This is a genomic window from Xanthomarina sp. GH4-25 (assembly GCF_045363175.1).
GTDB lineage: Bacteria > Bacteroidota > Bacteroidia > Flavobacteriales > Flavobacteriaceae > Xanthomarina.
The window spans coordinates 1-57,671 of record NZ_JBJFLO010000007.1; the positions used below are offsets into that span (position 1 = coordinate 1).

Annotated in this window: 38 protein-coding genes, 1 tRNA gene and 2 pseudogenes (1 of these 41 running past the window's edge); 29 read left to right on the forward strand and 12 right to left on the reverse strand. The window is 33.0% G+C overall.

What is annotated here, in order from left to right; translation table 11 throughout:
• The 5 genes and pseudogenes from ACI5KZ_RS11115 to ACI5KZ_RS11135 form a co-directional block, all read right to left on the reverse strand.
• Positions 1-630 (reverse strand): annotated as a pseudogene (locus ACI5KZ_RS11115) (hemagglutinin protein); the annotation flags it as partial.
• The gene (locus ACI5KZ_RS11120; RefSeq protein WP_109309850.1) at positions 627-2,852 is read right to left on the reverse strand and encodes a tail fiber domain-containing protein; all 2,226 of its coding nucleotides are present in this window, start codon (positions 2,850-2,852) and stop codon (positions 627-629) included. The gene ACI5KZ_RS11120 and the pseudogene ACI5KZ_RS11115, both read right to left, overlap by 4 nt.
• Before the next feature lie 56 nt (positions 2,853-2,908).
• Positions 2,909-4,324, reverse strand: coding sequence for a hypothetical protein (locus ACI5KZ_RS11125; protein WP_406847663.1), 1,416 nt, complete (start codon positions 4,322-4,324; stop codon positions 2,909-2,911).
• A gap of 143 nt (positions 4,325-4,467) precedes the next feature.
• Positions 4,468-5,157: a LytR/AlgR family response regulator transcription factor gene (locus ACI5KZ_RS11130; RefSeq protein ID WP_406847664.1), complete on the reverse strand. Its 690-nt coding sequence runs from the start codon at positions 5,155-5,157 to the stop codon at positions 4,468-4,470.
• A 107-nt stretch (positions 5,158-5,264) separates the two neighbouring features.
• Complete coding sequence (locus ACI5KZ_RS11135) at positions 5,265-7,148, reverse strand: histidine kinase dimerization/phosphoacceptor domain -containing protein (RefSeq protein ID WP_406847665.1); 1,884 nt, start codon at positions 7,146-7,148, stop codon at positions 5,265-5,267.
• Between the two features lie 372 nt (positions 7,149-7,520).
• Between ACI5KZ_RS11135 and ACI5KZ_RS11140 the strand changes: the two genes are divergently transcribed.
• Together ACI5KZ_RS11140 and ACI5KZ_RS11145 are read left to right on the forward strand one after the other, a co-directional pair.
• Positions 7,521-8,747 (forward strand): metallophosphoesterase, encoded by a 1,227-nt coding sequence (locus ACI5KZ_RS11140; protein ID WP_109309846.1) that lies wholly within the window; start codon positions 7,521-7,523, stop codon positions 8,745-8,747.
• Positions 8,748-8,894: 147 nt separating this feature from the next.
• The gene (locus ACI5KZ_RS11145) at positions 8,895-9,191 is read left to right on the forward strand and encodes a co-chaperone YbbN (RefSeq protein ID WP_109309845.1); all 297 of its coding nucleotides are present in this window, start codon (positions 8,895-8,897) and stop codon (positions 9,189-9,191) included.
• Here ACI5KZ_RS11145 and ACI5KZ_RS11150 read toward each other — a convergent pair.
• Together ACI5KZ_RS11150 and ACI5KZ_RS11155 are read right to left on the reverse strand one after the other, a co-directional pair.
• Entirely contained in the window at positions 9,188-9,871 is a 684-nt protein-coding gene (locus ACI5KZ_RS11150) for a polysaccharide deacetylase family protein (protein WP_406847666.1), read from the reverse strand. The genes ACI5KZ_RS11145 and ACI5KZ_RS11150 overlap by 4 nt on opposite strands.
• Before the next feature lie 5 nt (positions 9,872-9,876).
• Entirely contained in the window at positions 9,877-13,191 is a 3,315-nt protein-coding gene (locus tag ACI5KZ_RS11155) for a DUF2723 domain-containing protein (protein ID WP_406847667.1), read from the reverse strand.
• A gap of 152 nt (positions 13,192-13,343) precedes the next feature.
• Here ACI5KZ_RS11155 and ACI5KZ_RS11160 point away from each other — a divergent pair.
• Positions 13,344-13,416, forward strand: a tRNA-Gln gene (locus tag ACI5KZ_RS11160).
• A gap of 165 nt (positions 13,417-13,581) precedes the next feature.
• Here the strand turns inward: ACI5KZ_RS11160 and ACI5KZ_RS11165 are convergent.
• Positions 13,582-14,406, reverse strand: a complete 825-nt coding sequence (locus ACI5KZ_RS11165) for a universal stress protein (RefSeq protein WP_109309842.1) — start codon at positions 14,404-14,406, stop codon at positions 13,582-13,584.
• Positions 14,407-14,515: 109 nt separating this feature from the next.
• Here ACI5KZ_RS11165 and ACI5KZ_RS11170 point away from each other — a divergent pair, with 109 nt between their 5' ends.
• From ACI5KZ_RS11170 to infB, 4 genes are all read left to right on the forward strand, one after another.
• Positions 14,516-16,936, forward strand: coding sequence for a hypothetical protein (locus ACI5KZ_RS11170; protein ID WP_406847668.1), 2,421 nt, complete (start codon positions 14,516-14,518; stop codon positions 16,934-16,936).
• Between the two features lie 109 nt (positions 16,937-17,045).
• The gene (rimP, locus tag ACI5KZ_RS11175; protein ID WP_109309840.1) at positions 17,046-17,507 is read left to right on the forward strand and encodes a ribosome assembly cofactor RimP; all 462 of its coding nucleotides are present in this window, start codon (positions 17,046-17,048) and stop codon (positions 17,505-17,507) included.
• A gap of 12 nt (positions 17,508-17,519) precedes the next feature.
• Positions 17,520-18,752, forward strand: coding sequence for a transcription termination factor NusA (gene nusA / locus ACI5KZ_RS11180; protein WP_109309839.1), 1,233 nt, complete (start codon positions 17,520-17,522; stop codon positions 18,750-18,752).
• 30 nt (positions 18,753-18,782) lie between these two features.
• Complete coding sequence (infB, locus tag ACI5KZ_RS11185) at positions 18,783-21,599, forward strand: translation initiation factor IF-2 (RefSeq protein WP_406847669.1); 2,817 nt, start codon at positions 18,783-18,785, stop codon at positions 21,597-21,599.
• 104 nt (positions 21,600-21,703) lie between these two features.
• Here the strand turns inward: infB and ACI5KZ_RS11190 are convergent, their stop codons facing one another.
• A complete protein-coding gene (locus ACI5KZ_RS11190; protein WP_109309837.1) occupies positions 21,704-22,102 on the reverse strand; it encodes an SPOR domain-containing protein in 399 nt (132 codons plus the stop codon).
• 213 nt (positions 22,103-22,315) lie between these two features.
• Here ACI5KZ_RS11190 and ACI5KZ_RS11195 point away from each other — a divergent pair, with 213 nt between their 5' ends.
• From ACI5KZ_RS11195 to queG, 11 genes and pseudogenes are all read left to right on the forward strand, one after another.
• A complete protein-coding gene (locus ACI5KZ_RS11195; protein WP_109309863.1) occupies positions 22,316-23,605 on the forward strand; it encodes a cytochrome c3 family protein in 1,290 nt (429 codons plus the stop codon).
• Positions 23,606-23,691: 86 nt separating this feature from the next.
• Positions 23,692-26,898: a TAT-variant-translocated molybdopterin oxidoreductase gene (locus tag ACI5KZ_RS11200; RefSeq protein ID WP_109309836.1), complete on the forward strand. Its 3,207-nt coding sequence runs from the start codon at positions 23,692-23,694 to the stop codon at positions 26,896-26,898.
• A gap of 34 nt (positions 26,899-26,932) precedes the next feature.
• Positions 26,933-28,324, forward strand: a pseudogene (nrfD, locus tag ACI5KZ_RS11205) (NrfD/PsrC family molybdoenzyme membrane anchor subunit); the annotation flags it as partial.
• Between the two features lie 69 nt (positions 28,325-28,393).
• Entirely contained in the window at positions 28,394-28,930 is a 537-nt protein-coding gene (locus tag ACI5KZ_RS11210) for a DUF3341 domain-containing protein (RefSeq protein ID WP_109309834.1), read from the forward strand.
• Between the two features lie 9 nt (positions 28,931-28,939).
• Positions 28,940-29,497: a cytochrome c gene (locus tag ACI5KZ_RS11215; RefSeq protein ID WP_165815844.1), complete on the forward strand. Its 558-nt coding sequence runs from the start codon at positions 28,940-28,942 to the stop codon at positions 29,495-29,497.
• A gap of 24 nt (positions 29,498-29,521) precedes the next feature.
• Positions 29,522-30,892, forward strand: a complete 1,371-nt coding sequence (locus ACI5KZ_RS11220; RefSeq protein WP_406847670.1) for a quinol:cytochrome C oxidoreductase — start codon at positions 29,522-29,524, stop codon at positions 30,890-30,892.
• A 26-nt stretch (positions 30,893-30,918) separates the two neighbouring features.
• Positions 30,919-31,986 (forward strand): cytochrome c oxidase subunit II, encoded by a 1,068-nt coding sequence (locus ACI5KZ_RS11225; protein ID WP_109309832.1) that lies wholly within the window; start codon positions 30,919-30,921, stop codon positions 31,984-31,986.
• Positions 31,987-32,020: 34 nt separating this feature from the next.
• Positions 32,021-33,814 (forward strand): cbb3-type cytochrome c oxidase subunit I, encoded by a 1,794-nt coding sequence (locus tag ACI5KZ_RS11230; RefSeq protein WP_109309831.1) that lies wholly within the window; start codon positions 32,021-32,023, stop codon positions 33,812-33,814.
• Between the two features lie 72 nt (positions 33,815-33,886).
• Positions 33,887-34,909 (forward strand): Holliday junction branch migration DNA helicase RuvB, encoded by a 1,023-nt coding sequence (gene ruvB / locus ACI5KZ_RS11235; protein WP_109309830.1) that lies wholly within the window; start codon positions 33,887-33,889, stop codon positions 34,907-34,909.
• A 68-nt stretch (positions 34,910-34,977) separates the two neighbouring features.
• Complete coding sequence (locus tag ACI5KZ_RS11240) at positions 34,978-36,315, forward strand: cytochrome P450 (protein WP_406847671.1); 1,338 nt, start codon at positions 34,978-34,980, stop codon at positions 36,313-36,315.
• Entirely contained in the window at positions 36,312-37,241 is a 930-nt protein-coding gene (gene queG, locus ACI5KZ_RS11245; protein ID WP_109309828.1) for a tRNA epoxyqueuosine(34) reductase QueG, read from the forward strand. Before ACI5KZ_RS11240 ends, queG begins: the two co-directional genes overlap by 4 nt.
• 64 nt (positions 37,242-37,305) lie before the next feature.
• Here the strand turns inward: queG and ACI5KZ_RS11250 are convergent, their stop codons facing one another.
• The 3 genes from ACI5KZ_RS11250 to ACI5KZ_RS11260 form a co-directional block, all read right to left on the reverse strand.
• Entirely contained in the window at positions 37,306-38,910 is a 1,605-nt protein-coding gene (locus tag ACI5KZ_RS11250) for a T9SS type A sorting domain-containing protein (protein WP_406847672.1), read from the reverse strand.
• A gap of 2 nt (positions 38,911-38,912) precedes the next feature.
• Positions 38,913-39,044, reverse strand: coding sequence for a hypothetical protein (locus ACI5KZ_RS11255; protein WP_406847673.1), 132 nt, complete (start codon positions 39,042-39,044; stop codon positions 38,913-38,915).
• 163 nt (positions 39,045-39,207) lie between these two features.
• Positions 39,208-40,827, reverse strand: coding sequence for a tetratricopeptide repeat protein (locus ACI5KZ_RS11260; protein ID WP_406847674.1), 1,620 nt, complete (start codon positions 40,825-40,827; stop codon positions 39,208-39,210).
• A gap of 130 nt (positions 40,828-40,957) precedes the next feature.
• Here ACI5KZ_RS11260 and ACI5KZ_RS11265 point away from each other — a divergent pair, with 130 nt between their 5' ends.
• The 11 genes from ACI5KZ_RS11265 to ACI5KZ_RS11315 form a co-directional block, all read left to right on the forward strand.
• Positions 40,958-43,261, forward strand: coding sequence for an NADP-dependent malic enzyme (locus tag ACI5KZ_RS11265; protein ID WP_406847675.1), 2,304 nt, complete (start codon positions 40,958-40,960; stop codon positions 43,259-43,261).
• Between the two features lie 57 nt (positions 43,262-43,318).
• Positions 43,319-43,900, forward strand: coding sequence for a Holliday junction branch migration protein RuvA (ruvA, locus tag ACI5KZ_RS11270; RefSeq protein ID WP_109309824.1), 582 nt, complete (start codon positions 43,319-43,321; stop codon positions 43,898-43,900).
• A gap of 68 nt (positions 43,901-43,968) precedes the next feature.
• Complete coding sequence (sprA, locus tag ACI5KZ_RS11275; RefSeq protein ID WP_406847676.1) at positions 43,969-51,120, forward strand: cell surface protein SprA; 7,152 nt, start codon at positions 43,969-43,971, stop codon at positions 51,118-51,120.
• Between the two features lie 61 nt (positions 51,121-51,181).
• On the forward strand, positions 51,182-51,562 hold the full coding sequence (gcvH, locus tag ACI5KZ_RS11280) for a glycine cleavage system protein GcvH (RefSeq protein WP_109309822.1): 381 nt from the start codon (positions 51,182-51,184) through the stop codon (positions 51,560-51,562).
• Between the two features lie 37 nt (positions 51,563-51,599).
• Complete coding sequence (locus ACI5KZ_RS11285; RefSeq protein ID WP_406847677.1) at positions 51,600-51,938, forward strand: VanZ family protein; 339 nt, start codon at positions 51,600-51,602, stop codon at positions 51,936-51,938.
• A gap of 57 nt (positions 51,939-51,995) precedes the next feature.
• Positions 51,996-52,715, forward strand: a complete 720-nt coding sequence (locus ACI5KZ_RS11290; protein ID WP_406847678.1) for an energy transducer TonB — start codon at positions 51,996-51,998, stop codon at positions 52,713-52,715.
• A gap of 115 nt (positions 52,716-52,830) precedes the next feature.
• Entirely contained in the window at positions 52,831-53,619 is a 789-nt protein-coding gene (locus ACI5KZ_RS11295) for an energy transducer TonB (RefSeq protein ID WP_109309819.1), read from the forward strand.
• A 115-nt stretch (positions 53,620-53,734) separates the two neighbouring features.
• On the forward strand, positions 53,735-55,849 hold the full coding sequence (locus ACI5KZ_RS11300; RefSeq protein WP_406847679.1) for a gliding motility protein RemB: 2,115 nt from the start codon (positions 53,735-53,737) through the stop codon (positions 55,847-55,849).
• A gap of 63 nt (positions 55,850-55,912) precedes the next feature.
• The gene (gene cyoE / locus ACI5KZ_RS11305; RefSeq protein WP_109309861.1) at positions 55,913-56,806 is read left to right on the forward strand and encodes a heme o synthase; all 894 of its coding nucleotides are present in this window, start codon (positions 55,913-55,915) and stop codon (positions 56,804-56,806) included.
• 3 nt (positions 56,807-56,809) lie between these two features.
• A complete protein-coding gene (locus tag ACI5KZ_RS11310; protein WP_406847680.1) occupies positions 56,810-57,391 on the forward strand; it encodes a heme-copper oxidase subunit III in 582 nt (193 codons plus the stop codon).
• Between the two features lie 143 nt (positions 57,392-57,534).
• Positions 57,535-57,671, forward strand: partial view of a cytochrome c oxidase subunit 3 gene (locus ACI5KZ_RS11315; RefSeq protein WP_109309816.1) — the start only. The gene runs 844 nt beyond the window's last position; 137 of the gene's 981 nt are visible here — the first part of the coding sequence; the start codon lies at positions 57,535-57,537; its stop codon lies off the right edge, out of view.

Below are 57,671 nucleotides of genomic sequence, written 5' to 3' on the forward strand. Positions count from 1 at the left end.
ATTATTGGTAAAATCGACCGAAGTAGCCGTTGTTTCATTTAAAGCAATGGTTGCAGCACTCATAGCACCTAAATGATTTCTATGTTTCACCACCACATAATAGTTGGTTGGTGAGGCATTCATTATCACATCTGAAACGCCATCAAGGCCAACCACATCGCCATCGCGTTGTAATAAAGCCGATTTCCCGTTTACTAGTTTCTGATTGTTGTAAGATGCACGAAGTTCTACCCAAACCCAATCCACAATGGCATTGTTGCCAGTGACGTTAAATACAGACACATCGCAAGTAGCTGCATCAGCATAAGGGCTTGTTGTAGGTATGTAGTTTGAGCTACGTAAGTTATCGTTCATCAGTCCTGCATTTACAGGGTTTAATAGTGGACCTTGCAAAAAGACTTTCGGATCGATCTTAATCTTCATACTCCCATTGATAAAGCCTTCGGAAACCTGAATGTTTCCAGCACTTAATTCTTGAACGTTCACCTCGCCTATGGTGTAGAGAATTTCTATACCTCCAGCTGTGGCACTGGCACCTCCACTATCGATACTGAATTTTTCGATGGTTTGGCCTATACTCATTGAGATGCCTAAGAGACAACTTAAAATTGTAAGATTTGTTTTTTTCATTTTTCTGAAGTTTTAAGGAATGTTTCAATAGTTTCAATACGACTACTTAAGGCATTATAAGCCTCGTCTTTTTTAGAAAGTTGAGCTTCTAAAGCTTCAATTCTTAATTGTTGTGATAGGATGATTTTTTGTTGTTCTTGAACCGCTTTAATTGCGATGACTCCGAAACCAGAATAATTAAGATGGTAGACATCGCTATCTTCATTATAATTAATCAATTCTGGATAGATTGGTTGTACATCTTGAGCAATTAAACCAATGTATTCTTTAGTGTCTTTTTGTGCTTTGTATTGGTAGGTTAAGGTTTCTAACTTCATAAAATCTGTCCAGTTAAAATGTAACTTTTCAAAATTCTTTTTTAGACGTCTATCTGAAGTAGACGTGTAGTTTCCACTTATATCATCAAAAGCGCCAATAATTGTTGCTCCTTGTGACGCACTATAAAGTCTTAGGTCATCAGATCCAGAAGACACATAAAATCGCCACCACGCATTATTAGAGTTGTTTTCTAATTTCATTCCACTGGCAAGGCCATTATTTCCATGCAATAAATGAAAATCTGTGTCAGGATTTCCATTAAATCCAACATATCCATTTTTTAAAACGGTTACGGCGTTAGATCGGCTGAGATTAGAATCACCATTTCCTATTTCAAATAAAGGATCTGTTGCTATCCAAGTGGTGGCATTACCACCACCTATATTTTCCTTTCCAAAAGCAGTAGAAGCATAGGCATCAGCATATGTATTATATCCCATAGCTGTTGCATAATTTCCAAATGCTTTTGTGTAATATCCCATTGCTAAAGAAGCAGTTCCCGAAGAGGTTGTACTAGTGCCAATCGAAACAGCCTTGGATTCATTGGCAAGTGATAGAGTTCCCATCGCAACACTTTGACTCCCTGAGGCGTTAGCAGTTATTCCTAAAGCGAAGGAATAATCACCCGATGCAGTAGTATTTTGATACCCCATTGCTACCGAATAATCACCGCTAGCTTCTGTAGTCCTTCCCGTTGCAAAAGAATATCTTCCGGTTGCTCCCATGGAGGTTGACGCTGATGTTGACTCGCTTAAATCTGTGGCTGACTTACCTATGGTTCCGTAGTTTGCGGGATCTTTACCCTTAAGTCGCCAACCAATGCCATCACCTTCGTCAATAGCCTCAAGGCCAGAACTCGTTAAATTGGTATCTGCATATTCTTTAGTAATAAGAGCTTTATCATCTGTAATTTCTGTTAAATTAAAACTTGGTGCTGTGATGGTGCCGTTTTTTAGAATGGTTAGTGCATTAGATTTGTTTGAAGAACTATAACCGTTACCGACTTCAAATAATGGGTCTGTTGAAAGCCAAGAATCAGTAGTGCCACCGCCAGTATTAAAGCGACCAATGGCTGTAGAAGCGTAGGCCTCTGCTGTTGTTTTATATCCCATAGCTGTAGAAATATTTCCAGAGGCTTCCGTATCACTTCCCATAGCTGTTGACCTTTCTCCCAAGGCATCTGTGTAATACCCCATTGCTGTGGAAAAATCACCAGATGCTAATGTTACTTTTCCGATAGCTGTGGAAAAATTACCTGATGCTTGTGTACTTGATCCCATCGCTGTGGAAGAAAATCCTAAAGCATCTGTCTTGTCTCCCATCGCTGTGGAATAAAATCCTGAAGCAATTGTCCTATATCCCATTGCAAGGGAAGCAACTCCAGAGGCTCCATTAGTTGTAGATGTATTTTTACTAATACTTAAATCGACTGCGTCTTCACCTATACTATTATAATTAGCAGGGTTTCTGCCTTTAATGCGATACCCAATGCCATAACCTTGGTCAATAGCTTCTAGCCCTGTTACATTGGCAGCACTTAAGGCATAAGGCACAGCCATAAATTGGGTAGTTCCCATATCAGTAAGTCCAGCCCCTGTATTGATTTGTACATTTAAAAAGTGGTCATCGCTACTCCAATTGATAGTTGAAAAATCGTCAGATGTTGTGCCTTCGCCTATGTTTACTATAATGAGTCCGTTTGCATCGGTTGTTGGCGTTTGGGTTTCTTGATACACATTGGTTTGAAATGTTCCTTTTAAAATAGAAAACTGAACTGTTATAGTCTGGTTGGCTACTACATTGCCCAGGTTATCTTTGATAAGCGCTTTATAATTTATCGAGCTACTTTGAGCATAAGTAGCCGATGCGAAAAAGAAGATTAATATTGCGAATAGATGTTTCATGACAGTTGATTTTATATACTTAATAAATTTTTAAAACGTGTTAACTAAAACTTATACTATTCAATTTTCATAAGTATTAGAACGTATTCTGCCCCATTATACTGAGAGTCGGAAATCTTTAGCTTTATATAAGGCGTATTAGCAGGATTTGGTTCGTACCCAAGATCTATATAAATAGATTGGTCATCTCCAGAGTTATAATTCCCTAAGGACGTATACCAACTCGTTCCACCAAGACCACCAACTGTTGTTCTTACTTTAAAACTAACTACATAAGTGTTCTCCCAATTATAACCTGTAGGATAGGGAATGCTATTCGATCCCGAACCTAAAGCTCCACCAGTTGTACCTGTTAATTTTATAACTTCTGAAATGGCTACTCCAGACGAACCGATTTTTGTCGTATTTGAAACAACTAAATCTCCATTTACAGTGACTCTGCCATCTCCTCTTGCAGTTATTATATTGCCAGTATTTGAATGGTATAGATTAAAGGAACTATTAACATCTGTATCATTAGTGTCTCCATAAAGCGTCCAAACATTACCATTGGTTGTATCTGTATTCGTAAAATTAATTCGCGCACCTGTATTACCATCGTGAATTAAATTAAGGTTAGGCTGCGTGCCAGAATTAGCAGTTTCAATCTCAAATTTTCCGTTAATTTTAACTTTTTCACTTCCATTAGTAAAATCTCCCCAAATTAATGGAGATGAGGTGGAAGAATTATCAATGTAAAGTTTATTATCGCCCAATTCACCATTTCCTGCCCCTTGACCTATGGCAACATTTCCACTACCTGTCAAGTTATTATACATCGCATCTTCTCCAATTACGGTATTGTTACTTCCAGTAGTATTTCGTCGCATTGCAGATTGTCCTATCACTGTATTTCTTTCACCAGAAATATTTGAAAGTAAAGTAGATTCTCCAACAGCCACATTCTGAACTCCATTTGTGTTATATTTTAGAGCGTTATTACCAATAGCTGTATTTTGGTTATCATTTCCATCATCAGCATTTCCTGACCCATTACCCAAATAAATACTTCTGTCAATTGTTTTAGCATCAGTCAAGTTGTTTATTTCGGTAATTGAATTCTCAGCAAATTTGGCATAAGGTACAGACATAAATTGGGTGGTACCCATATCTGTGAGTCCAGAGCCTATATTAATTTGTACATTTAAAAAGTGGTCGTCGCTGCCCCAATTTATGGTAGAAAAATCATCAGAAGTTGTACCTTCTCCTATGTTTAGATTAACAAGTCCATTAGCATCGGTTGTTGGTGTGTGTGTTTCTGTATAAACGATAGCCAGATCTTCTAAAATAGAAAATTGAACTGTTATGTTTTGGTTGGCAACCATATTGCCTAAATTGTCTTTAATAAGCGCTTTGTAATTAAAGCCTTGTTGTGCAAATGTGCTTAAGCTTATTAATAAAGCGAATGCTAGTAGAGTATTTTTTGTTTTCATGTGCTGTGATATTTTAAATATGTCTTACATAATTTGTAATAACATCTTGATTAATAGCACAATAAATTTACCCTCTTATTGGGTTGTTGAAGATTGTTTTTAGTAAACGCCTTTGTTTTTTTAGTGAATGCAGTTAAACAGTATTATGAGCGTTTTAACTTGCTCATTACTAAATTCTTTTGTGAAGCACTAATGGGGATTGGTTCTGTTTTTAGAAAAAGTTTGTTGGTTTCTATGCCATCAATATGATTGATATTAACCCAATACGAACGATGGGTTTGTACAAATAGATTGTCGCTCAATTGTTCTGACATGTGTTTTAATGTGTGAGGCACTAAATAAGATCTAGTTGTTGTATATACATAACAATAATTATCAAAAGCTTTTAAGTATAAAATACTGTTTTGATTGATTTTATGTGTACGACCGTCAGATTTTAAAATTAAGAAACCTGCATTTTGAACTTCGTAATTATGCCAGGCCAGTTCAATATTACTCCGTAAACTATGTTCTGTAAAAGGTTTAACAATATACCCTAAAGGGTGCGTTGTTTTAACACGTTCAATGGTTTCTGGATCTGTTTGCGACGTAAGATATAGATAAGGGATTTGTTGTTTGTCAAGCTCTAGGGCCAAATCTACCCCATCTTTTGATCCATCCAACTGAATGTCAACCAGAATTAAATCAGGTTGATATATAGTAATATCTTTGAGGGCAGAAATTACATCTTCTGCATTGCCAACCACATTGAAGCCTTGCTTTAATAAAGCAGTTTCAATGGTAGCAGCAATTAATGGCTCGTCCTCAACGATGTATATGCTTAAAAATTTCAAAATAGCACGAATTGTTTTATGAAATCTACTTTAAATCTAATCGAAAGCTTTTAAAAATTAAGTGAATAAGTGTTTTTTTTTAGTAAACCATAATTTTATCAAAACAATTAAGAGAGTATATTAAACTTTTTAATGTTTAAAATAACCTCTGTGCCTTTGCCAAGCTCAGATTTATAGTTTAAAGTGGCTTTTAACTTTTTAGATAAAGCTTTCATAAGTGTGATACCAAAAGAAGTATTTTTAATTTCGCCTTCAAATCCTTTTCCATTGTCTTTGACCCTTAAAACGAGTTCATTGTTTTCTTTCGCAAAGTTGATAAAGAGTTTGCTACTATCAGTAACCTCCTTAAAAGCATGTTTTAGCGTGTTAATTATTAGCTCATTTAAAATAAGACCTATTGGTGTAATGGTTTCTATATCTAGAACCAAAGATTCTACATCTAATTGATAGGATATGGAATTTTTCTGAAATTGATGGCTTTCAAAAATATCTTTTACCAAATCAGTTATATATTCTTTGGTATTAATTCCAACTAGTTCCTCTTTATTATATAATTTTTGGTGTACGAGTACCATAGAACGGACTCTGTTTTCTGCTTCTTTAATGGCTATTTTTGCTTCTTTATCATCGGTATTTTCAGATTGTAGATAGAGGAGTGAAGACACAATTTGGAAACTGTTTTTAACACGATGATGCACTTCTTTTAAAAGCGTATTTTTTTCACTCAAAGTCGCTTCTAATAATTTTTTTTGTTTGGCTAAAACGGTATTTTTCTGCATGTTTTTATAACCAAAAAAACCTAAAAGTCCAGCTATAAGCAATCCAGCGAAGGCTAAAGCAATGTATAACTTATTTTGTTGATCTTTTTTTTCTCCTTCAAGTTTAAGAAGTTTAAGTTCAGCATCTTTTTTTTCTGTTTCATATTTCTGAACTGCTTCAGCTATATTTTTATCTTTTGTTTCAGTGAAAAGGGAGTCTTTTATCTTGGTGTATTTAGAATATAAAGTCACAGCTTCTTTATAATTGCCATTAGCTTCATGAATTTCAATGAGTTCAGGAATTAATTGAAAACTATCATCGGTAAAATTGTTTTCATTAAAAATACGAAATGCTTTTTCAGCGTATGGCAATGCGTTTTTATATTCTTTTTGATGAACAAACACATCACTAATTCCTCTCAATACATTGGCATGGTTATACACATCTTTTATAGTATCTACTTTTTTTAAAATCTCTTGATAAAGGTTAAATGCTTTTTTATATTCTTTATTTTGACCATAAGCATTAGCTAAATTTACCTCCCCGAGAATCAAGAAAGATTGGTGATTTGGGTTGATAGATAAATCTGAAATGGCATCTTCTAAAAAAGTGATAGACGTATCAATGTCGCCTAGTTCATTGTAAATATTTCCAATATTTATTGACGCTATACCACTTCTTCGGTTATCTGAAATCGATTTGCTAATTTTTAAGGAGCGTTTGTAATACAATAAAGACAAAGAATCATTACGTGTTTTTTCATAAACTGCACCAATTGAATTTAAAACAGAACAAAGTCGAGATGAATCTTTTTCCTTTTCGTAGTAATTTCCTGCAATGATATAGTTAGATAATGCTGTATCATAATTTCCAGCAAGAACTTCAGCATTTCCAAGAAAGAAGCGACCTAAAGCAATATGATGAGAATCTTTTAATTTTGTAGCTAATTCTAAATAGTTTTTTGTGTAAGTTTTTGATGTTTCTGCATCTGTATAATAAGTTGCTCGTCGTAACGCATTATAGGTAATCATTTTAACAGAATCATTAGCAGATGTTTTTATAACATTTTTCAAACTATCTATTTCAGAATCTTTATTCTGTCCTTTAGCATATGAAGTTATTAGAAGAATTAAAATAAACAGTGTCGATCTCAAAAGCGAATAATATTGATTGTGTTTTAACAAGGTACATATTTTAAACTTTATAAAAATAATAAGATTGTTTTTGTTCATTTGTTCATATTTAAATTTATAAAACTAAAGCTTTAATTAATTGCATGTTAAATGGTGTTTTATTCCAACCCCTTTACATTTAACCTAATTCCAGTAACATACATGCTTTCGGTACTTTGGTTTTTGTTTTAATGATTAGCATTTTTACATTGTCTATATGAATTTTTACCTCTTAGATTAATGGGTTTCCCAAGTCATAATCTGATGAGTCAGGAACAACAAAATAAAAAAAAGTAAGCATCTCTAAATATGCTTATTAAATTACAGAATTTCTAAATAGGAAAAATAGTAAATCTTAACAGATGGTTAAAGTTTTTTATAAATTGATGATAATGAATCCATTCAATTATCTTTGATTAAATTTTGAAATTGATGCGTTGGATACTTTTAGCCATTATTTATATTATTTTAGTAGCTTATGGTTATCAAGCTATAAAAACACTTACTAAAAACAAGTGGTTTTATGCCTTATTTGTAGGTTTAGCTTTATTAGTAGTAGGAAATTTTATTTTTCAATTTACTATCGCATCAGATAGTCGTGTGTTATCTCAACCAAAAAGTGAAGCTTTTGGATTTTTACTAGCTTTTATGTCATTTAGCCTAGTGATTGCTCCAATTTTGTTAAGTGAAGACATTGTTCGATTTCTTACAGGGTTGTATCACAAATTTTCACCTTCTAAAAAGAATTTCCATGTTCCAACAAGAAGAAAGTTTATAAGTCAAGTTGCACTTGGGTTGGCAGCTATTCCTTTTTCATCTTTGTTGTATGGCATGTATAAAGGAAAGTATGATTTCCGAGTGTTAAAGTACACGCTTCATTTTACAGATTTACCAACTGCTTTCGATGGCTATAAAATAACTCAAATTAGCGATATTCATTCTGGCAGTTTTGACGACAAAGGAAAAATTGAATACGCTGTTAATTTGGTGAATGAGCAAAAATCTGATGCCATATTCTTTACCGGAGATATGATAAATAATAAGGCATCCGAAATGATTCCTTGGAAAGATGTTTTTGGGAAATTAAAAGCAACCGATGGAAAATTTTCCGTTCTTGGAAATCACGATTATGGAGATTATGTAACTTGGGAAACAGAAGCGAAAAAACATGAAAATCTTCAGGAATTAATACAAATTCAAAAAGACATTGGTTTTGATTTACTTTTAAACGATAGTCGTTTCATTGAAAGAAATGGCGAACGTATTGCCTTAGTTGGTGTTGAGAATTGGGGAAGAGGTCCCTTTAAAAAGGCAGGAGACTTAAAAAAGGCTGCAGCTAACATAAATAAAAACGATTTCAAAATTTTAATGAGTCATGATCCTTCTCATTGGGAAGATGTAGTTATAGACGATGATTATAAATACCATTTAACTTTAAGTGGACATACACATGGTATGCAGTTTGGAATAGAGATTCCGGGTTGGATTAAGTGGAGTCCTATAAAATGGCGATATAAGTATTGGGCCGGAATCTATAAAGAAACAGATCAATATATTAATGTTAATAGGGGATTTGGATATCTTGGTTATCCTGGTAGAGTAGGGATTTGGCCAGAAATAACTGTTATTGAACTTAAAAAAGGGCCAGATTTAGCTTAAATAAAAAGAATGCTATTTTCTTCCTTAAAAAATGTGTATATTTAATATATAGATTGTTGAAGACTTACTATTTATAAGGCTTATGTACAACATAAAAAAAAAATACGTAGGTTTGTATATAATCATTTGACTTAAAACTTTAAAAGTATGTCAAAATTTGGGGAACTTATAGATGTAGATATTCCTGTACTACTTGATTTTTTTACTGAATGGAATGATCAATCTACAGCCATGCATCCTGTTCTAAGAGATGTTGCTGCTGCTTTAGGAGATAAAGCGAAAGTTATTAAGATTGATGTGGATAAAAATAAAGAATTAGCTGAAGCTCTTAGAGTTAAAGGTTTGCCTACATTGATTATTTATAAAAATGGCGAAATGAAATGGCGACATAGCGGCGAGCAAGATGCCAATACCCTAATTGGTATCATCCAAGAATATGTTTAGATTCTAAACATAGTTGGCGTTAAAGATTTAAACTGATAGCCTTTCTCACTAAAATATTCTAGCACCTTTGGTAAAGCATATTGCATATTTTCTGAGGCTTTCTCGCTATCATGAAACACCACAATACTTCCTTGCTTAGCATTCTTAATCACATTTTTTAAGGACTGTTCCTTATTGGTTTTTTCACTCCAATCTATAGCCAAGACAGTCCACATAATAATATTGTAGCCTAAACCGATTAATTTTCGACCTTGTTTTTTGGTAACTTGCCCATAAGGAGGACGAAAGAGATTGTTGACTGCCGATTGCTGCTTGCTTAATGTAGCGTTTTGTAGTTGGAAATTGATAATATCTTGAGCTTGTTTTACATTCTCTAAATAGGTTTCAGTTGATGTTTTCCAACCATGTGGATGACTGTACGTATGGTTGCCAATGATATGTTCTTTTTCTACAATACCCTGAAAAATTTCAGGATGCTTTTGCACATTATCCCCTGTGCAAAAGAAAGTGGCTTTAGCTTTAAATTGTTCCAAAATATCAAGAGTCCACTGGGTTATTTCTGGTGTAGGCCCATCATCAAAAGTGAGATAAATAACTTTTTCCTCTGTTTGGATATTCCATATATATTTGGGGAATAACCATTTAACCAATAGAGGTAGTTTGGCAGGAATTAATTCCATTGTATTTAATTATTTAAATCTTGAAGCAGGCTATCTAAAGCTTCTTCTTGTTGAAGATCTGGATTTAACTGAGGTTGAGGTTCGTTGTCTTCACCTTGGTAAAAATGACTAAATAGATTTAAATAGTTTGTAAATTTTTTAGTTTCATCTCTATAAAAATCTCTGTCATATTCTTGCAACACATCTAGTATGCCTTTGTAGCGTTCTATATCAGTTAAAATATCTTCAATTAGTCTGTATTGACTTTCAACATCTAATTTACTAAAGTACGTGAGATTTTCTTGATACTTTTTCGATACATCTTTAAAAAGCTTCTGTGCTTTTTCATCAGAACCTACTTCGTAATAAACACCAATATAAGGTTCTAATAAAGTGTAATAACCAAATTGTTCAACAGGCATGTTATCCATGGCTATATCTGCTATTTCTTCGGCTTTTGTTAGCTTTTCGTCATTGATTAATTGTTCTGCAAGTCTTGCTAGATTACCTCTATAGGTTATAGAGTTTTTACGTGTTTCAATATCGTGATAAATATTAGGGTCTCCACTATTTCCCCAATCCCATTTCATTACTTTTTCATACATTAAATCGGCATCTACACGACCCATATCAAAAGGGTTAGCTCTATCTACAGGTGTTTTTATTGGGACTAATTTGTAGCACATACCATCTAATTGAAGGTAGTCTTTCATCCAGATATAATCTTCGTTACCAAAAGCACCACCAGTAAAATAAATTGGACGTTTCCAATCGTTATTGGCTACAATGTCTAACATAAGCAATCTGTTTTTATAAAGCACATTATCTGTAATGGTAACATCTAGATAATCTACTATTTTATCAGCATCTTTCTCTTTTACAATACCAGATTTTAAGGCATTTGCTTTATTAACTGGTACTTTAATGTTTTCAACTGGAAAATAGTTGGATTTTATATATTGTGCAGGATAAAAACTGGGGTCTTCACCTTGTTGTTCTAAAATATATTTAAATTTAGTTCTAGGGTTGTCACTAGAGACAAAATCCATGAAATCTTTAATGTACATGGTATCTCTTGAAATCAATCGTTTCATGATATAATCTCTAGTGCCATAACGATATTGATCGTGGGTTAGTTGCGATGGAATCGGATCGCTTTCATAAGCCTTGCGTTTCATTTGATCGATATACCAATCTGTTTGAAATAAACTGGTGTTTACAACTCGAACATCTGTTCGGTAACCTTCAATTTCTTGGGCATACCATAAGGCAAAGGTGTCGTTATCTCCAATAGTAAATAAAATGGCATTTTCGGCACAGGAGTCTAAGTACATTTTGGCCATCGCTCTGGCTGTGTATTTTCCAGATCTGTCATGATCGTCCCAGTTATTGGCTACTAAAATTCCTGGTACTAAAACCAAACAGACTATTGTAACTGCAGGAGCTAAGAATTTTGCGGATGTGTATTTGCTAATCATTTCATACAATGAGTAAACGCCAAATCCTATCCACATGGCAAAGACATAAAACGAGCCAACAACCGAATAATCTCTTTCTCTTGGCTCAAAAGGTCTAACATTAGTATAAAATTGAATTGCTAAACCTGTAAATAGGAAAAACACCAACATGGTCCAAAATAGCTTTTTGTCTTTTTTATATAAAAAGAACAAGCCTATAAGCCCTAAAATAAGAGGTAAAAAGTAATAAGTGTTTCTGGCTTTATTGTTTTTAACATCGCTTGGTAAATTGTCCTGAGAGAATCCCAGGTGCCATTCATCAATAGGTTTGATGCCACTTAGCCAATTTCCATGATTGTCATATCTACCTTGAATATCGTCTTGTCTTCCAACAAAATTCCATAAAAAATACCTCCAGTACATGTAGCCTAATTGGTATTCTAACATGTAGGCAATATTGCTTCCTAGAGATGGTTTTTCAACGATAATATATTGTCCAAACTGTTTTAAAAAATTATGATAATCTTCATAATCTACTACACCTTGAGTTACATCGTTTTTAAATTCTGAAATGGTCTTACGTAATTCGTTTTCCATTTGGAATTCAGGCTTCAATTTGAAATCTAAAAAACCAGAAAAAAGCATGTAGTTCTCTGCATTTTCTTGGCTCCACATTCGTGGTAAGACTGAAGCGTGTTCGTGATTGTAATTTTGTTTGGCGTTTTTCCAATCGTTAATAATCACATATTTACCAGTTGTATAATCTTTTTCATAATTAGGCTTGTCGTCTACATAAGGCTCATTTTCATCTAATCCAGAGTATTGGTCTGTAAATAAAGGACCATAAAACAAGTGTGTTTCAGGATATTGTTCCAAGTTATAATAAGCTAATAGCTCTCTGGCATCTGAAGGATTATTTTCATTAACAACCACATTGGCATTAGCACGAATTGGCAGCATGAGCCAAGAAGAGAACCCAATAAAAATAAATAATAGACATAAAATTCCAGTATTTACATGTTTGTAATTTTTATCTTTGGTGTATTTTATTCCAAAATAGAAGGCGGCTATTAAAAGAATTCCAGCTATAATCGTCCCGGAATTAAAAGGCATACCAATAGAGTTTACAAAGAAGATTTCGAAAGCACTAAAGATCTTTAAAGCGTTAGGTAATAGCAATTTAAAAATAAATAATAAAATAGCTACTGAAATTACATTAGCAATAATAAAGTTCTTTATGGTTACCGTTTTATAATTTTTAAAATAATAAATTAATCCAATAGCAGGAATGGTTAAGAGTCCCATAAAGTGTACTCCAAAAGAAAGTCCGATAATAAAAGCAATTAAGATCAGCCATCTATTTCCACGAGAGTTATCCATGTCTTGTTCCCAACGCAATCCTAAATAAAACAACACAGACATAATTAAAGTTGCCATAGCATACACTTCAGTTTCAACGGCATTAAACCAAAATGAATCTGTAAATGCAAATGCTAAACTTCCTACAAGCGCACTTCCAAGAACTGCTATTTTTTTAGATTGCGTAAATTCGCCAGTATGTTTCACTAGTTTTTTTAGAAGTAAAGAAATACTCCAAAACATAAATAAAATAGTAAAAGCACTGGCAACAGCACTCATTAAATTCATAACCAAACCAATTTGGCTAGGCTCTAAAGCAAACATAGAAAAAAAGGCGCCAAACATTTGAAAAAGTGGCGCTCCAGGTGGATGTCCTACCTGAAGTTTAGAGGAGGTTAGTATATATTCCCCAGCGTCCCAGAAGCTTACAGTAGGCTCTACAGTTAAGCTATACGTAATTAATGCAATTAAAAAGGAGAACCAACCTAAAAGGGTATTCCATTTTTTAAAGCTGAAATGTGTCATAAAATCTATGTTTGTTAGAAGAAGCGAATTTAACAATAATTATCTTATCAAGAATACTTTTAAGGAAACGTTAAGTATTTAGATTTTTTTTTCTGCAAAAAATACTTGTGCAAACAAAATATTGTTTTAAATTTGCATCCTCAATACCAGAATGGCCCATGGTGTAACTGGCAACACGTTGGTTTTTGGTACCAAAGAGTCTAGGTTCGAGCCCTAGTGGGCCAACAAGTAAATTTAAATCCTGATCATTAATTTGATTGGGATTTTTTTATGGACTCAAATCTAGCGACAAGTTTATACAGAGTGTAGTCAAAATGAGTCCAAGTGAACCAACACAAAAAAAAGCCTTTCAAAATTAATAGAAAGGCTTTTTTGTGTTTTTACATCTTGTTAAATTTTAAATGTAATCACTGGTCTTTTTGCATGATTTACCAAGTCTTCACTAATACTACCATTTAAAAAGTGGGCAATGCCTTGTCTGCCATGCGTACTAATGCCAATTAAATCTGCATCAATTTGATGTGAAAAATTTAGAATACCTTTTTCCACATTTTCATCATTATAAATGTTGATGGTGTAGTCACTAAAATCAGTTCCTTTTATGAAATCGGTTATCCTTTTTTTAGCGACTTCCGTTGTTGTAAAATTATTTGCCGTATTGACCATTAACAGATGTAGTTTTGCGTCAAAGGCTTTTGCTAAACGAGTTGCCTGTTTGTATGTTTCCTTATTATCATTTTTAAAATCTGATGCAAATACAAATTCATTGATGTCAAAATTAATATGTTCATTTTTAATAACTAGAACTGGTACTTCAGATGTTCTAACCACTTTTTCGGTATTAGATCCAATAAACATTTCTTTAAAACCAGAAGCACCATGAGACCCCATGATAATTAAATCGACGTTGTTTTGTTTTGCTGTGTCTGCAATCCCGGAAAAAGATTGATTAAAATCTACATACTCATGTACCTTAATATCTTTAAGATAATCCCTTGCTAATACATCTTGAAATTTTTTGTGAGCTAATTTCATGAAAAATACTGCTTCGGGTAATTCGCTATGACTACTTAAAGCGTCTACCTGACTCAAGGGAAGTTCCAATAAATGGGTTAAAAATATTTCACCATGGTATTTTTTAGCTAATTGAGCAGCTACTTTTAATGCGTTTTCTGCTTCTTGGGAAAAATCTGTGGGTACAAGAATTTTTTTCATAGTTGGTTATTATATGTCTTTAAAATTAAGAAAATAAATTTATATTTAGGTGCTCCTAGTGTGAATTGTTTTGAATACAAAACATTTACGTTAAAAAATCTTATTTTATATGAAACACCTAACCATGGTATTTATTTGTTTTGTTTGCTCGTTTAGTTTCTCACAAGATGAATTAAAAAATGAAGCTACTACCTTCATAAATTCAAATCCTATTTTTTCAAACCTATCCAAAGAAAAGTTCTTTTTACATACTAATAAAACGACCTACTTTTCTGGAGAACCTATTAATTATAAGGCATATGTAGTTAGTGATAATACAAATTTACCGAGCCTAATTACAACGAACCTACATTTAAGTATGTATAATTTTAAAAAGGAACTAATTAAACATCAATTGGTTTTTGTTGAGAATGGAACGGTAAATGGTAGTATTGAATTAGAAAAAGAATTAAATTCTGGTATTTATTATTTAGTGTTAGACACCAACTATCATGCAGGTTTTAATCAGAAAAATATTAGCGAAATTCAAATTATAAATTTATCGGATAACAAAAGCTCTATTGCAGATAACAATGAATATGTTGATTCTCTAGTAGAGCAAAAAACTGGAATTCAAGTGGCGTTCTTCCCAGAAAGCGATGTGTTGCTTTCAGAAGCTAATAATACCTTGTTTTATAAAATTTCTTTAAACGGTTTGCCCTTAGAAACAAAAGGGGAATTGATAAATTCTTTTAACAATGTGGTTCTTGGTAAATTGGTCTCTAATAAAGACGGATTGGGTTCCGTTAATTTTGTTTGCTATCCTGAACAAGAATATTATTTTAAAATCACCCATGATAATAAAGTGTATGAAATAGCTGTTCCACAAGCTCAAAAAGAAGGCTTTGTGATTCATTATGAATCTAATAATTCAAGTTTAAAAGAAGTGCGTTTCTCCATTAGGGTTAATAATGATACGGCAATTAAAAACGACAATGAAACCATTTTGGCAGTTATCCATAGAAATAACACCTGTAAGTCAGTCATTCCTTTTAAAGTATCCAAAGACACAAATAGCTATTTATTAAGTGTCAATGAAGAAAGTTTATTCAATGGAGTTAACATGATTTCACTCTTCACTAATAAAAATGAGACCATCTCAACTAGACGTTTTTTTCATGATAAAAACAAAAATATTGAATTAAGTATTGATAAATCTAAAGAAACCAAAGACTCCTTAACCTTAGATTTAAAAATGCTTAACAGATATATAGAAGCCAACACCAGCGTTTCTATTTTGCCAGAACAAAGTATCGTAAACAATAGTTTCAATACCATTTATAACGCCTTTTTAATTTCGCCTTATGTGTCTAAAATTAATAACTTTAAGAATATTGATCTTGCTTTACAATTTGTAAATCCAAAAAACAATATTCTTGATGCGAGTAAAGAAGTCGTAATAAGAGAAGTTGAAAATGGTATGTCCATCTCTGGAGAGATAATAACACATCTTAACAATTTAAATGGATATAAAGTGCTGTTTACCTCTAAGGAAAATGGTTACGCACTTATAGAAAATATTGTGGATAAGAATAAGTTTTCTTTTAATAATCTGTTGTTGTATCATCCATCAAAATACGATCTAGCTTTGTTAAATCCAATAGGTAAAGTGGTGGTTGCTAATTTTAAGATAGATGATCAAAAACTAAAGTACCCTGTAGATTCGATTCTTGATATAAAGCAAAATATAAAATTAAAAAATAAAAGTCATGCTGCAAAGTCTGTTGCAGTTGAAGATCAATTCCATGTTATTTTTGAAGGAGAACAATTAAATGAAGTCTTGTTGTTTGGAAAGGAAAGAAAAAAAGAAGTTGTTGAAGATGAATTTCCAGACGTTGGTTACATAAATAATCCAGGAGAATTAGGGAATGGCTTTACAAGACAAAAAACAAAAAGCGATATAGAGTGTATAGGTTGTACACTTTTTGATTATTTGGACCAATTTTATGAACTTAAAACAGTGGTAGATAGTGATGGGGACTCTCAGGTTATTTTTAGAACCAGAGGTGTTAATACTATTCATGGACCAATAGATGCTTTACTTATTATTGACGGAGTGATTTCACATCCATCTATCTTGACAGATATTCGAGCTGAAGATGTAAAAGTTGTTAAGTTAAATAGATCTGGTGCAGGTTATGGAATACAAGGTTCCAATGGCGTGATAATGGTAGAATTAAAAAAGCCAGAAGATTATTTAAATTCTGAAAGAAGCAGCCCAGATAAAACAAAAATATTTTCAAGTAAAACCACTTTTGGGTTTACTAAATCTATAGATTTATCTAAAGAACAAAGCTTAATATTTAATAGTCAAACTGCTTTGGAAAAATATGGGACAATAGATTGGATTCCTAATTTTACCTTAAGACCAAATACTTCCAATTATATAAATATTGCTAAAGAGAATTTTACGGGTTTAAAACTCATAATCAATGGTTTTAATAATCAAGGAGACCTAGTGTCTCAAGAAATTAATATACCATTAAATTAGTAAAAAGCGTTACTAATATTGTATTTCAATATAAATATTGTATATTTGCAGCGTTGTAAGAATTAAGAGATATGAGGGGACGAAAAGTCCCCTCTTTTTATACCAAAAAATGTTTAGAACAACCGTTGAAAATTTATTGAACGAAGGATTAGAAGAAAAACAACATCTGTTTTTAATCGACTTTTCAATTTCAGAAGACAATGCTATTAAAATAGTTATTGATGGCGATCATGGCGTTACAGTAGAAGATTGCATGTTTATAAGTCGTGCTATCGAGCATAATATCGATAGAGAAGAACATGATTTCGCTTTAGAAGTAGCTTCGGCTGGAGCAACGACTCCTTTAGTAAATGTAAGACAGTACAAGAAAAACATTGGTAGAACTTTAGAAATAAAGACGGCAGATAAAGTTATAGAAGCAGATCTTATTAATGCAACAGATAATAACATTAAAGTGCAGTGGAAATCGAGAGAACCTAAACCCATTGGTAAAGGAAAAATCACTGTACAAAATGAGGCAGAAATTGCCTACGAAAATATTGTAGAAGCAAAAGTTATGATAAAATTTTAATTCAATAGAGATATGGAAAATCTTGCGTTAATTGATTCTTTTTCGGAATTTAAAGACGATAAATTAATAGATCGTGTAACGTTAATGGCGATTCTTGAAGATGTGTTTAGAAATGCCTTAAAAAAGAAATTTGGAGACGATGATAATTTTGATATTATTATTAATCCAGATAAAGGAGATTTAGAAATTTGGAGAAATAGAATAGTAGTTGCAGATGGTGAAGTAGAAGAGCCAAATCAAGAAATATCTTTAACTGAAGCTCGTAAAATTGAGCCAGATTTTGAAGTAGGTGAAGATGTATCTGAAGAAGTAAAACTAATCGATCTTGGACGTCGTTCTATTTTAGCATTAAGACAAAATTTAATTTCTAAAATTCACGAACACGACAATACCAATATCTATAAACAATTTAAAGATCTAATTGGTGAGATATATACTGCAGAAGTGCATCATATTCGTCATAGAGCAGTAATTTTGTTAGACGATGAAGGAAACGAAATTATTTTGCCAAAAGAAAAACAAATACCTTCAGATTTTTTTAGAAAAGGAGATAATGTTCGTGGTATTGTTGAAAGCGTAGAGCTTAAAGGTAATAAACCGGCCATTATTATGTCTCGTACCTCTCCAACATTTTTAGAGAAGTTATTCGAGCAAGAAATACCTGAAGTTTTCGACGGTTTAATTACTATTAAAAACGTGGTAAGAATCCCTGGTGAAAAAGCAAAAGTAGCTGTAGATTCTTACGATGATAGAATAGATCCAGTTGGAGCATGTGTTGGGATGAAAGGGTCAAGAATTCATGGCATTGTTCGTGAACTTGGAAACGAAAATATCGATGTTATTAATTATACAAGTAACTTACAGCTTTATATTACCAGAGCTTTAAGCCCAGCTCGTGTAACATCTATTAAAATAGATGAAGAAAACAAACGTGCAGAAGCTATATTAAAACCAGAAGAGGTTAGTAAAGCCATTGGACGTGGAGGTCATAACATTCGATTAGCTGGACAATTAACAGGTTATGAGATTGATGTGTTTAGAGAAGGCGCAGAAGAAGATGTTGAATTATCTGAATTTTCAGATGAAATAGAAAGCTGGATCATTGCAGAATTTAGCAAAGCAGGTTTAGATACAGCTAAAAGCATCCTAGAACAAGAGGTTGCAGATTTAGTAAAAAGAACAGATTTAGAAGAAGAAACAATTAATGATGTTATAAGAATTCTTAGAGAAGAATTTGAAGAATAACATATATTTAGGTTATATTAAAGGCAATTTATGGCTGAAACTATTAGATTAAATAAAGTATTACGCGAGTTAAACATTTCTTTAGATCGTGCTGTTGAGTATTTAGATACCAAAGGCATTGAGATAGAGAAACGTCCTACTACAAAAATTTCAGACGAGGTTTATCAAGTCCTTTCTGACGAATTTCAAACGGATGCCAATAAAAAAATGGCGTCTCAAGAAGTTAGTGAGGCTAAGCTTAAAGAAAAAGAAGCTTTAAAAGAACAGCGTGAACGAGAAATTGAAGAGAAGGAACAAGCTAGAGCAAAAAGAGAAGCAGCAGCTGCAGCTAAAGCAGCTGAAGCTGAAGTTGTAAAAGCAAAATCTACGCTTTCTGGACCAAAACAAGTTGGTAAAATAGATTTAGAGCCAAAGAAAAAAGCTGCCGAAACTCCTGCTAAAAAAGAGGAAGAAACTGTTAAAGTTGAAAAACCTCAAGCGAAAGTTGAAGAGTCTACAGACAAAAAAGCTGTAGAAGAAAAAGAAAAGCCTAAAGAAAAAGCAACCGAAAAGCCAAAAGCTAAGGTTGAAGAAAAAGCAACTAAAAAAACTGAAACAGAAGCTCCAAAAAAGGAGACTGTAAAAGTAGAAGCTTCTAAAGATAAAGATGTAGAAGCCCCTGTTGAAGACGAAAAACTAAAAACACAATATCAAAAACTTTCTGGGCCAAAAATTGCTGGTGATAAAATAGATTTATCGCAATTTAAAAAACCTAAGAAAAAGACAGACGACAAGAAAAAAGATGATAAATCTGCTAATTCTAACAAGAAAAAGCGTCGTCGTATAAGTAAAGCTGGTGCGCCAGGAACAGGAAGTGGTAATGCCTCAAGAAGTGGAAACGACAGGTTTAAAGGAAAACCTGGAGCAGGTAAAGGAAGAAGAAATGTAGTAAAAGAAGAGCCTAGCGAAGAAGAAGTTCAAAAACAAGTTCGTGAAACACTAGAAAAACTTCAAGGAAAATCTAGTAAAGGTAAAGGAGCTAAATATCGTAGAGATAAAAGAGACCAACATAGGGAGCAAACAGAAATCGACCAAAAATTAGAAGCAGCTGAAAGTAAAACTCTTAAAGTTACTGAGTTTGTAACTGCAAACGAAGTTGCAACCATGATGGATGTATCTGTAACGCAAATTATTTCTGCATGTATGTCGTTAGGAATGATGGTTACCATGAACCAACGTTTAGATGCTGAAACCTTAAGTATTGTTGCAGACGAGTTTGGTTACGAAGTAGAATTTGTAACTGCAGATATAGAAGAATCAATAGAAAAAGTTGAAGATAAACCAGAAGATTTAGTTGAACGTGCACCAATAGTAACAGTCATGGGTCACGTAGATCATGGTAAAACATCTCTATTAGATTATATACGTAAGGAAAATGTAATTGCTGGAGAATCTGGAGGAATCACACAACATATTGGAGCCTATGGAGTACAACTAGAAAATGGACAGAAAATTGCCTTTTTAGATACACCTGGTCACGAAGCCTTTACAGCTATGCGTGCTCGTGGTGCTCAAGTAACAGATATTGCTATTATTGTTGCAGCAGCAGACGATGATATTATGCCACAAACTAAAGAAGCAATCTCTCATGCTCAAGCAGCAGGAGTTCCTATTGTTTTTGCTATCAATAAAATTGATTTACCTGCAGCTAATCCTGAAAAGATTAAAGAAGGTCTTGCTAATATGAATTTATTAGTTGAAGATTGGGGAGGCAAAGTGCAATCTCACGATATTTCTGCTAAAGTTGGAACTGGAGTTAAAGAATTATTAGAAAAAGTATTACTTGAAGCCGAATTATTAGAGCTTAAAGCAAATCCAAATAAACCAGCTGTTGGAACAGTTGTAGAAGCATTCTTGGATAAAGGACGTGGATATGTGTCTACTATTTTAGTTCAAGCTGGAACCTTAAAAGTTGGAGATTATGTATTAGCAGGAAAAAACAGTGGAAAAGTGAAAGCCATGCACGATGAGCGTGGAAATGAAGTGAAAGAAGCTGGCCCATCAACGCCTGTATCTATTTTAGGATTAGATGGCGCACCACAAGCAGGTGATAAATTTAGTGTTTTTGCAGACGAACGTGAAGCGAAACAAATTGCTACTAAACGTACTCAATTACAACGTGAGCAGTCTGTTAGAACGCAACGTCATATTACATTAGACGAAATTGGAAGACGTATTGCTCTTGGAGATTTCCAAGAATTAAATATCATTCTTAAAGGTGATGTAGATGGTTCTGTTGAAGCATTAACAGATTCGTTCCAAAAATTATCTACCGAAGAAATTCAAGTAAATATTATACATAAAGGTGTTGGACCAATTACAGAAAGCGATGTATTATTAGCTACAGCCTCAGATGCTATTATTATAGGATTTAATGTGAGACCAATGGGTAATGCACGTCAAATAGCAGACAAAGAAGAAATCGATATTAGAATGTACTCGATTATTTACGATGCTATTAACGACCTTAAAGATGCAATGGAAGGCATGTTGTCACCAGAGCTTAAAGAAGAAATTACTGGAACAGCCGAAATTAGAGAAATATTTAAAGTCTCTAAAATTGGAAGTATTGCTGGATGTATGGTGCTTTCAGGTAAGATTTTTAGAAATTCTGGTATCCGATTAATACGTGATGGTGTTGTTGTATTCACAGGTGAATTGTCGTCATTAAAACGTTTTAAAGACGATGTAAAAGAAGTATCCAAAGGTTATGATTGTGGTATGCAAATTAAAAACTACAACGATATTAAAGAAGGCGATATTATTGAAGCTTATCATGAAGTTGAAGTTAAAAAGAAATTGAAATAGTTTCTAAGTCAATATAAATAAAAACAGCGACCAATTTGGTCGCTGTTTTTTGTTATCAATAGGTTATAAAAATATTGAAGTAGTAATTTTAATAACACAAACCTCTATTCTTTCTCCTTTTTTGGTTTAAAAATAAAAGCTGTTGGAAACTTGGCTTTTACTTTTACTAAAGCTCTGTCTGCCTCAAGTCTAGTTCTAAAATTACCTACCCATATTTTATAGTTTGGTGTTTCGTAAACTAATTTCGATTTTAAATCAACAGACATATTTCTAAAATTACTCTGTGCTTTTTCTGCTTCAGATCTATTTCCTGAATAAATTTGAATTCTATACCGATCTGATGTGTTCTCAGATTCATTTATTTCTTTTTTTAAGACCAACAATTTGTCAATATCCTTATTTTGATTGATAGTAACTGTGCCTTGTTGCCCATAACTTAACTGACTTACAAAAAGAATGCAAACAACTGTAAATGTGCTTATTTTCATGTTTAATAATTTCATTTTCAACAAATTTTAATGCAAATGTATGCCTTATTAACTAATTTTTATAGGTATTTATTATTTAGAACTCCTCTAAATTAGCAATTAACACTTCCCTAACATTTTCAAAATCGACTTTAAATGTTACTTTTGCGAGAGATTTTATAATTGTATTTTTCATTCACATTAGTGAAAAAATCATACCAAAGTTTAGACGTTAATTCAACCATTAATATGAAACAGGTGAGTAACCGTAAGTTAGGCAGAAATATTCTTAAGTTAAGTTTAATTTTTATTCTAACAATTTCAACTTCAATTTTCGCTCAAGAGGGCGATCCAGCTAAAGGTAAATCTTTATTTAACGCCAATTGTGCTGCTTGTCATAAATTAGATAAGAAGATGACTGGTCCAGCGCTTCGTCATATCGAGCAGAAGCTTGCAGATGAACAAGGCTTAGATAGAGCATGGCTTGCTGCTTGGATACGTAATAGTTCAAGTGTTATTAAGTCTGGAGATGCTTATGCAGCTAAGATTTATGATGAATATGGAGGTGCAGCTATGACGGCATTTCCACAACTGTCAGATCAAGATATAAGCGATATATTAGCTTATACAGCCGAAGAGGCTCCAGCACCAGTTGAAGTTGCTACAGCTTCTGGAACTGGACAAGCATCGTCAGAATCTGGAATTTCAAATAAAATAATCTTAGGAGCTTTAGCTTTGTTGTTTGCATTATTAGCAATGGCATTGTTATTAGTAAGACGTACTTTAAATCGTTTTGCAGAAGCTAAAAATGTTGATGTAACTGAAACTAAAGGAGTTCCGATCTGGAAAGCATTTGTTCAGAATCAATTTTTAGTATTAGTAACTGTTATCTTTTTATTATTAGCTAGTGGTTATTACCTATATGGCTATATGATGCAAATTGGTGTAGACCAAGGCTATCAACCAGTACAACCTATACATTTCTCTCATAAAATACATGCAGGTGATAATGGAATAGATTGTAAATTCTGTCATTCATCAGCACGTGTTAGTAAAACATCAGGTATTCCTTCATTAAATGTTTGTATGAATTGTCATAAATCTGTTTATGAAGTTGCAGAGACTACTGCAACAGAAGAATACAGTAAAGAGTTCTATGATGGAGAAATTAAAAAACTATACGATGCAGTAGGTTGGAGTGATGCCGATCAAAAATACACAGGGGAAACACAGCCTGTTAAATGGGTAAGAATTCATAATTTACCAGATTTCGCATATTTTAATCACTCGCAACACGTATCTGTGGCTGGAATAGAATGTCAAACTTGTCATGGACCTATTGAAGAAATGGAAATTGTTTCACAATATTCTCCTTTAACAATGGGGTGGTGTATAAATTGCCATAGAGATACAAACGTAAAAGTTAAAGACAATGCATACTATACTAAAATTCACGAAGAGTTATCTAAAAAGTATGGGGTAGAGGAACTAACTGCTGCGCAAATGGGTGGATTAGAGTGTGGTAAATGTCATTACTAAAAGCAGAATTTTAGTAATTTCCATAAAAAGAAAATCTCAATTAAGAGAAATATTAAAATTATTAAGAAGTAATTCAATTATATAATATGTCATCAAACAAGAAATACTGGAAAAGTGTTGAAGAGCTAAACGAAAATAGTTCTATTGTTGAGACGCTGCAACAAAATGAGTTTGTTGAAGAAATTCCTACTGATGAGTTTTTAGGTAATAAAGAATCGTTAGAGAGTTCGAAAACAACACGTCGTGATTTCTTAAAATACGTTGGTTTTAGTACAGCTGCTGCATCATTGGCAGCCTGCGAAGGGCCAGTTATTAAATCCATACCTTATGTAGTGCAGCCAGTAGAAATAATTCCTGGTGTAGCAAACTATTATGCAACAACCATTGCAGATGGATTTGATTTCGCTAGTGTTTTAGTAAAAACTCGTGAAGGTCGTCCAATTAAAATTGAAAATAATACTTTGGCAACTACTAGTGGTAGTGCTAATGCTAGGGTAAATGCATCGGTTTTAGGTCTGTATGATAGCATGAGAATGCAAGGTCCTGTTAAAGGAGATAGCTATATTTCATGGGAAGATTTAAACGCTGAGGTTAGTCAAAAATTAACAGAATTAAGTGGTTCAGGAAAACAAATAGTGTTGTTAACTCAAACATTTGCTAGCCCTTCTACTTCGAAGTTAATTTCAGAATTTAAACAAAAATACGGCAATGTAAATCATGTGGTTTATGATGCGGTATCTGAGTCTGCTGCACTAGATGCTTACCAAGCAAAATACAATGAAAGAGGTTTAGCTAGTTATGATTTCTCTAAAGCCGAAACAATTGTTTCTGTAGGAGGAGATTTCCTAGGCGATTGGCAAGGTGGAGGTTTCGACTCTGGTTATGCAGCTGGACGTATTCCAACTAAAGGAAAAATGTCACGTCACATTCAGTTTGAATCTAACATGTCATTAACTGGAGCTAATGCAGATAAGCGTGTGCCAGTAACTCCAAGTCAGCAAAAATTAGTTTTAGCTAAATTATATAGTGAAGTTGTAGGAGGGTCTGTTTCTGTCGATTTACCAGAACACATATTAACAGCTGTAAGTAAAGCTGCTTCTCAACTAAAAAGCGTAGGAAGTAAAGGTGTCGTAGTAACTGGAGTTCAGGATGTAAATGCACAAACAGTCGTTTTAGAAATTAATGACTATTTGAATTCTAAAGCATTTGATGCAGCTACACCAATAAAAATAAGACAAGGAAACGATAAAGCAGTTAATACTTTAGTTGCCGAAATGAAAGCAGGTAAAGTAGGTGCTATTATCATGAGTGGTGTTAACCCTATATATACATTACCAAATGCAGCCGACTTTGCTGAGGGATTAACACAAACAGAATTATCGGTTACCTTTTCATTAAAAGCAGACGAAACATCTACACAAACGCAATATATTGCTGCTGCTCCACATTATTTAGAATCATGGGGAGATGTAGAATTGAAAAAAGGACATTTTGCATTAATGCAGCCAACAATTCGTCCATTATTCGATACAAAACAATTTCAAGATGCTTTGTTAAATTGGACAGGAAACGATGTTTCTTATCACGATTATATCAAGCAAACTTGGAACGAAAATATTTTAGCAGGTTCTTCATTTAGTCAAGCATTGCACGATGGTGTTTTTGTTTCTAATGGAGCGATTTCTACTTCAAACGGAACCAATGCAACTGCAACAGCAACAGATGATAAAACTTTTGTAGGTGGTATTATTGAAGATGTTGCAACAGGTTTGGGATTAAATAAAGATAAAGAAACCACAACAGCTACTGAACAAACTACAACAACTGCATCTGTTTCAGGTGCGTCAGCTGCAAGAGCATTAGCATCATCGACTGCTTCTGCAGGATTGGAGTTGTCTCTATACACAAAAGTTGGAATGGGGGATGGAAAACAAGCCAACAATCCTTGGTTACAAGAGTTTCCAGATCCAATTACAAGAACGTCTTGGGATAACTATTTAACGGTTTCAAAAGACGATGCAAAAGCTTTAGGATTGAAAAGTGAACACGTAGCAAATGGTGGTTTAAATGGTAGTTACGCAAATGTTACCGTTAATGGAACGACTATTGAAAATGTTCCAGTAATTATTCAGCCTGGACAAGCAAAAGGATCTGTTGGTCTTTCTTTTGGTTATGGAAGAACAACTGGATTAAAAAATGAAATGAAAACGGGTGTTAATGCCTATAAGTTATACCATAATTTTAATAATGTACAAGATGTAAGTGTTTCTGCAGCTCAAGGGATGCACGAATTTGCGTCTGTACAGTTGCACAACACCTTAATGGGTCGTGGTGATATTATTAAAGAAACCACTTTAGAAATATTCAATACCAAAGACAAATCTGAATGGAATGCAATTCCTGTGGTGTCTTTAAATCACGTTGAAACTCCGGTTACTTCACCAGAAGTTGATTTGTGGGATGAATATGATCGTACCATTGGACATCATTTTAATCTGTCTATAGACTTAAACGCTTGTACTGGATGTGGTGCTTGTGTAATTGCTTGTCATGCAGAGAACAACGTGCCAGTAGTAGGAAAAGAAGAAGTACGTAAGAGTCGTGATATGCACTGGTTACGTATTGATAGATATTATTCATCTGAAGAATCTTTTGCGGAAGACATTGAGAAGAAAGAAAATATTTCAGGATTAGGAAGTTCATTAAGCGAATTTGGTGAAATGGAGCATGCTTCAGACAATCCTCAAGTAGTTTTTCAACCAGTTATGTGTCAACATTGTAATCACGCACCTTGTGAAACTGTTTGTCCTGTAGCTGCAACTTCTCATGGGCGTCAAGGTCAAAATCATATGGCTTATAACCGTTGTGTAGGTACACGTTACTGTGCTAACAACTGCCCTTATAAAGTGCGTCGTTTCAACTGGTTCTTATATAGTGAGAATGATGAATTTGACTATCATATGAATGATGATTTAGGACGTATGGTTTTAAACCCAGATGTCGTTGTTCGTTCTCGTGGTGTTATGGAGAAATGCTCAATGTGTATTCAAAAAACACAAAAAACAATTCTTGATGCCAAACGTGATGGACGTGAAATTAAAGATGGCGAATTCCAAACGGCTTGTTCTGCAGCATGTGGTAATGGGGCAATGGTATTTGGAGACATTAATGATAAAGACAGTAAAGTTGCAAAACTTTTAGAAGATAATCGTATGTATCACCTTTTAGAGTATGTAGGCACAGAACCAAACGTGCAATATCATACTAAAGTGAGAAATACAACCGAAGCATAATAAAACGAATTAAGAAAATAATTATAAAAGGATTATGGCGTCTCATTACGAAGCACCTATTAGAAGACCTTTAGTTACAGGCGAAAAATCATACCACGACGTTACGGTGGATGTAGCAAGACCTGTTGAAGGTAAAGCAAACAAATCTTGGTGGATAGTTTTTTCTATAGCACTAGTAGCTTTTCTCTGGGGAATAGGATGTATTATTTATACAATATCAACAGGTATCGGAACTTGGGGTTTAAATAAAACTGTAGGTTGGGCTTGGGATATTACTAACTTCGTTTGGTGGGTTGGTATTGGTCACGCAGGAACGTTAATTTCTGCAGTACTTTTACTCTTCCGTCAAAAATGGAGAATGGCAATAAACCGTTCTGCTGAAGCAATGACAATTTTCTCAGTAGTTCAAGCTGGTTTATTTCCAATAATTCACATGGGTCGTCCATGGTTAGGTTATTGGGTATTACCAATCCCTAATCAATTTGGATCACTATGGGTAAATTTTAACTCACCTTTACTTTGGGATGTATTTGCAATTTCAACGTATTTGTCGGTTTCATTAGTATTCTGGTGGACTGGTCTACTTCCTGATTTCGCAATGTTACGTGATAGAGCAATCAAGCCTTTCCAAAAGAAAATTTATTCTTTATTGAGTTTTGGTTGGTCTGGTAGAGCAAAAGATTGGCAACGTTTTGAAGAAGTATCTTTGGTTCTTGCTGGTTTAGCAACACCTTTAGTACTTTCTGTACATACTATTGTGTCTTTTGATTTCGCAACATCTATAGTACCAGGTTGGCATACTACTATTTTCCCTCCTTACTTTGTTGCAGGAGCAGTATTCTCAGGATTTGCTATGGTAAACACACTTCTTATTATTATGAGAAAAGTGTGTAATCTAGAAGATTATATCACTGTACAACACATCGAATTAATGAACATAGTCATCATGATTACAGGTTCTATAGTTGGTGTAGCTTATATTACAGAATTATTTATCGCTTGGTATTCAGGTGTTGAATACGAACAATATGCCTTCTTAAATAGAGCAACAGGACCTTACTGGTGGGCATACTGGGCAATGATGTCTTGTAATGTATTCTCTCCACAGTTTATGTGGTTTAAGAAATTAAGAACGAGTATCATGTTTTCTTTCTTTATCTCAATTATAGTAAACATAGGAATGTGGTTTGAACGTTTTGTAATTATCGTTACCTCATTACACAGAGATTATTTACCATCTTCATGGACCATGTTCTCTCCAACATTTGTTGATATTGGAATATTTATAGGGACTATTGGATTCTTCTTTGTATTATTCTTATTATACTCAAGAACATTCCCTGTAATTGCTCAAGCAGAGGTGAAGACTATTTTAAAATCTTCAGGAGAACGCTATAAAAATATAAGAGAAAGAGGAGATAGTTTAGTAGGAACAGGAGCAGACGAAAGAACTTCTGGTAGCCAAGTTAATAAATCAAAAAACGACGCGTAGACAATGGAAACTTCAAAAGTAATTCACGCTATTTATACTGATGATGATGTATTAATGTCTGCTGTTAAAAAAGTTAAAGCAGAAAAACATCATATAGAAGAGATATACACACCTTTTCCAGTTCACGGACTAGACAAGGCTATGGGATTAGCACCTACAAGAATAGCTATTGCATCTTTTATGTATGGTTGTGTTGGTTTAATTGTTTCTATTGTGATGATGAATTATATCATGATTGAAGATTGGCCTCAAAATATTGGGGGTAAACCAAGTTTTAGCTACATTGAAAACATGCCTGCCTTTGTGCCAATTATGTTTGAGCTAACCGTATTTTTTGCTGCACACTTAATGGTTATCACCTTCTATTTAAGAAGTAGAATGTGGCCATTTAAAAAAGCAGAAAATCCAGATTTAAGAACCACGGACGATCACTTTTTAATGGAAATAGCAGTTAATGGTAACGAAAGTGAGTTAGAAAACTTGCTTAAAGAAACTGGAGCAGTAGAAATTAAATTAATTGAAAAAGAAGAAGCACATTAATATAGTCATATGAAGAGCTTAGTAAAAATAACGATAATAGCATTAGTATTTGCATCTTTTGTGTCTTGTCAAAACGACTCAAGACCTAATTATCAATTCATGCCAAACATGTATGAATCTGTAGGTTATGAAGCATACTCAGAATCTGATGCATTTAGAACTGGTGTAGAAGCACAATTACCTGCTGAAGGATCTATAGCTAGAGGTCATATGCCTTTTGATTACGCAAACGATATTGAAGGTTATATGTTAGCTAAAACAAACTTAAAAAGTCCATTAGACTCTACTCAAATAGACTTGGTGGAAGCTAAGGTGCTTTATGATATCTACTGTGGAATTTGTCATGGATCTAAAGGTGATGGTCAAGGAAACCTTGTGAAAAGAGAAAAGATTTTAGGTATTCCAAAGTATGACGATATAGGAAGAGCTATTACAGAAGGAAGTATTTATCACACTATTTATTATGGTAAAAACACCATGGGTTCCTATGCAAATCAACTTAATGAAGAAGAACGTTGGCAAGTTGTTGCATACGTATTAGATTTAAAAGCTAAATTAGAAAAGTAAGAAAGATAAAGATTAAATATAGATATGTACACAATCTCAAATAAATTAAAGACATTTTCTATAGCCTTAATAATTTTAGGACTATTAGGTGTAGGATATGGTTTTATGACATCTCATAAATCTTTTGAAGACGTTGAAACCATGTTGGCAGAAGAAACTTCGCATCATGGTGGAGGTCATGCTGAAGAAGCTACCCATGAAACAGCATCTCATGATGCAGCAGCTAATGAAAATCATGCACAAGAAACACATGGTGAAGGAGTAGAATCTCATTCAGATGCTCATAAAAAACACGTGGAACATGTACAACACCAAATAGCTAACAGACCATGGTCTGCGTTATATGTTGCTGCTTTTTTCTTCTTTATGATTGCACTTGGTGTGTTAGCATTCTATGCAATACAATTTGCTTCGCAATCAGGCTGGTCTCCAGTTCTATTTAGAGTCATGGAAGGAATTACTGCTTATGTATTACCTGGAGGACTTATAGTTTTAGCAATTGCTGTTGCTTCAGGGACAATAGGTCATTATAATATATTTATTTGGATGGATCCAGACGTGGTAGCTCACGATAAGTTAATTCAAGCTAAAGCAAGTTGGTTAAATTTAGGTTGGTTTGCTGTTAGAGGATTAATTTTTATTGCGGGTTGGAGTTTGTATAGACATTTTGCACGTAAATTTACCATAGCTCAGGATACTTCAGACGACAATAGTAACTTTAAGAAAGCATTTCGTATTTCAGCAGCATTTTTAGTATTCTTTATTTATACAGAATCTATTATGTCTTGGGACTGGATTATGAGTGTAGATCCACACTGGTTTAGTACTTTGTTTGGATGGTATGTATTTGCAGGAATGGCAGTAAGTGGAATTACAGTTATTGCTTTTGTTGCTCTTTACTTAAAGTCTAGAGGACATTTAGAAATAGTAAACGATAGTCATATTCACGATTTAGCGAAATATATGTTCGGATTCAGCATTTTTTGGGCTTACCTATGGTTCTCTCAATTCATGTTAATTTGGTATGCCAATATACCAGAAGAGGTTACTTATTTTGTAACGCGTATTCAAGATTATAACGGGCTCTTCTTTGGGATGCTAGTATTAAACTTTGTATTCCCATTCTTAGTGCTAATGAATAGCGATTATAAACGAATTCCTTGGTTTGTATTTATGGCTGGAATTATCATTTTAGTTGGACATTATATCGATGTTTATGTAATGATTATGCCTGCTACAGTTGGAGATAGATGGGCTTTTGGAATCCCTGAAATTAGCTCCATTATGTTATTCGCAGGACTATTCTTATTTATCGTATTTACAGCTTTAACTAAAGCACCATTAATAGTAAAAAGAAACCCATTCTTAAAGGAAAGTGAACATTTCCATTATTAAAAATTAATTAAAGAAGAGAAAAGACAATGACAGCTTTTTTAACAATAATAATAGTATTTTTTGTAGCTGTTGCCATATGGCAAATGGTTAAAATATTTGATTTAGCTCAAGTAGGAGTATCCAATAGCCAAATAGCAACAGATCATGATAACAAGATGAATGCTTATATGATGCTAGCTTTCTTAGCTTTCATCTATATCATCACTATAGTTTGTTTTGTAAAATGGGGAGATTTACCATTAATGTCAAATTCTGCATCTGAGCATGGTCCAGAAATAGATAATTTAATGATTATTTCCATGGTTCTTATATTTATTGTGCAAACAATTACACAATATCTATTACACTATTTTGCATATAAATATCGAGGTGAAAAAGGCAAGAAAGCATTATTCTATGCAGACAATAACACCCTTGAAGCTATTTGGACTATTATTCCTGTTATTGTATTAGCTGGTTTAATTATCTACGGATTATTTACATGGAATAGTATAATGAATGTAAATGAAGATGATGATCCTTTAGTTATAGAACTATATGCGCAACAATTTAACTGGAAAGCAAGATATGGTGGTAATGACAACACTTTAGGAAAAGCAAATGTTAGGTTAATAAACTTAGATAATGCAAATATTTTAGGTCTAGATGAATCAGATCCAAACGCTCAAGATGATATTATTGTATCAGAATTACACTTACCAGTAGGTAGACCAGTTTTGTTTAAAATGCGTTCTCAAGATGTACTTCATTCAGCTTATATGCCACACTTTAGAGCACAAATGAACTGTGTTCCTGGCATGATAACTCAATTTGGATTTACGCCTACAGTAACCACTGCTGAAATGAGACAAACTCCAGAAATGTTGAAAAAAGTGGCAAACATTAATAATATTAGAAAAGAAAAGAGTAAAGATTTAGTAGCAAAAGGAGAAGCTGCTTTAGACCCTTACGAATTCAACTATTTATTGTTATGTAATAAAATTTGTGGAAAGTCGCATTATAACATGCAAATGGATATTATTGTTGAAACTCAAGAAGAGTACGACGCTTGGATAAAAGAACAAAAAGAATTTAAAAATTCTTTAATTAAGTAATTAAGAAACGGTTTTAAAAAGTATATATTAGATTATGTCAACACACGCAGATACTCACGCACACGACGACGATCACGGACATCATCATAAAGAAACGTTCGTGACTAAATACATCTTTAGTCAGGATCATAAAATGATATCAAAACAGTACCTAATTACTGGTACTATTATGGGTGTTATAGGGGTATTAATGTCCATTATGTTTCGTATTCAAATTGCATGGCCAGAAGAACCAAATATACTGTTCGAAGCTTTATTAGGAAAATGGGCTCCAGGAGGAGTTATGGATGCTGATATTTATTTAGCATTAGTAACCATTCATGGTACCATCATGGTATTCTTTCTATTAACAGCAGGTTTAAGTGGAACTTTTAGTAACTTATTAATTCCATTGCAAATTGGCGCAAGAGATATGGCTTCAGGATTCTTGAATATGATTTCATATTGGTTATTCTTTGTGTCAGCAATAATTATGCTTATATCACTGTTTGTTGAAGCTGGACCAGCTGCTGCAGGATGGACTATTTACCCTCCATTAAGTGCTTTACCTATGGCTCAAGGAGGATCTGGTATGGGAATGACGCTTTGGCTAGTATCTATGGCTATTTTTATTGCATCATCATTATTAGGTTCCTTAAATTATATAGTAACTGTTATAAACTTAAGAACTAAAGGAATGTCTATGACAAGACTTCCTCTAACAATTTGGGCATTTTTTGTAACTGCTATTATTGGTGTAGTTTCTTTCCCAGTTTTATTATCAGCTGCGTTATTGTTAATAATGGATAGAAGTTTTGGAACATCATTCTTCTTATCAGATATTTTTATTCAAGGTGAAGTGTTGCATTATCAAGGAGGATCACCTGTATTGTTTGAACACTTATTTTGGTTCCTTGGACACCCAGAGGTATATATTGTAATTTTACCAGCCATGGGAATTGTTTCTGAAATTATGGCTTCAAACTCCCGTAAACCAATTTTTGGTTACCGTGCCATGATTGCCTCTATTTTAGCCATAGCATTCTTATCAACTATCGTTTGGGGTCACCACATGTTTATTTCAGGAATGAATCCATTTTTAGGTTCTGTATTTACATTCACAACGTTATTAATTGCAATCCCATCAGCAGTAAAAGCTTTTAACTGGATAACAACCATTTGGAAAGGTAATATACAAATGAATACTGCCATGCTTTTCTCAATAGGTTTTGTTTCTACCTTTATCACTGGAGGTTTAACAGGTATTATTCTTGGAGATTCTGCTTTAGATATTAATGTTCACGATACTTATTTTGTAATTGCTCACTTCCACTTAGTAATGGGTATTTCTGCTCTTTATGGAATGTTTGCAGGAGTTTATCATTGGTATCCAAGAATGTTTGGTAGAATGATGAATAAAAACCTAGGATACATTCACTTTTGGGTAACAGCTATTTGTGCTTATGGCGTTTTCTTCCCAATGCACTTTATTGGGATGGCTGGTTTACCAAGACGCTATTATACAAACTCTAATTTCCCATTATTTGATGATTTAGCAAATGTAAACGTTGTTATTACTGTATTTGCAATTATTGGAGCTGTATTCCAATTAGTGTTTCTATACAATTTCTTCGGAAGCATGTTCTTCGGAAAAAAGGCACCACAAAACCCTTGGAGATCTACAACTTTAGAATGGACTGCACCTGTTAAGCATATGCATGGAAACTGGCCAGGAGAAATTCCTCATGTGTACCGTTGGGCTTATGACTATAGTAAACCAGGTCATGATGTCGATTTTGTTCCTCAAAATGTACCTTTAAAAGAAGGAGAAGAAGAGCTTCAACATTAATTGAAATTCTATATATAATTCAACCAAAGCCTTTCTATTTTTAGAAAGGCTTTTTGTTTATATTTGTGATGTATGAACGAAAACCTAGATCCAACAGGAGATAATTTTACACCAGAAGAACTGGATGTAGAAAAAAAGTTAAGACCCTTATCATTCGATGATTTTACTGGTCAAGATCAGGTATTAGAAAATCTACAAATTTTTGTTCAGGCTGCTAATTTAAGAGAAGAAGCATTAGATCATACTTTATTTCATGGTCCTCCAGGCTTAGGAAAAACCACTTTAGCACATATTTTAGCAAGTGAATTAAGCGTTGGAATTAAAGTAACATCAGGACCTGTTTTAGATAAACCAGGAGATTTAGCAGGTTTATTAACAAATCTTGAAGAAAGAGATGTCTTGTTTATTGATGAAATACATAGATTAAGCCCTATAGTTGAAGAGTACCTGTATTCGGCTATGGAAGATTATAAAATTGATATCATGATCGAGTCTGGTCCAAATGCCAGAACAGTTCAGATTAATCTAAACCCTTTTACTTTAGTAGGAGCAACCACGAGATCTGGATTATTAACAGCACCCATGAGAGCTCGTTTTGGTATTCAAAGCCGACTTCAATATTATAACACCGAATTATTAACTACTATCGTACAACGTAGTGCAGACATTTTAAAAGTTCCAATTTCTATGGAAGCAGCAGTAGAAATAGCTGGAAGAAGTAGAGGAACACCTCGTATTGCAAATGCGTTATTACGTCGTGTACGAGATTTTGCACAGATAAAAGGAGATGGAAAAATCGATATTAAAATAGCCAGATTTTCTTTAGAAGCGTTACATGTAGATGCTCATGGCCTAGATGAAATGGATAATAAAATCCTTACAACTCTTATCGATAAATTTAAAGGAGGTCCTGTGGGAATAACAACCATAGCAACAGCTGTAAGCGAAAGTGCTGAAACTATTGAAGAGGTGTATGAACCTTTCTTAATTCAACAAGGTTTTATCATGCGCACACCTCGTGGACGTGAAGTCACCGAATTAGCATATAAACATCTAGGAAGGGTAAAAGGTCCTGTTCAAGGTGGTTTGTTTTAAAAAAAAATATAATGTTATTCTGAATTCGCTTCAGACTTTCATCCTACCGTAAAAGGAAATACATTGTCATGAGTATTAATAATAACATACCTAAAGTTCCTTTATCGCAGTTTGTAAAGCATTCATTAAATATTCTAAAAAACCCTTTACCATTTCATCATAAAAACTTTTCAGAGAAAGGGAATACTTTCAGTTTAAATATTGGTATTAATACCACCATTTACTTTTCTAGAGATGCAGCTTTTGCAGAATATGTGCTCCAGAAAAATCAAAAGAATTATATAAAATCTAAAATTCAAACAGAAGACCTGGCTAAATATGTTGGTAAAGGATTACTTACTTCTGAAGGTGAACACTGGAAAATACAACGCAAACTAATTCAGCCAGCATTTCATAAAAAACAATTAGAGAATTTATTAGAAACTATTAAACTTGCTATTTTCACTGAGTACTCTAGAATTAGTACTAATGATGTTATGGATATATTTCCAATTCTTAACGATTTAGCGTTTCAAACCGTTGTGAAATCTCTGTTCAGTAGTGCTGCAAATCAAAAAGATATAGACAGGCTTCAATACATAACTGAAGCAGCTCAAAAAATGCTAGTTAAAGAGCTACGTCAACCTTATTTAGGATGGTGGTTTACTATTAGTGGAAATATTAAAAAACATCTTGCATTAACTGAAGAAGCACGTCAAATTTTAAAACGAATTGTTTCCGATCGGAGAGCATCAGAAGTAAAAGAACATGATTTATTAGACATGTTATTAGATGCTAAATATGAAGATGGTTCCGCAATGTACGAAGAACAACTAATTGATGAGATTCTAATCTTGTTTACAGCTGGTCATGAAACCACCTCAAATGCATTAACTTTTACCTTTCAGCTTTTAGCATTGCATCCAGATTGGCAAGAAAAAATTCATCAGGAGATAATAGAAATTAAAAAAGAAACGGATGATTTAATGACCATAGTAACTTCGTCTAAGGTTTGTCAGCAAGTTATTGAAGAATCTATGCGATTGTTTCCTCCAGTTTATTTTATAGATCGAGTAAATGTTTCTGAAGATCGTTTTAAAGACATGGTGTTTAAACCAAGCTCCAATCTATTATTTTCAGTTTATGAAATACATCGTCATCCAGATTTATGGGAACAACCAGATGCTTTTCTGCCTGAACGATTTGTTAATGGAAGCCGAAAATACTCTTCTCAATATTTTCCGTTTGGGGCTGGACCAAGAAAATGTATAGGGAATAATTTTGCGATGTTTGAAATGATAATAGCTGTAAGCGAACTCGTTTCTAAATTTAAAATACATGCCGAATTTGATACAATTGAGATAACACCATTAATTACTTTGAAACCAAAAAATGCGTTTCTAAGATTTGAAGAAAGAATCTTTTGATAGAAAATAAATCTAAATACAGTCAGTTTATAAAAACCGAAGCCAAGCGTCTCGGTTTTATATCTTGTGGTATTAGTAAAGCAACATTTTTAGAAGAAGAAGCACCACGACTCGAAAAATGGCTCAAAAATAATAGTCATGGAGAAATGAGCTATATGGAAAACCATTTTGATAAACGCTTAGATCCAACAAAATTAGTTGAAGGCTCCAAAAGTGTTGTGTCTTTATTGTTAAATTATTATCCTGCAGAAACTCAATTAGACAACACTTTTAAACTTTCTAAATATGCCTACGGAACAGATTATCATTTTATTATAAAAGATAAATTAAAATCTTTATTACATGTAATACAAGATGAAATTGGCGAAGTGGAAGGTCGAGCCTTTGTAGATTCGGCACCTGTACTGGATAAAGCATGGGCCGCAAAATCAGGTTTAGGCTGGATAGGAAAACACAGTAACCTTCTAACACAACAAGTGGGATCATTCTATTTTATAGCTGAATTGATAATTGATTTGGAATTAGAATATGATGGTATTACTTCAGATCATTGTGGTACTTGTACTAAATGTATTGATGCGTGTCCAACGGATGCCATCACAGAACCTTATGTGGTTGATGGAAGCAAATGTATTTCGTATTTCACCATTGAGTTAAAAGAAACTATTCCAACTGAATTTAAAGGCAAATTTAACGATTGGATGTTTGGTTGCGATATCTGTCAAGATGTATGTCCATGGAATCGGTTTTCAAAAGCTCATAATGAGCCTTTATTTAATCCGCATCCTGAATTGCTGTCCATGTCCAAAAAAGATTGGGAAGAGATTACAGAAGACACTTTTAAAAAAGTATTTAAGAAATCGGCAGTTAAGCGAACCAAATATTCAGGTTTAAAACGGAATATTAATTTTATAAAAGATTCTTAAAACGAAAAGCTCTTTCGAAATTTTCAAAAGAGCTTTTACAAACAACTATTAATCAATCTAATTACTACTCTTTAATAATTTTAACCACTTGATTTTTATTTTGTGTGGTTTTTACATGAACTAAATACATTCCAGGATTCCAGTTTTCAGAATCTATTGTAAGTGTATTACTGTTATTTTTTTCTATTTTGTTTATTAATTGTCCTAAAGTATTGTAAACAGATACTTCTTGAATTGTATGATTACTTTTTAGTTCTAAACGATTTGTAATTGGGTTTATAAATTGTAAATCATCAATCTCATCAACTTCGTTTATAGACAACGCATTATCTGTAAAGTTTTGTGCATATGCTAAAGAAGTACCAGTTCTATTTTCAACAAAAGTGGTCACAAAATCATTGTTTGAAAATGCGTGAAAATTTATACGAGATTTACTTCCTGTGGATGTTGCTAAAGGCTTAGTTCCCTCTGTCCAAACAAAATCCCCGTTAGAATCTAAAAGGTTTACATTTAGGCTATTATCAATTATTGCAGTTAAGAAAATAGGTTGTCCAGAATTTGTTAATCTAAAATTACCTACAGGACTAATACCAAGATTACTTATGGTATACACTGCTTTCGCGTTATCTGTAAGTTGTCGGGCTCCAGTAGTTTTATCAAAACTTTGAATATATATACCTACTTGGCCTTGAGCAGCATCAGTATATCTACATAAAGCCCAAATTGACGTAGAACCTGGTTGATATGCAATTTGAATTTCTTGCTCATAATTTGTTTGTCTAATATCAAAATCCATCCCAGTAATTCCCCAAGGTAAAGTGCCATCTGGATTAATGCGTTGTACATAGGCATCAAACCTACTATCATGGGCTAATTTGTAGGAATAGTAGATGTTATCTCCATCTTGAGCGCCAAAATAAGTTGTATTATAAGCTGTATTGTTGCCACTTGCAAATAGCTGAGTTGGATTTGCCCATTGCGCTACACCAGAATCATTAAATCGTTGTGCATACATAGTAGATGTAATTCCAGAACCAAGAACATGGTAAACTGAAATAAAATCACCATTTGATAATTCATATAAATTTGCAGGTACTGTTCCAGAACCTAAACTTGTTGGGTTTGCCCATATTGCTACACCATCACTATCATATTTTTGAATTTCTCCATTAAAATTTGAGCCATTCAACTTAGAAATTAATACGTCATCAGTTGGTAATGGCTGTATTCTAACAGTATATGCCGTTCCAAGATCAAGACCATTACTTGTCCATAAGTTGTTGCCATTACTGTCTAATTTAAAAGCACGTCCAACATTCCCTGCTGTACCTGTAAGTCCTATATATACATTATTTGAGTCATCTAAGATTAATGACCAGACTTGTGTAAATGTACTCATAGGTATGGTGTTACTTATTAAAGAACCATCAGCCCCTAATAATTGATTACCTGAATCATCAAGAATTTGAATTCTTAATTCGTAATTTGTTGGTGACGCTATACTTTTCCAGAATACGATGTATGTATAGTCGTTAGATCCTACTACAGACTGTGTGTCTCCTGCATTAGAATTAGATACTAAGGTGTTTATAGCAGTATCACTATTCCATTGTGCATTTGCAAAAATGGTTGTAAGTAAACAAACCATTAAAAGAGTAATTTTTTTCATAATTAATTGTGTTTATTAGTGTTCTTGTTCATTTTATCAATAATCTTTTTAAGAGCTTCTTTTTTTATTTTAGAGTCTTCTAATAATTCCTCCAAACTTTTTGTTTCGTTCTTTTTAGATTTTGATGAAGCCATAATAGTTCTGTATTAGCTGAAGCAAAACTAAAGCAGAGATAAAAGAATTAAAAAAAAAGAGCTATTGCTAAAACACTCAATCCTTAAAATACAACAACATAAACACACTCATTGTATTTTAAACAATTGACAATCAATCAGTAAAAAAAATTAAAAAATCTTTTTAATTAAGGGAAAGAGAGTTGAGATAGGTTGATAAATTAATTTTTTCGTTGGTTAGATCTAGCTTCTTACGTAATCTAGTTCGCGCATTTTCTACAGATTTGAAAGATTGTCCAGTAATTTGAGAGATTTCTTTAGAAGTTAAATCAAGAAAAAGTAAAGCGCATAACCTTCGGTCTTTAGGTGTTAAATCTGGGTGTTTTTTGGTAAGATTTTTATAAAATGATTTATGCACTTGTTCGAAACTAACTTCAAATTCTTGCCAAATATCTGTGTTTAAATCACGTTGTAAACGTTTTAAAATAAAGTCTATTGCTTGTTGGGTTTCTTTTTTAACAGCTTTTAGTTTAATATGTTTTAAATCTTTTAAAATGTCGTTTACTATATCTGTTCTGTGCATTTCGGTCATAGCTTTCCCTATTAACACTTTGTTTTTTGCATCTAAACTATGTCTTAATTCTTGTTGTTTTGTTTTTAATAATTCTTTTTCAAGCCGGTTTTTAGTCATTCGATTTCGGTATTTTATAACTAAAATAAGGAGCCCTAAAATGCCAATAATCAAACTAAGTCCAATTAAAAAATATTTGAATTGTTGCTTTTCTTCGTGTAATTCTCTAATTTGAGAACGTGTTTTATACTCTTGTTGAAGTTTAAGTCGTTCTACATTAACAGCCTTGTCTTCAATATTTAAGCTGTCTCTTAATGTGTTGTATTTTTTATAATATTGAACAGCACTTTTAAAATCTTCTTTATTAGTATAAGCAGTAAAAAGAGTTTCTATAGCATTCAAATTAGTAAAATTATATGCAGCTTCATCATGAACATTTAAAGTTCTATTAGCATAACTTATTGCAGAATCATTTTCACTTTTGTTTAAATAATATTCAGATATCGATTGGTAAACAAAAGAGTTTGCATTATCATGATTAGAGTTCTTAATAGTTAATAGTGCTTTATTAAAATAATTTTGAGCAGAGACACTATCATTTTTTAAATCGTAAATCCGACCAAGATTTGTATATAAATAAGCGTTTAAAATCGTGTCATTAATTTTTTTAGAAATTTTTAGAGATTTGTTATAATAATATAATGAGGAGTCTAAGTTTTCTTCCAGATAAATAGTCCCAATATTATTCAGTATTTGTGCAATACGTAAGGAGTCATTCTTTTTTAATTGATATAAATAGACTTGTTTAAAATGTTTTAAAGCCTCTTCCTTATTGTTTAATCTGGCATAAACAACGGCAATGTTATTCTCTATTTTTGATGCTTCAGGAATATTATTAGCATCGTAATAAATGTTATATGCTTTTTGATAATAATCTAATGTAACATCTAAGACATCTTTAGAGCTATACATGTTACCTGCATTGACATAAATGCCTGCAAGATAAGACTCAGGTTTATCTGTTTTTTTTGCTTCACTTTCAGATAATTCTAAATAGGTAATTGCTCGATCCCAATCATTTTCTTTTAAACTTAATGCAATTTTCTGTGCAAGTTTAATTTTATCTTCAGAGCTATTTACAAGATTTAAGCTATCTATTAAGTTGTTTACTGGGTCTTGTGCATAGCTAAAGATAGATATCAAAAAGAAAAGAAACCTTAAATGTTTTTGCATATTGCTATATAATTAAAGTAAAGATAGAAAATAATGATGTATTGTCTAGAGACTTTATATATTCAACTGGTAAAACATTAGAGTTTAAATTTTAGTATTATTACATTTGTAATTAAGAATTATCAGTAATATGAGCAAGCAAAGTAAACGACGAGAAGCCTTAGTATATCATGCAAAACCAACTCCAGGAAAGATTCAGGTGGTGCCAACAAAAAAATATGCCACACAAAGAGATTTATCTCTGGCTTATTCTCCAGGAGTGGCTGAACCATGTTTGGAAATTGCAAAAGATGTGAATAATGTTTATAAATATACAGCAAAAGGAAACTTAGTTGCCGTAATTTCTAATGGAACTGCCGTTTTAGGGCTGGGAAACATTGGTCCCGAAGCATCAAAACCAGTTATGGAAGGCAAAGGATTGCTCTTTAAGATTTTTGCAGATATTGATGTGTTCGATATTGAAGTCAATACTGAGAATATTGAAGAATTTATTCAAACGGTTAAAATGATTGCACCAACTTTTGGTGGCATCAATTTAGAAGATATTAAAGCTCCAGAAGCTTTTGAAATAGAAAGAAGACTTAAAGAAGAATTGGATATTCCAGTCATGCATGATGACCAACACGGAACAGCAATTATTTCGGCTGCTGCCTTGTTAAATGCATTAGAGCTTTCTAAAAAGAACATAGAGCACGTACAAATTGTTATTAGTGGCGCAGGAGCTGCTGCCATTTCTTGCACAAGGCTATATCAGGCCTTTGGTGCCAAACGAGAAAATATTGTCATGCTTGATAGTAAAGGTGTTATTAGACAAGACAGAGCTAATTTAACCACTGAGAAAGCCGAGTATGCTACTCATAGACAAATAGATACTTTAGAACAAGCCATGAAAGATGCCGATGTATTTATTGGTCTTTCTAAACCAGATGTCTTAACTCCAGATATGTTATTGTCGATGTCTAAGAACCCTATTGTTTTTGCCATGGCTAATCCAGATCCAGAAATAGAATATCAATTAGCAATCAATACGCGAAAAGATATTATTATGGCAACGGGACGATCAGACAATCCAAATCAGGTAAATAATGTATTAGGCTTTCCATTTATTTTTAGAGGAGCCTTAGATGTTCGTGCCACCAAAATTAATGAAGCCATGAAAATGGCTGCCGTAAAAGCATTAGCAAAATTAGCAAAAGAACCTGTGCCTGAACAAGTGAATGTTGCTTATGGGGAAACACGTTTAACATTCAACAAAGAATATATTATTCCAAAACCTTTCGATCCACGATTAATAGCCGAAGTGCCTCCAGCAGTTGCCAAAGCTGCTATGGATAGCGGAGTAGCTAAAGAACCAATTGAAAATTGGGAAAAATATAAAGACGAGCTTTTAGAGCGCTTAGGTTCTGATAATAAAATTGTAAGATTATTATTAAATAGGGCTAAAATTAATCCAAAAAGAGTGGTTTTTGCAGAAGCAGATCATTTAGATGTTTTAAAAGCTGCTCAAATTGTATTTGATGAAGGAATAGCAATACCTATTTTATTAGGAAGAAGAGACGCCATTGAAAAATTAAAAGAAGAGATAGAATTTGATGCAGATGTAGAGATTATCGATCCTAAATCGGACGAGGAAGAGGCTCGTAAAAATAAATATGCTAAAGTTTATTGGGAACAACGTAATCGAAGAGGAGAAACATTGTATTCTGCACAAAAAATAATGAGAGAACGAAATTATTTTGCAGCCATGATGGTAAATGAAGGTGATGCAGATGCTATGATTTCTGGTTTTTCAAGATCTTATCCTTCAGTCGTGAAACCTGTATTAGAGCTTATAGGATTAGCTCCAGATTCAACTCGAATTGCTACAACAAACGTAATGATGACTAAACGAGGCCCTATGTTTTTAAGCGATACTGCTATAAATATTAATCCAACTGCAGAAGATTTAACTAAAATTGCTCAAATGACTGCTGGTGTTGTAAAGATGTTTGGTATGGAACCCGTTATGGCTATGATATCCTATTCAAACTTTGGCTCTTCAAAAAACCAAACAGCAACAAAAGTTCGTGAAGCTGTAAGTTATTTGCATAAAAGACATCCCAATTTAGCAGTAGATGGAGAGCTTCAATCAGACTTTGCTTTAAATAGAGAGATGCTTCAAGACATTTTCCCATTTTCTAAATTGGCAGGAAAGAAAGTAAATACGTTAATTTTCCCAAATCTGGAATCAGCTAATATTACTTATAAACTATTAAAAGAACTAAACAATTCAGACTCTATTGGGCCTATAATGATGGGGTTACGAAAACCTGTACATATCCTTCAGTTAGACGCAAGTGTTGATGAAATTGTTAACATGACAGCTATAGCAGTAATAGATGCACAACAAAAAGAAAAAAAAGAACTAGAAATTAAAGATGTATTAGAAAAATAAACGGCTTTATAATGCGAATAATTTTATTACATTTGAGAGTTTATTAAAGTTTTGTTAATGATTACACATATTCAAGGGAAACTTGTTGAGAAAAATCCAACCGATGTTGTTATAGATTGTAATGGTGTAGGTTATATATTAAACATTTCTTTGCATACCTTCTCGCAAATCCCTGATCAAGAAAATTTAAAATTGTTTACTCACCTTCAAGTTAAAGAAGATTCACATACGTTGTTTGGGTTTTCTTCATTAGCAGAAAGAGAAATTTTTAGATTATTGATTTCAGTAAGTGGTGTTGGAGCTAGTACAGCAAGAACCATGTTGTCATCTTTAACACCAAAACAAGTTAGGGAAGGAATAGCTGTTGGAGATGTTGCTTTAATACAATCTATAAAAGGAATTGGAGCAAAGACAGCTCAACGAGTAATTCTGGATTTAAAAGATAAAATTTTGAAAGTGTATGATATTGACGAACTTTCAACCCAGAAAAGCAATACGAATAAAGATGAAGCGTTATCTGCTTTAGATGTTCTTGGATTTAATAAAAAACAATCTGAACGTGTGGTAGATAAAATTATAACAATTCAGCCAGATGCAAGTGTCGAAGTAATTATAAAACAGGCTTTAAAAAATTTATAAAAGATTTGAGCACAACCAACCATATTTTTTCAATAAAAATCAAGCAGTATACAGTATTAAGTCTTTTCATGCTTTTTAGTGTATTTTCATACTCTCAGGTAACACCAACAGAACAAGATAGTACTAGTACAGGTTATGCATTAGGAAATCTAAATATGCCTAACCCAAATAGTATTGAATCTAAATATACTTACGATCCACTTACAGATAGATATATTTATACAGAAACAGTTGGTAATTTTAACATTAACTACCCCATTATATTAACTCCTGAAGAATTTAGAGAGTTAGTACTTCAAGAAAATTTAAAAGCTTATTACAAGCAAAAAATTGATGCCTATGACGGCAAGAAAGAAGGGGCAGAAGAAGAACAAAAAAACTTACTTCCAGAGTTTTATGTAAGATCGGGTTTATTTGAAACTATTTTTGGAGGTAATACCATTAATGTAGTGCCACAGGGTTCTGTTGAAATGGATTTAGGTGTTTTATTTACAAAACAAGACAATCCTACATTTTCACCTCAAAATAGAAGTAACTTCACTTTCGATTTTGACCAAAGAATCAGTTTGAGCTTATTAGGTAAAGTAGGAACTCGACTTCAAGTAACGGCAAATTACGATACCGAATCTACTTTCGATTTTCAAAATCTTATCAAGTTAGAATACACACCAACCGAAGACGACATTATTCAAAAAATAGAAGTGGGTAATGTAAGTATGCCATTAAACAGTTCTTTAATTACAGGAGCTCAAAGTCTGTTTGGTGTAAAAGCGGAGTTACAATTTGGAAAAACAACCATTACAGGCGTGTTTTCTGAACAAAAATCAGATAGAACGACTGTTATTGCTCAAGGAGGAGGAACCCTTGAAGAGTTTGATTTTTTTGCTAGAGAATATGATGAAAACAGACACTATTTCTTAGCGCACTATTTTAGAGATAAATATGATGCATCCTTAGAAAACTATCCTTTTATTAATTCTAATGTGCAGATTACCAGAATAGAAGTTTGGGTAACAAATAGAAGTAATAGTACAGAAAATGTACGAAATGTTGTTGCATTACAAGATTTGGGGGAATCTAATCCAGACCCGAATGCAAATAATATGTATTTGCAACCAATCCCTCCTGGATTTATTAATGCAGGACCAAATGCTTTTCCAGATAATGGAAATAACGATTATAACCCAACTCAAATTGGTTCAGGTTCTGTTTTAACCCAGCAAATTAGAGATATAGCTACAGTGCAACAAGGTTTTGGTTCACTATCTAATTCTGTGAATGAAGGTTCTGATTATGCAAAACTTGAAAATGCTAGAAAACTACAACAAGGTCAAGAATTTACAGTGGATACTCAATTAGGGTATATCTCGTTGAACCAAAGATTAAATAACGATGAAGTTCTTGCTGTAGCTTTCCAATATACTGTTGGAGGACAAGTGTATCAAGTAGGAGAATTTGCTAATGATGGTTTAGATGCTACTGGAGTAGATACCAACCCTGGAGGGATAACAACAGTAACCAATAACAATTTAATTTTGAAATTGTTAAAAAGTCCTATTACCAATGTTAATCAGCCTATTTGGGACTTAATGATGAAGAATATTTATAACACTGGAGCTTATCAGTTAAGTCAGGAAGACTTTAAATTAAATATTTTCTATAACGAAGCATCTCCGTTAAACTTTATTTCACCAGCTGATGGAAGTTCTTTTGGTGTTGATATTAATGGAAGCCCCGTAACACCTTCAACACCACCAGAAGACTTAATCCAGAACACCACCTTATTGCGTCTCTTTAATTTAGATAGATTAAATTTTAATGGCGATCCACAAACAAATGGAGATGGATTTTTCGATTTTGTTCCTGGAATTACGGTTATTCCACAAAATGGAAAAATAATATTCACAAAAGCTGAGCCTTTTGGAGAGTACTTATTTAACAAACTAGCACTAGGTGGTGAAGATTATAATAATGACATGACTTATAACGATAATCAAACAAAATATGTTTACGATGTTCTTTATAAGGAAACTAAAACTGCTGCTTTAGAGGCTGCAGACAAAAATAAATTCAAAATTAAAGGACGTTATAAATCTACTGGTGGAGATGGTATTCCAATAGGAGCCTTTAATGTACCTAGAGGGTCTGTTCAAGTTACAGCAGGTGGCCGTGTTTTAGTAGAAGGCATAGATTATACCGTAAATTATCAACAAGGAACTGTCCAGATTCTTGATGAAGCTTTAAAAGCATCCAATACACCTATTCAAGTGACAACTGAAAATAACGCTGTATTTGGACAACAAACAAAGCGGTTTACAGGAATTAATGTAGATCATCAATTTAACGAAAATTTTGTTTTAGGTGCCACATGGCTTCATTTAAGTGAAAGACCAATCACCCAAAAAGCAAATTACGATCAAGAGCCAATTAACAATCATATTTTTGGAATTCACGGTAACTATTCAACCGAAGTACCCTTCTTTACACGTTTAGTAAATAAATTACCAAATATCGATACAGATGTTCCTTCTAATCTTTCAGTTAGAGGTGAATTTGCTTATTTAACTCCTGGATCTCCTAAAGGAACCGAATTTGATGGAGAAGCAACCTCCTATATCGACGATTTTGAAGGCTCGCAAAATGCTATCGATTTAAAATCTCCACAGTCTTGGTTTTTATCGAGTAGACCGAAAGAATTAAATGTATTTTCAAATCCAACCGAAGATGAAAATGGGATTCAAAATGGGTATCAAAGAGCTTTGTTAAACTGGTATAATATTGACCCTATTTTCTACGGAAGTAGAAGTCCAAGTGGAATTACAGACGACGATATTTCAGATTTATATACCAGTCGTGTTTTTATAGAAGAATTATTTCCAAACCAAGATATAGCACAAGGACAAACTACCGTTGTTAATACGTTAGATTTAGCATTTTACCCTACAGAAAGAGGACCTTACAACTTTCAAACATCAGATGTCGATGTGTCAACAAATACACTTACCAACCCAATTGAGAATTGGGCAGGGATTACAAGACAACTAACATCTACAGATTTCGAACAATCTAACGTTGAATATATAGAGTTTTGGTTACAAGATCCTTATCAAGACAATGCCGCCAATCCAGGAGGGAAATTAGTATTAAATCTTGGTAATATTTCTGAAGATGTTATTAAAGATGGTAGAAAAGTGTACGAAAACGGATTACCAGCAGATGGTAATGTAATAGGTGTTTTACCTCCATCTGATTCTTGGGAAACCGTATACCCTCAAAACCAATCCTTAATTTACGCATTTGACACAACTGGAGATCAACGTACCAATCAAGATGTAGGTTTCGACGGATATGATGATTCAGAGGAAGCTCAAATTTTTACAGATTATGCGTCTTTACCAGATCCAGCAAACGATAATTATACATATTTCTTAAATACAGAAGGAGATATTTTTGAACGTTACAAGCGTTATAATGGCCTAGAAGGAAACTCTCCAGATGTTTTTTCAGATACTGACAGAGGTTCTACCACACAACCAGATGTGGAAGATATTAATCGTGATAACACCATGAATACCATTGATAGTTATTATGAATATGAGTTAGATTTAAAACCTACTACATTAAACTTAAACAACCCATTTATTGTAGACATAAAAGAAGATCAAGTAAGAGAATTGCCAAATGGGCAATCTGTTACTCCAAGATGGTTGCAGTTTAGAATTCCAGTAGACGAATTCACTAATGAAATTGGAGGTATTTCAGACTTTAGATCCATTCGTTTTGCACGTATGTATTTAAAAGAATTTACAGAAAAAACAGTATTCCGTTTTGGTACATTAGATTTAGTTAGAAGCGATTGGAGAAGGTATTCATTAACATTAGATGCAGATGGAGGTGATCCAAGTTTAGATAATACAGAGTTTAGTGTAGGTGTTATTGGAACCATAGAAAACAATGGAACATATATTTCTCCACCAGGAGTAGAACCAGAAGAGTTTTATAATAATAATACAGTCATTCGTCAAAACGAACAATCTTTAGTTTTAGATGTCTGTGAATTAGAATCTCAAGATGCCAGAGCTGTCTATAAAAATATTAATTTAGATATGCGTCAGTATAAAAAACTTAGAATGTTTATGCATGCTGAAGAAGGAGAAATACCAGGCTTAAATGACGAAGATTTAATTGGTTTTATTCGTATGGGTAACGATTTAACTCAAAATTATTACCAAATAGAAATTCCATTAAAAGTTAGCGATGGTACATCAAGAGAGTTATTATGGCCTGAAGAAAACGAAATTAATTTATCTTTAGAATTGTTACAGGCTATTAAAGCAGAAGGCATAAGTAATGGAACAATTAGTAGTCCCGATCCAACATTTTATGATGTTATTGATGGTAATTTAAGTGAAAATCCTGTTCCAGAATATTCGCCATATACCCTAGGTCAGCAACGTATAGCCATAATTGGTAATCCAAATTTTGGTGATATTAGAACCTTAATGGTAGGTGTAAAAAATGCTGCTGTAACAGATAAATGTGCTGTCTTATGGTTTAATGAGCTTCGCTTATCGGATATGGATAATGAAGGAGGTTGGGCAGCCGTTTTAAGTATCGATACCAATTTTGCAGATTTTGCAAATGTAAGTGCAACCGGTAGAAAAAGCACCACAGGTTTCGGCTCCTTAGAACAAGGCCCAAACCAAAGAAGTAGAGAAGATGTCGAACAATATGATGTTGTTACTAACGTAAATGTAGGACAGTTATTACCACCAAAATGGGGAATTCAAATTCCGTTTAATTATGGTCAAGGTGAAGAATTAATTACACCAAAATACGATGAGTATTATAAAGATTTAACCTTAGAATCTAGGATTGATGCTGCAGATTCTGACGATGAAAAAGATCTAATACGAGAACAATCTGAAAATTATACTAAAAGAAGAAGTATCAATTTTATTGGTGTTAGAAAAATAAAAACAAACGATTCTAAACCACGTTTCTACGATGTAGAAAATTTAACCTTCAACTATTCTTATAATAAAATTAAGCACAGAGATTTTGAAATCGAAAACTCTATCGATCAAACAGTAAGAGCTGGAGCAAATTATGCCTATAATTTTGAACCAATTTCTATTGAACCTTTTAAGAAAAACGACTCGCTATTTACTAGCGAATACTTAAAACTGTTAAAAGAATTTAATTTCAATCCGCTACCTTCAAGTTTTACAGTTAATACCAATATTAACCGACAATACAACCAACAAAAATTTAGGGAAGTAGATTTAACCGGTAATAATATTGGCTTAGATGAATTTTATAGAAGAAACTATACTTTCGATTACCAATACACAATAAATTATAATTTAACCAAGTCTTTACAGCTAAACCTTACAGCATCAAACAATAATATTGTAAGAAATTATTTTAAAGATGGAATAATTAATGGACAGCAGGATCCATCATTAGATGTTTGGGATGGCTTTTTCGATTTTGGCGACCCAAACAGACAGTTTCAACAATTAGGAATTAATTACGACATTCCATTAAACAAAATTCCAGTCTTTAGTTTTATCGATGCTGCTTACTCTTATAGTGGTGATTTTCAATGGCAAAAAGGATCTGACTTATTTGGTAATTTAGAAATTGATGGACAAACATACGATTTAGGTAACACCATTTCTAATGCCAACAGACACAATATTAATACAACTTTTAATATGAATAAGCTCTATAATTTTATAGGACTTAAAAAGAAAACAGTTAGAAAAAACAGCACACCAAGAGCAGCTGCCGTAACTAAAGAAGGAGAAGAAGGTAAAGATGGTCCAAAGCCTGCAAAAGTTAAAAATGGTGGACAGAAATTAGCAAACGTTGGAATTGACATATTAACAAGCGTTAAAAGAATTCAGTTTAATTTTGCTGAAACTAACGGAACATATTTGCCTGGATATTTAAGAACACCAGGATTTATAGGTACTTTAAAACCAACTGTTGGATTTACTTTCGGAAGTCAAAGAGATGTTAGAGATCTTGCAGCAAGAAATGGATGGTTAACTGTATATCCAGATTTTAATGAACAATATTCAGCTGTTAAAACACAACAATTAGATTATACAGCAAATATTGAGCCTTTTAACGATTTAAAAATAGACTTAGTTGGTACCAGGTTATATGCTGAAAATTATACAGAAAACTATAGAATAAACGATTATGGTGATGGGTATGAATACGAATCTCTTACGCCAAACACTTTTGGGAATTTTAGTATCTCTACCATATTAATTAATACAGCCTTTAGTAAAAGTGATGAGACCCAATCTGCTGCTTTCGATGATTTTAGATCTAACAGATTAGATGTAGCTAATAGATTGGCCGAAGAACATTACGGAAGTTCTAATTTCCCAGTTGATTCTGAAGGATATCCTGTGGGTTATGGAAAAAATAATCAAGCTGTATTACTACCGTCGTTTTTAGCTGCTTATAAAGGAAAAGAAGCCAATGGTATTTCTTTATCTGCAATTAGCGATTTTCCAATTCCTAATTGGGACATTAAATATACTGGATTAATGAATTTGGGATGGTTTAAGAAACGATTTAAGCGTTTTTCATTAATCCATGGATATCGTGCTAACTATACCATCAATCAATTCAGATCAAATTTAGATTACGATTCCCAAGATCCAGAAGAATTAGATCAAGGAGGAAATTTTAAAAACGAAACCATCTATAGTAATGTTAACTTAACTGAAATGTTTAGTCCGTTAATCCGAATAGATATGGAGATGAGAAATTCTATTAAGATTTTAGCCGAAATTAAAAAGGACAGACTTTTATCTCTAAGTTTCGATAATAACTTAATGACCGAAATTCAAGGAAACGAATACATTATTGGATTAGGTTATAGAATTAAAGATGTTAGAATAAAATCTAAATTAGCTGGCCCAACCAAAAGAATTGTTAGCGATTTAAACTTTAAAGCAGACTTAGGTTACAGAAGAAACGAAACAATTATTAGATATTTAGACTTAGATAACAACCAGATTACATCAGGACAAACGATCTGGTCTGGAAAACTTACTGCAGATTATTCATTTAGCAAAAATCTAACAGGAATTTTCTATTTCGATTATATGTTTTCAGAATATGCTATTTCTACAGCATACCCTCAAACTACCATTCGTTCAGGAATTACTTTAAGATATAATTTTGGTAATTAATAAAATCTGTTTGATATTAAAAATTGAATAAATACATTTGCGAAAATAAATACATATTATAATGAATATTCCATCAAATTTAAAGTACACAAAAGATCACGAATGGATTAAAATAGAAGGAGATGTTGCTACTATTGGAATCACAGATTTTGCCCAAGGAGAGCTAGGAGATATCGTTTATGTTGAAGTAGAAACTGTAGATGAAACCTTAGATGCTGAAGAAATTTTCGGAACCGTTGAAGCTGTTAAAACAGTTTCAGATTTATTTCTACCTCTTTCAGGCGAAATTATAGAATTTAATGAATCTTTAGAAGACGAACCAGAAAAAGTAAATTCAGATCCATATGGTGAAGGTTGGATGATAAAATTAAAATGTTCAGACCTTTCTCAAGTAGATGGGTTGATGTCTTCCGATGATTATAAAGCTTTAATTGGTGCTTAAAAAGAAAGCGTTATTACTTTCTGTTTCTTACACAATTATGCTTACAATAGTAAGTTTGGTTAAATTAGATTTAGACAATGTTGAAGAAATAATCCCATCGTTTAGCGATAAAATATTTCATTTTCTTGCCTATATCCTTTTTACCGGACTTTGGTTTAATACCTTTTTTTATAAATTTAGAAACAATAAAAACCAAAGTATTATTCGAAGTGTCATCGTTTCGGCACTTTTTGGTATAATTATTGAAGTATTACAACTACTTATAACAACATCAAGAAGTTTTGATGTTAAAGATATCTTAGCTAATTTGCTTGGAATATTAATTGCAGCTATTTTAATCAATAACTGTATAAAAATTGAAGTTAAAAAATATTAATCGTTTGCTTATTTGCCAAATAAATGGTTATTTTAGCATTCAGGAAAACTTAAACTCATGGAACAAAAGAAAAATCCGAAAGCTAACGTAGGTAGAAACAGTGCTCTGTACTTTGCTGTTGGTTTAGCATTAATGCTATTTATAACTAATTATGCTATTAATTATAAAACGTATGATAAGTCTGCAATAGATATTGGACAGTTAAATATGGATGATGAATTTGATGAAGAAATTCCAATTACGGAACAATTACAAACACCACCACCTCCACCTCCACCACCAGCAGCTCCTGAAGTTATAGAGGTTGTTGAAGATGAAGAAGAAGTTGAAGAAACTGTAATTGAATCTACAGAAACAAGTCAAGAAGAAGAAATTGTTGAGGTTGAAGAAGTAGAAGTAGAAGAAGTTGAAGAAGATTTAGAAGTACCATTTGCAGTTATTGAAAACGTGCCAGTATTTCCAGGTTGCGAAAGTGGTAACAACGAAGATAAAAAAGCGTGTATGAATGAAAAACTTCAAAAGTTTATTCAGAAAAAATTCAACACAGATTTAGCAGGAGACTTAGGATTAAGTGGTATTCAAAAAATAAGTGTATTCTTTAAGATTGATAAAACAGGTGATATTGTAGATGTTAAAGCAAGAGCACCACACCCAAGATTAGAAGAAGAGGCGAAAAGAGTTGTTGGAATGCTTCCTAAAATGAAACCAGGGAAACAAAGAGGAAAAGCAGTAAGAGTGCCTTATTACTTACCTATTAAATTCCAGGTACAAGATTAAGATTTTTTGTATTCTAAAATAAAATTAAAATCCCGTTACAATAACTGTAACGGGATTTCTTTTTGGTATGTTTATTGATATTTTATCATAATATTAACATTTAAATTTTATTATTATGATTTTCAAAAAGAAAAATCGCAATCTCATTCTGCAAAATGAGACGTGCGAAACAAAATCTCAAAAGCATGATGCAAATTTACAAAAAAACTCATCGCTTTATTTTCAAATCGGATTAATAATCTGTTTGCTTGTTGCTTATGGACTCTTTGAAACGTCTTTTATAACAACTGAAATTGTTTCTCAAAAATTGACAAATCTAGAAGATGACGACCTCTATGTTTACAATGTTCCAATTAAAATTTTAGAAGATGCCAGTCAAGTTGAGAAAAAGGAAAGGAAACCTATTGTATTTAATAATCCAGTGATTAAAGAGAATGACGATCCAATAATAGAATCTAAAGATGTTGTTATAGAGCCACTAAAAGAAAGTCCTCCTGTCGACCCAAGAAAAGTTAAGGTTGAAGAAAAACCTGAGGATATACAGCCAACCAATATAATGGTAGTAGAGCAAGTACCAATTTTTCCAGGCTGCGAAGATGCAAAAACCAATGAAGCTAGAAGACAATGTCTGTCTGATAAAATATCAGTTCACATCCAGAGGAAATTCAACACAGATATTGCTGGAAATATGGGATTAAAGGGAGAGCAAAAAATCTACGTCATGTTTAAAATAGATAAACAAGGTCGTGTAAAGGATATTAAAACAAATTCAAACTACAGTCAGTTGGATAAAGAAGCAGAACGTGTTATAAATAAATTACCACAAATGACACCTGCAAAACAAAAGGACAAAAATGTAGAAGTGGTTTATAGTTTACCTATAAAATTTCAAGTTATAAATTAAAGTTTGAAATATTTCTAGATTCAAAGCCGTTAACAGAGATGTTAACGGCTTTTTTTCATGCTATCATTATTAAAAAAATAGTATCTTTCAACGCAAATTAATCTTACATATGGATATGAAGAAATTCTTCGTAATTGGTTTTTTATTTTTTCAAATATATAGTTTCGCTCAAAACGATTTTCTATACGAAAAACCACCAGTGTTTTCTGAATGTGAAACAGTCGAATTAGAGTTACTTCAAAAGTGTTTTGATAATCAGATCTTTAATCAGGTTTTTAGCAATTTTAAAGTGCCACAAGAAGTTATTGATGATAATTATAAAGGCGATGTAGTCGTGCTCTTTGAAGTTAGTAAAGAAGGCGATTTTCGGGTTATATATGTGGATGCTACTTATCAAGAACTAAAAGACGAGGCTAAACGAGTTTTTGAAGAGTTTCCAAAAATAGAGCCAGGAACTTATAATGGAAACCCCACGTACAAACAATATTCCATAGCTGTTAAAATTCCTTTAGTTAATCAAGCAGTGGCAACTAAAGACTTATCAAAAGATGAAGATCCAACCATTGATAAAGAATTAACAAAATTAGAGAATGCAGCTAAAAAGGAATACGATAGCGTGAATTTGAAGTTGGTACCTTTTTCAAATAAAGAATATAAAAGTCAGTTAAACATTCCTTTTACGCATAGCAATTATGCGAAATTCGATAGAAGCATCAATTTAGTTGGCACGAATAGTCATACAGCTTCAAAGCCATATATGTATGAAGATGTTTCAGCATATTACGATTTTCAAGCAGCAGTTGATACCTTATCAAAAGACACAAAAACTTTTGCTGGAAGAAAGCTTTGGAATGAAAGATTAGTAAGAGTTGAAGGCAAAGATTATTGGTTTACAATCGACCCTATTTTCGATTTTGAAATGGGAAAAGATACAGAAGCAGATTTTTCAAACACTTATAACAATACTAGAGGAATTAATATTCAAGGTGGTTTTGGGAAAAAATTTAGTTTTTACACATCTTTTTTCGAAAGTCAGGGGCGTTTTGCTCAATATTATAATCGTTATGCCGAATCTATTAAAGCTACTGATGAAGCTGCTATAATTCCTGGTCGTGGTATTGCGAAATCTTTTAAAGATAACGGTTACGACTATCCTGTAGCTGAAGCTTATTTGTCGTACACCCCTTTTAAGTTTTTAAATGTGCAATTTGGGCATGGTAAAAACTTTATTGGAGATGGGTATCGTTCGTTATTTATTAGTGATGTAGCAACACCTCATCCATTTTTAAAGTTAAACACGACGTTTTGGAAAATAAAATACACAAGTACATGGATGTGGTTAAGAGATGTAAGACCAGAAGTAGAAGTAGATGGTGCCTATTTTCCAAAATATATGGCGACGCATTTCTTAAGTTGGAATGTCTCAAAAAGATTAAATATAGGTTTGTTTGAATCCGTTATTTGGAATAATGCAAACAATAGAGGTTTCGATATTAATTACTTAAATCCAATTATCTTTTTTAGAGCCATCGAATTCGAAACTGGTCAAGGGGCTGGAAATGCATTAATGGGATTGTCTGGTAAATATAAATTAAACGATAACATGAATGTTTATGGACAATTTATATTAGATGAATTTTCTCTAAGCGATATGTCTGGAGGAGAAAAAAGCTGGAAAAATAAATTTGGTTACCAACTAGGGTTTAAATATTATAATGCTTTTAAGGTAAAAAATTTAATGCTTCAAACAGAGTATAACAGAGTTAGACCTTATACATATTCGCATAACACTATAGTATTAAATTATGGTCATAGTAATCAATCTATGGCGCACCTTTGGGGTTCTAACTTTAGTGAGTTTATCGTTATTGGTCGTTATCATTACAAACGTTGGTTTGGTAATGCTAAATTAGTTTTAGGAACCAGGGGCTTAGATTTTAATAATGGAATAGATAACTACAGTTATGGAGGAGACATTTATAGAGACTATAACGATAGGCCTTTTGACACAGGAATCGAAGTTGGGCAAGGAAATAAAACATCCACATTCTTTGCAAACCTTCAAGTAGGCTATGTTGTTAACCCTGCAACAAATTTAAAGATTTTTACAGATGTCACGTTTAGAGATTTTAATCCTGAAGCACAAACTATAAATACAATTAGTAGTAACACCGTTTGGTTTAATGTAGGAATTAGAACAGACCTATTTAATTGGTATTTTGATTTGTAGAATTAACTTTTCAAAGTATCTTTGCAAACGCAATATAAAGCCTCAGGCAAAGCACTTATTACTTTGAGTAAAACAGTCACTTCAACAGTTAAGCATTCTATCGTTTCAGATTTTAAGGAAATCACTAAAATCCGCTTGTCGGTTAGTGTCGTATTTTCTTCATTAGCCGGATATCTTTTAGGTGTTGAAACAGTCGATTATACAACGTTATTGCTTTTAGCTTTTGGAGGTTATTTTATGGTTGGAGCTTCGAATGCATTTAATCAAATTATTGAAAAAGATCTTGATGCATTAATGGATCGCACAAAAAACAGACCCATTCCAGCAGGGAGGATGAGTGTAACTTCAGCCTTTATAATTGCTTCTATTTTCACTATTTTAGGAATTGGAATATTATACAGTATCAATCCTCAAACAGCAATGTTTGGAGCTATTTCCATCTTTCTTTATACGTGTGCTTACACACCTTTAAAAACAAAAACACCATTAGCTGTTTTTGTAGGAGCAATTCCTGGAGCAATCCCATTTATGTTAGGTTGGGTTGCTGCCACAAATAATTTTGGCATAGAACCAGGGACCTTATTTGCTATTCAGTTTTTCTGGCAATTTCCACACTTTTGGGCAATAGGCTGGTTTCTATTTGAAGATTATAAAAAGGGTGGTTTCTTTATGTTGCCTACCGGAAAACAGGATAAAGGTACAGCTGTTCAAACTATCATGTACACTGTTTGGACCATTTTAGTTTCTATTGTACCAGCATTTGGTTTTACTGGACGTTTGTATTTAACACCAGTGTCGGCAATCATTGTGTTTTTACTCGGATTAGGGATGTTGTATTATGCCATTCAATTATATAAAAAAATGACTGTTATAGCAGCAAGACAGCTTATGTTAGCGAGCGTGTCTTACATTACATTGTTGCAAATAGTTTACGTTATAGATAAGTTTATTAGATAAATCATGGATTTAACCCAAGGTACTTTAGAAGAAAAAAACAACAGAGCAAAAAAAATGATGCTTTGGTTTGGTATTATATCACTTATCATGTCTTTTGCAGGATGGACAAGTGCATTTGTTGTTAGCAGCACGCGACCAGATTGGTTGAGTGATTTTCAATTACCAAATGCATTTATTTTAAGTACAATTGTAATAATAATAAGTAGCATAACTTTTGTTTTAGCTAAAAGAGCTGTAAAAAACAGCCAAAGACAACAGGCAACATTATGGTTGTTTGCCACTCTAGTTCTAGGAATTATTTTTATTATCTCTCAATTTTCAGGATTTCAGCAAATCATCGATTTAGGGTATAATTTTACAGGACCAACTAGTAATATAACTATGTCTTACATCTATTTAATAGCTGTTGTACATATTTTACATGTTGTTGTAGGGCTTATTTGTTTATTAGTGGTAATTTATAATCATTTTAAACAAAAGTATCAACCTACAAAAATGCTAGGCTTGGAGCTAGCTGCAACGTTTTGGCATTTTATTGATATACTATGGATATATCTCTTTTTGTTTTTGTATTTTGTAAAATAAATACCTTTGTTTTTTTAAACAATCAGCGATGCTAACTGTAGCAAACCTTATTTAAAGTACTTAAATTTTAGATGAGTAAATTTCGTTAGAAAGATAAATTGATTATTTTTGTTCAAATTTTAAATAAATACTAAACCAATTATATGAACACGACAGTTGTAGATACTGGAACAGACGAAAAAACTTGGGGAGGAGGGAATAAACCCTTAAATGCAAGTTATGGAAAATTGATGATGTGGTTTTTCATCACTTCCGATGCATTAACCTTTTCAGGATTTTT

Bases quoted from the DNA above. Each gene is read 5' to 3' on its own strand.
- ACI5KZ_RS11250 (WP_406847672.1), bottom strand. From the start codon at position 38,910: ATGAAAAAAATTACTCTTTTAATGGTTTGTTTACTTACAACCATTTTT.
- ACI5KZ_RS11240 (WP_406847671.1), top strand. From the start codon at position 34,978: ATGAGTATTAATAATAACATACCTAAAGTTCCTTTATCGCAGTTTGTA.
- infB (WP_406847669.1), top strand. From the start codon at position 18,783: ATGGCTGAAACTATTAGATTAAATAAAGTATTACGCGAGTTAAACATT.
- ACI5KZ_RS11170 (WP_406847668.1), top strand. From the start codon at position 14,516: ATGAAACACCTAACCATGGTATTTATTTGTTTTGTTTGCTCGTTTAGT.
- ACI5KZ_RS11195 (WP_109309863.1), top strand. From the start codon at position 22,316: ATGAAACAGGTGAGTAACCGTAAGTTAGGCAGAAATATTCTTAAGTTA.
- ACI5KZ_RS11285 (WP_406847677.1), top strand. From the start codon at position 51,600: ATGCTTACAATAGTAAGTTTGGTTAAATTAGATTTAGACAATGTTGAA.
- ACI5KZ_RS11120 (WP_109309850.1), bottom strand. From the start codon at position 2,852: ATGAAACATCTATTCGCAATATTAATCTTCTTTTTCGCATCGGCTACT.
- ACI5KZ_RS11135 (WP_406847665.1), bottom strand. From the start codon at position 7,148: ATGAACAAAAACAATCTTATTATTTTTATAAAGTTTAAAATATGTACC.
- rimP (WP_109309840.1), top strand. From the start codon at position 17,046: ATGTTTAGAACAACCGTTGAAAATTTATTGAACGAAGGATTAGAAGAA.
- ACI5KZ_RS11190 (WP_109309837.1), bottom strand. From the start codon at position 22,102: ATGAAATTATTAAACATGAAAATAAGCACATTTACAGTTGTTTGCATT.
- ACI5KZ_RS11210 (WP_109309834.1), top strand. From the start codon at position 28,394: ATGGAAACTTCAAAAGTAATTCACGCTATTTATACTGATGATGATGTA.
- ACI5KZ_RS11230 (WP_109309831.1), top strand. From the start codon at position 32,021: ATGTCAACACACGCAGATACTCACGCACACGACGACGATCACGGACAT.
- ACI5KZ_RS11220 (WP_406847670.1), top strand. From the start codon at position 29,522: ATGTACACAATCTCAAATAAATTAAAGACATTTTCTATAGCCTTAATA.
- ruvA (WP_109309824.1), top strand. From the start codon at position 43,319: ATGATTACACATATTCAAGGGAAACTTGTTGAGAAAAATCCAACCGAT.
- gcvH (WP_109309822.1), top strand. From the start codon at position 51,182: ATGAATATTCCATCAAATTTAAAGTACACAAAAGATCACGAATGGATT.
- ACI5KZ_RS11165 (WP_109309842.1), bottom strand. From the start codon at position 14,406: ATGAAAAAAATTCTTGTACCCACAGATTTTTCCCAAGAAGCAGAAAAC.
- ACI5KZ_RS11260 (WP_406847674.1), bottom strand. From the start codon at position 40,827: ATGCAAAAACATTTAAGGTTTCTTTTCTTTTTGATATCTATCTTTAGC.
- ACI5KZ_RS11255 (WP_406847673.1), bottom strand. From the start codon at position 39,044: ATGGCTTCATCAAAATCTAAAAAGAACGAAACAAAAAGTTTGGAGGAA.
- ACI5KZ_RS11225 (WP_109309832.1), top strand. From the start codon at position 30,919: ATGACAGCTTTTTTAACAATAATAATAGTATTTTTTGTAGCTGTTGCC.
- ACI5KZ_RS11125 (WP_406847663.1), bottom strand. From the start codon at position 4,324: ATGAAAACAAAAAATACTCTACTAGCATTCGCTTTATTAATAAGCTTA.
- nusA (WP_109309839.1), top strand. From the start codon at position 17,520: ATGGAAAATCTTGCGTTAATTGATTCTTTTTCGGAATTTAAAGACGAT.
- ACI5KZ_RS11145 (WP_109309845.1), top strand. From the start codon at position 8,895: ATGTCAAAATTTGGGGAACTTATAGATGTAGATATTCCTGTACTACTT.
- sprA (WP_406847676.1), top strand. From the start codon at position 43,969: ATGCTTTTTAGTGTATTTTCATACTCTCAGGTAACACCAACAGAACAA.
- ACI5KZ_RS11265 (WP_406847675.1), top strand. From the start codon at position 40,958: ATGAGCAAGCAAAGTAAACGACGAGAAGCCTTAGTATATCATGCAAAA.
- ACI5KZ_RS11295 (WP_109309819.1), top strand. From the start codon at position 52,831: ATGATTTTCAAAAAGAAAAATCGCAATCTCATTCTGCAAAATGAGACG.
- ACI5KZ_RS11155 (WP_406847667.1), bottom strand. From the start codon at position 13,191: ATGACACATTTCAGCTTTAAAAAATGGAATACCCTTTTAGGTTGGTTC.
- ACI5KZ_RS11150 (WP_406847666.1), bottom strand. From the start codon at position 9,871: ATGGAATTAATTCCTGCCAAACTACCTCTATTGGTTAAATGGTTATTC.
- ACI5KZ_RS11310 (WP_406847680.1), top strand. From the start codon at position 56,810: ATGGATTTAACCCAAGGTACTTTAGAAGAAAAAAACAACAGAGCAAAA.
- ACI5KZ_RS11140 (WP_109309846.1), top strand. From the start codon at position 7,521: ATGCGTTGGATACTTTTAGCCATTATTTATATTATTTTAGTAGCTTAT.
- ACI5KZ_RS11290 (WP_406847678.1), top strand. From the start codon at position 51,996: ATGGAACAAAAGAAAAATCCGAAAGCTAACGTAGGTAGAAACAGTGCT.
- ACI5KZ_RS11300 (WP_406847679.1), top strand. From the start codon at position 53,735: ATGAAGAAATTCTTCGTAATTGGTTTTTTATTTTTTCAAATATATAGT.
- ACI5KZ_RS11215 (WP_165815844.1), top strand. From the start codon at position 28,940: ATGAAGAGCTTAGTAAAAATAACGATAATAGCATTAGTATTTGCATCT.
- ruvB (WP_109309830.1), top strand. From the start codon at position 33,887: ATGAACGAAAACCTAGATCCAACAGGAGATAATTTTACACCAGAAGAA.
- ACI5KZ_RS11200 (WP_109309836.1), top strand. From the start codon at position 23,692: ATGTCATCAAACAAGAAATACTGGAAAAGTGTTGAAGAGCTAAACGAA.